Source organism: Streptomyces pyxinicus (genome assembly GCF_024753135.1).
Taxonomy (GTDB): domain Bacteria; phylum Actinomycetota; class Actinomycetes; order Streptomycetales; family Streptomycetaceae; genus Streptomyces; species Streptomyces pyxinicus.
Genome location: NZ_JANUGP010000017.1, coordinates 55,777 through 110,712, shown reverse-complemented (window position 1 = coordinate 110,712; position 54,936 = coordinate 55,777). Strand labels below are relative to the sequence as shown.

Below are 54,936 nucleotides of genomic sequence, written 5' to 3'. Positions count from 1 at the left end.
GGACCACCGGGACCGCCCCGCTGGTGATGTCCGTCGTCGGCTGCATCGCGGCCGGACTGCTGGTCCTCTTCGGGACCCTCGCCTTCGTCCACGTCGACCTCAGACTCGACCGGGAGTGCGTCGAGGTGCGCTGCGGCCACATGGGACTGCCGCGTCGCCGCATCCCGCTCTCCCAGGTGGCCGGCGCCGACTTCACCGCCCTCGTCACGCCACGGCACTGGGGTGGCTGGGGCTACCGCTGGCGCCCCGAGAAGGGCACCGCCGTCGTCGTCCGCCGGGGTGAGGGCATCGTGCTGCGGCTGTGGGACGGCCACACCTTCACGATCACCGTGGACAACGCGGAGTCGGCGGTCCGGGTCATCCGTCACCGGCTGCGCACCACTCCGGGACCGGTCCACTGACCCACCCGGACGAGCCCGCCCGCGCTGTCGAGGGCCAGGTGGGCCGCCGTACACTCACCCGGGTGACCGTCACCGCACCTTCCGTGGACCAGCCGGACCAGCTCCGGCCGTCCCCCGCGCCCGGCGCGCGCGGCGGGCGCCTGCTGCGCCTGGTCCCGGCCCTCGCCTCCGCGCTCTGCGGGGTGCTGCTCTACGTCAGTTTCCCGCCCCGCCCCCTGTGGTGGCTGGCCCTGCCCGCCTTCGCCGGGTTCGGCTGGGTGCTGCGCGGCCGTGGCTGGAAGGCGGCCCTCGGGCTCGGCTATCTGTTCGGGCTCGGCTTCCTGCTGCCGCTGCTGGTGTGGACGGGGGTGGAGGTCGGCCCCGGCCCCTGGCTCGCCCTGGTCGCCGTCGAGGCGGTCTTCATCGCCCTGGTCGGTGTGGGCGTCGCCGCCGTCTCCCGGCTGCCCGCCTGGCCCGTGTGGGCGGCGGCCGTGTGGATCGCGGGCGAGGCGGCACGCGCGCGCGTGCCGTTCCACGGCTTCCCCTGGGGCAAGATCGCGTTCGGCCAGGCGGACGGCGTGTTCCTGCCGCTCGCCGCCCTGGGCGGCACCCCCGTCCTCGGCTTCGCGGTCGTCCTGTGCGGCTTCGGCCTGTACGAGGCCGGGCGGCTGATCGCGGAGCGGCGGCGCACTCGCACGGTACGGCGCACGGCCGCCGCCGCGGCGCTGCTGAGCGTGGCCGTACCCGTGGTGGCCGCGGTCGCGGCCCGCGCCCTGGTCAGCGACCGGGCGGAGGGCGGCAGCGCGACGGTGGCGCTCGTGCAGGGCAACGTGCCTCGGGCCGGTCTTGAGTTCAGCGCCCAGCGGCGGGCCGTGCTCGACCACCACGTGCGCGAGACACTGAAGCTCGCCGCCGACATCAAGGCCGGCAAGGTCGCCAGGCCCGACTACGTGCTGTGGCCGGAGAACTCCTCCGACATCGACCCCTTCACCAATCCCGACGCCGCCGCCGTCATCGAGGAGGCCGCCAAGGCGGTCGGCGTGCCCATCTCGGTCGGTGCCGTGGTCGAGAAGGACGGCAGACTGCTCAACGAGCAGGTGCTGTGGGACCCGGCCAAGGGACCGACGCAGACCTACGACAAGCGGCAGATCCAGCCCTTCGGCGAGTACCTCCCGCTGCGCGGCCTGGTCGGCGCGATCAACAAGGACTGGACCGGCATGGTTCGCCAGGACTTCAGCCGCGGCTCCGGGCCCGGCGTGTTCGACATCGACGGCGCCAAGGTCGGCCTCGCCACCTGCTACGAGGCCGCCTTCGACTGGGCCGTGCGCGACACCGTCACCCACGGCGCCGAGATGATCTCCGTACCGAGCAACAACGCGACCTTCGACCGCAGCGAGATGACCTACCAGCAGCTCGCCATGTCCCGCGTCCGCGCGGTCGAGCACAGCCGCACCGTGACCGTGCCGGTGACCAGCGGTGTCACCGCGGTCATCATGCCGGACGGGAAGATCACCCAGAAGACCGGCATGTTCACGGCCGACTACCTGGTCCAGAAGGTCCCGCTGCGCACGTCCCGGACGCCCGCGACCGAGCTGGGCATCCTGCCGGAGATCGCCCTGGTGCTGGTCGCCGCGGGCGGTATCGGCTGGGCCGTCGGCTCGGGACCGCGCGGGCGGCGCGCCGGTAGCGCGTAGCCGTCCGACCGGCGTGCGCCGTCCGAACCGGGCCTGAAGGCGGGGGAGCGGCGCCGACCGGCCGGTTAGGGTCGGGCCCATGGCTACCCCCGACTTCATCCGCGCGCTGCGGGCCTCCATCGACCACCAGCCGCTCTGGCTCCCCGGAGTCACCGCCCTCGTCTTCGACGACGACGGCAGGGTGCTCCTCGGCCGGCGGTCGGACACCGGCAAGTGGTCGGTGATCGGCGGCATCCCGGAGCCGGGCGAGCAGCCCGCCGCCTGCGCCGTGCGGGAGGTCTTCGAGGAGACGGCCGTGACATGTGTCCCCGAGCGCGTCGTCCTCGTCCAGGCGCTCAAGCCGGTGACCTACCCCAACGGCGACGTCTGCCAGTACATGGACATCACCCTGCGCTGCCGGGCCGTCGGCGGCGAGGCCCGGGTCAACGACGACGAGTCGCTTGAGGTGGGCTGGTTCCCGGTGGACGCCCTGCCCGACCTGAACGAGTTCTGCCTGTTCCGGATCAAGCAGGCCACGTCCGACGGACCGACATGGTTCGACCCCGCGGTCATCGGCTGAGGGACGGGCGGACACTCCCCTGTGCCGAGGGGCGGAGCGCGTTCAGGGCCGGGCCGGCGAGCGGTACCGGGCGCCGGGATCCGGTCCGGGGGTCCTGGAACCACCAGGTGGTGCGGAAGTCCCGGCGCGGCCGTTCCTGTCCTGCTACCAGCGCAGCTCGCCGTTCTCGTCCTGGAAGGTGCCCGTCGGACCGTCAGGGCCGAGAGTCGCCAGACGTACGACGACCTCGGCGCTTTCCTCCGGCGTCCTTCCGATGCCGAACGCCGCGGTCATGTCGGTCGCGGTGGTGCCGGGCTCGACCGCGTTGAACTTGATGCCCGGCTGGGACTTGGCGTACTGGACCGTGAGCATGGTGGCCGCCGACTTGGAGGCGGAGTAGAGCGCCAACGGCAGGGCGTACTCCGGCCGGTCCGGATTGGTCACCGCCCAGAACGACCCGGCGCTGCTGGAAACCGTGACCACTGTGGGGTTGGACGACTCGCGCAGCAGGGGAAGCGCTGCCTCGGTGACGCGCACGATCCCCACCGCGTTGGTGTCGAAGGCCCGCAGAGCCGTGGGACCGTCCATGGCTCCGTCTGCGAGGATGCCCGCGTTGTGCACCAGGACGTCGAGCCGGCCCTCGGCCGAGCCGATCGCCGCCAGCGCGCCGTTCACCGACGCGTCGTCGGTCACGTCGAGCCGCACGAACCGCGCGCCGAGTGCCGCTGCGGCCTTCTCACCTCGCTCGGTGTCACGAGCGCCGATGTAGACGGTGTGGCCCAGCGCCAGGAGCTGCCTGGCCGTCTCGAAGCCGATGCCCTTGTTGGCCCCGGTGATCAGTGTGATGGTCATGGAGTGTCCTCTCGTACGGTGTCGCTGTTCAGCTGTCGGGAGAGTTCGGCCGCGTCGTGCAGCGCCGTCATGTGCACGAACCGCCCGTCACGGACCTGGTAGATGGCGTACTCGACGATGCCGAACGAGGCACCGGTGGGGAGCACCCCGAGCCACTCCTTGACCGGAGTGCCCGTGTTGATCAGACGGGCGGCCAGCCGGTCGCCGTCGAAGAGCAGTTCCTTGAGCTCCCAGTGGAGGTCCGGAACGGCGTCGACGTCGCGCTTCTGGACCGCGATGAGGTCGTCGCGGGTGGCCGGTTCGCCGTTCAGGGTGGTCCGGTCGTCGATGAACTCGTCCATCCCGTCGAACCTGTGCGCGTTGAGCGCCTCGATGTAGCGCGCGTAGAACGCGCGCAGATCACTGTCGGACATGGGGTGACCCTTCTGCGTGGGTGGTCGCTCAGATCTGGTTCAGGCCGCCGTCGACGTACAGGCTGGAACCGGTGACGAAACTGCTCTGCCCGGAGGCGAGAAACGCCACGGCCGCGGCGATCTCCTCGGGGCGGCCGAGCCGGCCCAGCGGCACCCGCGCCGTCAGCTGCCGCTTGAACCGCTCCGGGTCAGGGGTGAGTCCCGACAGCGCGGGGGTGTCGGTCGGGCCGGGTGTGACGGTGTTGACCCGGATGCCGCGTCCCTTCAGCTCGTTGGCCCAGGTCCGGGAGAGCGAGCGGGTGGCGGCCTTGGTCGCCGCGTACAGGCCGAGTCCCTCGTCGCCGACGTCCACGTTGGTGGAGCCGTTCAGGATGACCGAGGCGCCGTCGTTGAGCAGGGGCAGTGCCTTCTTGACGGTGAACAGCATGCCCCTGACGTTGATGCCGAAGAGGGTGTCGAAATCGTCCTCGGTGATCTGCTCCAGCGGCACGAGCGAGGCGACGGAGGCGTTCGCGAACAGCACGTCCAGGCCCCGTTCCCGGCGGGCGATGGTCTCGTAGAGCCGGTCCAGGTCGGCCAGGTTCGCGATGTCGCCGGTCACCGCCGTGGCCACCGGCCCGATCACGTCCACGGCCGCGTCGAGTTCGGCCTGGCGGCGGCCGGTGATGAACACGTGCGCCCCCTCGGCCGCCAGCCGGACGGCACTGGCCAGGCCTATGCCGGTGCTGCCCCCGGTGACGAGAGCGGTCTTGCCTTCGAGTAGTCCCATGAGAACGGCTCCCTCGACTTCCGCAGCGATCGTTGTGGAAGTCGACGGTACCACTTCAGGAGTGATCGCTGCGGAAAGCGGTAAGCTGAGGGGGTGGAGACGAAACAGAGCGGCCCCATCGGCCGACCGCGCGGATTCGACGCCGACGAAGCTCTTGAGCGCGCCATGCGTGTCTTCTGGGAGCACGGCTACGAGGGGGCCAGCACCGCCGGCCTGACGAAGGCGATGGGCATCTCCACCACCAGCATGTACGCCGCCTTCGGCAACAAGGAGAACCTGTTCCGCAGGGCCCTGGAGCGCTACACCGAAGGCCCGAGCGCCTACCTGGCCCGGGCCCTGGAAGAACCGACCGCCCTCGGCGTCGCCCGGGCGATCCTGGCCGGCACCGTGCGCACCACCACCCGCCCGGCCCATCCCCACGGATGCCTGGGCGTCCAGGGCGCACTGAGCACCAGCGACTCCGGGCAGGAAGTCCGTGACCTGCTCATCGCGTGGCGAAACAACGGCCACGCCCGCATCCGGGAGCGGTTCGAGCGCGCCGTCGACGCCGGCGACCTGCCCCCGCGCACTGATCCGGGACTCCTGGCCCGCTACGTCACCACCTTCGCCTACGGCATCGCCGTGCAGGCGGCGACCGGCGTCGGCCGCGAGGAACTCCAGGAACTGGCCGACGCCGCCCTGCGCAACTGGCCCCTCTGTTGAGACCCGCCCGGTGCGCGTCCGTGAAGCCGGGGTGTTCGTGCAGGTGAGCACGCGATCAGGCAAGGCCTCACCGCGCACCTCCCGCGCCGGGACCTCAGCGTCACCGACGCCTGCCCGGGCCGGCCCCGCACCGCCCCGCTGCCCGACACGCTCGCGCCGGCGGCCCGCCGCCGCGGGACGAGGACACGCGCACTGATCCGAGGACCGAGGCCCGGGGCGGCGGGGGGAGCGCGGCTACCGGGCGCTGACCTCGGCGGAGTACACCAGGGCCGTGCGGTGGTTGTACTGGATGGTGTACATGCTCTTCGCGCCGGTGACGACCCGGCCGGTGGCGGGGAAGAAGTCGTCGGTGGGGGCGGGCGCGGCGGTGGCGACGTACGCCTGCCCGGCGGGCACGCTGTACATGCCCAGCGGCTTCTGGGCGGAGGGGGAGAGCCCGGCGGGGTACTCGGCCGCGTCCGGGTAGCTCGACCCGTACACCGCGACGGGTGACGAACCGGCGGCGCCGACCACCGTCACGTCGGGGGCCGGGGTGGTGTTGCAGCCGTGCGGGTCGAGGAACCACACCTTCGCGCCGCTGTACCAGATGGCCGTCCAGTCGCCCTGGCGGTCGGCGACGACGAACTGCTGCCCGGCCGAGGCCGTGCCGCCCCAGTCGTTGACCCGGTCGGTGCCGACGCCGTCCGGGTGGACGGCCTGGTCGCCGAAGAGCGGCGCGTCGGCACTGGGCGCGGTGCGCAGGTAGACGAAGTTCGACGGCTGGGTCCGCTCCGTGCACGCGGGGGTGGCGCCGGTGGGGTCGTCGGACGGACAGACCTGCACGGTCTGCCGGTTGCGGGCGTAGCCGGGCGTGATGGTGACCGCCGAGCCGACGGGAGCCACGCCGTGCCGGCCGCCCACCGGGGCGTGCAGCAGCCGCATGAAGCGCTCCCAGTCCCAGGACGGACCCGGGTCCCAGTGCATGCCGGAGACCAGGGCCGAGCTGGGGCCGGGCACGTTGTCGTGGCCGAGGACGTGCTGCCGGTCCAGCGGGATGCCGAAGCGCTCGGCCAGGTACCGGACGAGGTCCGCGCTGGTCTCGTACTCGGCCTGCGTGTACCAGGTGCCGCCCGCGGCGGCGTAGCCCTCGTGCTCGATGCCTATCGAGTGCATGTTGGCCGAGTAGTTGCCCGCCTGGAAGGAGATGTCCTTGGTGGGGACCATCTGCGTCACGGCGCCGTCCGCGGAGCGGATGACGTAGTGCGCCGAGCCGCCGCCCGGCTTCTGGAAGGTGTTGACGGCGGCGTCGTACGACGACTCGGTGTCGTGGATGACGATGGAGTCGATCCTGACCCCGTTCGCCGGGCGGTCGGACACCTGCCCGTTGGCCGGCGCGGCCGGGACGAAGGCGCAGTCGAGGGTGGCGGGGCACTCGGTGCCGGCCGTCGTGGCCACCGCCTTCAGGTGGAGCGCGGACAGCTGTCCCGTGACCGGCCGGACGCCCGGGGAGGCGGGAAGACGGATGTGCTGCCCGTCCCGGGTGGTCTCCTCCGCACCGGCCTTGATGGTGGCGAACACCCGGTCCGCGAAGGCGCCGGCCGCGCGCCGCTCGGTGGAACCGCTGTAACGGGCCACGGCGGCATACCACTTGCCCGGGTCCCGCGGGGTCCCGCCGACCGTGCTCTTCGCGTAGGAGGCGAGGAGGGCGGCGCCCGCCCGGATGTTGGCGGCCTCGTCCGCGCGCAGGCGCTTCGCGGGCAGTCCCGTCAGCCTGGCGGCGGCCTGGAGGGTGTGCAGGGCCGGAGCCGACGCCTGCTCGGCGAGAGCGGCGCGGCCGGCCTCGCCCGCGCCGCCCGCGGCCAGCGTCCCGGCCGTCACGTCCGTGAGGTGCATCGGCCCGTAGCCGCCGCTGGTGCTGCGCTCCCCGGCGTGGGCGTCCCACGCGGACTCGTGGTACGCCACCGCGAGCAGCACCGGCAGCGGGACGTCGTACTCCGCCGCCGCCTGCCGGAAGGTGTGCTGACGGCTGTCGGCCGCCGCCCGACCCCCCGCCGCCTGGGCGGGCGGCGGGGCGGCCGCGACACCCGCGGCCGCCAGCACACCTGCCGCGAGGGTCAGTGACAGCCGCCTACGCGGCTTGCGTTCACGCACGTGAAGTACCTGACTTTCCTGCACCGGTCCGGAATTTCCTGAGGCCCACCGCCGGGGCACTCCGAGCCCGACTCGCGGTCCGGACGGCCCAGTTGAGCAGGCGGTGGCCCGCATCTGAGGTGACGACCATCAGGGCCCCCCGGTTCCCGCCAGGCGCGGCGAAGCCAAGGCGGCGGCGGGCGCCGAGCCGACCGGTGACGCTGCGCCATTCGCGTAGAAAAAGCACCCGATCAGCCGTGTGTCACCGGCTCCGGCCCCTTCTTCCCGTGGCCGGAGCCGTAAGAATCGCGGTCACTGCCAGCATGACGCCGGTGAATCGCGCACGTCGGGAGAACCACTACCTGTGTCCATCATCGATCGCCCCGATCCGGCGGCTGAGGACTCGTACCAGAACGAGCTGCCGGTAAGGAGCAGGCAACCCGGCAACGTCGTGGTGAAGTGGCTGACGACCACCGACCACAAGACCATCGGCACGCTCTACCTGTCGACGTCGTTCGCGTTCTTCCTGATCGGCGGCGTGATGGCGCTGCTCATCCGCGCCGAGCTGGCCCGGCCCGGCCTGCAGATCATGTCGAACGAGCAGTACAACCAGCTGTTCACGATGCACGGCACCGTGATGCTGCTGATGTTCGCCACCCCGCTCTTCGCCGGGTTCACCAACTGGATCATGCCGCTCCAGATCGGCGCGCCCGACGTGGCGTTCCCGCGGCTGAACATGCTGGCCTACTGGCTCTACCTGTTCGGTTCGCTCGTCGCGGTCGGCGGCTTCCTGACCCCGCAGGGCGCGGCGGACTTCGGCTGGTTCGCCTACTCCCCGCTGTCCGACATCGTGCGCAGCCCGGGCATCGGCTCCGACCTGTGGATCATGGGGCTGGCGTTCTCCGGCTTCGGCACGATCCTCGGCTCGGTCAACTTCATCACCACGATCATCTGCATGCGCGCGCCCGGCATGACCATGTTCCGCCTGCCGATCTTCGTGTGGAACGTGCTGCTGACCAGTGTCCTGGTGCTGCTGGCCTTCCCGGTGCTGGCCGCCGCGCTGCTCGCCCTGGAAGCGGACCGCAAGTTCGGCGCGCACGTCTTCGACGCGGCCAACGGCGGAGCATTGCTCTGGCAGCACCTCTTCTGGTTCTTCGGGCATCCCGAGGTGTACATCATCGCGATTCCGTTCTTCGGCATCATCACCGAGGTCATCCCGGTCTTCTCCCGCAAACCGATCTTCGGCTACATGGGCCTGGTCGCCGCGACCATCGCGATCGCCGGTCTATCCGTGACCGTGTGGGCGCACCACATGTACGTCACCGGCGGCGTGCTGCTGCCGTTCTTCGCCTTCATGACCTTCCTGATCGCGGTCCCGACCGGGGTGAAGTTCTTCAACTGGATCGGCACCATGTGGAAGGGCAGCCTGTCCTTCGAGACCCCGATGCTCTGGGCCACCGGCTTCCTGGTGACATTCCTCTTCGGCGGTCTGACCGGCGTCGTCCTGGCCTCGCCGCCCCTGGACTTCCACGTCTCGGACTCGTACTTCGTGGTGGCCCACTTCCACTACGTGGTCTTCGGCACCGTCGTCTTCGCGATGTTCGCCGGCTTCCACTTCTGGTGGCCCAAGTTCACCGGCAAGATGCTGGACGAGCGGCTCGGCAAGATGACCTTCTGGACGCTGTTCATCGGCTTCCACGCCACCTTCCTGGTCCAGCACTGGCTGGGCGCCGAGGGCATGCCCCGCCGCTACGCCGACTACCTGGCGACCGACGGCTTCACCGCCCTGAACACCGTCTCCACCATCGGGTCCTTCCTGCTCGGGCTGTCCATGCTGCCGTTCCTGTACAACGTGTGGAGGACGGCCAAGTACGGCAAGCCCGTCGGCGTGGACGACCCGTGGGGCTTCGGCCGTTCGCTGGAGTGGGCGACCTCCTGCCCACCGCCCCGGCACAACTTCCTCACCCTGCCGCGGATCCGCAGCGAATCCCCGGCCTTCGACCTGCACCACCCGGACATCGCGATCCGCGAACACGAGGCGTACGTCCCGGCCGCGACCGGACGCGACGAGGGATGAGCGGTCCGCCCCGGCAGGGGGCCGAAGCGAGCGGCGACCTCGGCAACGAGGTGGAGGGCTACCTGCTGTGGCAGGCCACGATCGCGGTCGCCGAGCAGCGTGCGCGCGAATTCGCCGAGCCCATGGAGTGGCTGACCACCGGACAGCGCGACGAGATCGAACAGCGCTACGTCACCGACAGCCTCCACCGCTCCCGGCAGGACATGGAGCGGATCGCCGCCCGCTGCCGCTCCCTGCGCGCCGAGTACGAGCAGCGCTACCGCGAACTGCGCCTGCGCTGCGTGGCCTGCGCGCTCGCCGTCAGCACCTGTGTGACCTCGGTGGCCACGGCGGCGGCACTCGCGCTGACCCGCTGACGACCGGCATCCGGCCTTCGTCCGTCGGTTCCGTTTCGGGTGGTTCGGCCCGCGAACCCGGGAGCCGGAAGATCACGAGCGGGACACGCGGTCTTGGCCGGATCACTGTCACACGATACGGTCGGTGCGATATCGATGACGGCGGACGGAAGCCGGTGGGAACCCGGCACGGTCGCGCCACTGTGTGCGAAGCCCCTCGCAAGACGGGTTTCGTGGAGTCAGACCCGTGGCCGTCGTCAAATGCACCACCGAGACGGGACGCGAACTCCCGGAGGAGGCCCTGCCATGGCGCAGACCGTCGCCCAGCCGACAGCCACACCTTCCGCCCTCCCCGCAAAGCTGCCGCTGAAGGCGATCGCCCCCTGGGCCGTCTTCTTCGGTGTGCTGATGCTGGTCCTGCTGTACTTCGTCGGCGCTGAGCAGGGCGCCACCTCCGTGTTCAGCGGCACGGACGTCCACGAGTGGGTGCACGACGCCCGCCACCTGCTCGGCTTCCCCTGCCACTGAGGCCGGAGACGCCACACCCTCATGAACTCCGCAACAGTGAGAAACCTGCTCGTCCGGGGCATGCTCGCCGGCCTCGCCGCCGGCGTGCTCGCCCTGGTCGTCGCCTACCTCCTCGGTGAGCCGTACGTCGACAAGGCGATCGCCTTCGAGGACGCCCACGCGCACGAGCACGAGATGGAAGTCGTCTCCCGCTCCCTGCAGTCCACCGCCGGGCTCGCCACCGGTGTCCTGGTCTACGGGGTCGCGTTCGGCGGCATCGCCGCGCTCGCGTACTGCTTCGCGCTGGGACGCGTGGGCCGCTTCAGCCCCAGGGCGACCGCGCTGCTGCTGTCCGGCACCGCGCTGCTCGCCGTCTACGTCGTCCCGTTCCTGAAGTACCCGGCCAATCCGCCGTCGGTCGGTGACCCCGACACCATCGGCAAGCGGACCGCCCTGTACTTCCTGATGATGCTGCTCAGCGTCTTGCTGGCCATCGCCGCCACCCTCCTGGGCAAGCGCCTGGCGCCCAGCCTGGGCACCTGGTGGGCCACGGTCGTCGCGGTGGCCGCGTTCGCCGTCGTGATCGGTCTGGCCTACCAGTTCCTGCCGACGATCAACGAGGTGCCGGCGCACTTCCCGGCCGCCCTGCTGTGGCGGTTCAGGCTCTCCGCCCTCGCCATCCAGTCGGTGCTGTGGGCCGGATTCGGCCTGCTCTTCGGTGAGTTGGCCGAGCGGCAGCTCAACCCGGCGCCCGCCAAGGCGCCTTCGGGCCGGACCGCTCCCGCCTCGAACTGAACCCGTGTCCGGCCCGGCCGGAGCGCGTCGCGTGCGGGCCCCTCGGCATCGTCCGAGGGGCCCGCACGCATGAGTTCTACAGCGGTCGGCCCAGCCTCACGTTCCAGCGCCCGGACCGCCCGCTGAGTTCCGTCGCCGCCAGCGGCGGCACGTCCAGCCGCCAGAAGGCCGCCAGGGGCAGCTCCAGTACGGCGACCATCGCGGCGCGCACGACCTCCGGCTCCACGACGGCGACCGTACGGCCGTCGGTGTCCCGGACGCCGTCCAGCCACCGCCCGACCCGCTCGCAGACGTCCCGCACCGATTCCCCGCCGTGCCCGGCCCAGTCGGGGTCGGTGAGCCAGCGGCCCACCGCCTCGGGCTCGGCGGCCCCCACCTCATCGAGGGTCTGCCCACGCCAGCGGCCCACGCCCAGACCGCCCAACTCCGTCGCCGCCACACCCCCGTCGAGGCCGAGCGCCGCCGCGGTCTGCCGGCACCGCGCACTCGGCGAGAGCACCACCCGGGCCGGTACCGGCAGCGATCCGGCCGCGGCCCGGGCGCGCGCCGCACCGGCCTCCTCGACGGAGTCGCCGTCGTAGAACCGGGCCTGCCGCAGTGACGGGCTCGGCGCGGGCGAGACGAAGGTGACGCGGCTGGTCACGCGGCTGCTCCTGCGGCGAGTGCGAAGGGCGCACGGTCGTAAGGCCATACGGTCGTACGGTCGGGCGCGGAAACAGTGACAGCCTAGGCTCCGGCGCGGCACGCCGTCACCGGGGGCCGCTCAGCTCCGCCACGAGGTGTCGTCCGGCGACGGCGGCAGCGCCAGGTGGGCGAGGTCGCCCGGCGGGGGAGTGGACACCGGCCACAGCGGGGCCGCGCTGCCGTCCGCGACGGCGGCCGGCGCGTCGGTGAGCTTCATGCGCTCGCGCAGCCTGCCGTAGAAGTCCATCGGACCGAGCCGCACCGCCTTGAGCCGGCGCGGCGCCGCGTACACGCCGATCCAGTCGCCGGGGCTGAGCACCCCGCGCAGCTGACCGTCGACGCTGACCGCGGCCCGGCCCGAACGTTCCAGCACACGCAGGGCGATCGGCTCGTCCGGGGCGGCCACCACCGAGCGGTTGAACACCATGTGCGGGGCCACCGGCGTGAAGACCAGGCACTCCGCGCGGGGCGAGACCACCGGGCCGCCGGCCGCGAAACTGTACGCCGTGGAGCCCGTCGGCGTCGCCACCAGCAGGGCGTCCGCGGAGTAGGAGGCGAGCAGCCGGCCGGCCAGATAGACCCCGACCGACACCTGCCGGTCCCGGGCCAGTTTCTCCAGGACCACGTCGTTGAGCGCGACGACGTTCAGGGCCACGCCCCAGTCGTCGCCCACCTCGCACTCCGCGCGCACCCGGGGCGGCGGCAGCAGCGGGCCGCGGCCGTAGCGGAGCATCCCCTCCTCCATGTGGGCCGGCACTTCCAGCCGGCACGACGCGCGCAGGGTCAGCAGCATCCGGTTCTCGACCGTGATCCGCTCCTCCCGGACCGCGTCCAGCGCCTCGCGCACCGCAGGCGCCGGGACCTCCGTCAGGAAGCCGACCCGGCCGAGGTCCACGCCGAGCACCAGGGCGTCGTTGGCGGCGGCGAGCCGGGCGCCGCGCAGGAAGGTGCCGTCACCGCCGAGGGTGACGACGAGGTCCGGCTCGCCCGCGCTGTCCATCTCCTCGCGGGCGCTGTGCCGTTCGCCCGCCTGCCACACGTCGATGTCGCCGCAGCCCACGGAGTGCTCGGCGCACCACTCGCGCACGGCCCGCGCGGCGGTCACCGCCTCGGCACGTCCGCCGTGCACGACCAGGCCGACACGGTTCACGGTCACAGCAGCCTCCCGGCGGTCGCTCCACACCGACCGCCAGTCTCACCGGGGACCCCGCCCGCGCGGCGCGCGCCACGCCGCTGCCGGGCAGGTGGCACGGGAGGTGCCGGCGGCCGGGGCGTGCCCGGCCGCCCCCGCTCACCTCGCGGTGCCGAAGTCCTGCGTCCAGTAACTGTTCGGCTGCGCGAGACCGACGCCGATCTCCTGGAAGCCGCAGTTGAGGATGTTGGCCCGGTGGCCGGGGCTGGACATCCAGCCCGCCATGACCTGCTCGGCCGTCGAGTAGCCGTAGGCGACGTTCTCGCCGTAGCCGCTCCAGGTGTAGCCGGCGGCCGTGATGCGGTCGCCCGGGTCGGAGCCGTCGGAACCGGTGTGCGACATGTTCTGGTGGGCCGCCATGTCCGCGCTGTGCGCCTGCGCGGCCTTGGTCAGCTTCGCGTCGAGGGTCAGGTCCTGGCAACCGGCCTTGGCGCGTTCGGCGTTCACCAACTGCACGATCCGCGCGGCGACTCCGGACGCGGGCGCGGACGCGGACGCGGTGGTGGCGGCCGTTGCCGTGGGCTGCGGGATGCTCGGCGCGGCGGTGGCGGTGGCGGTGGTGGTGCGGGGAGCGGAGGGGGTGGCGGTCCGCTTCGGCGGGTGGGTCGCCGTCGTCCTGTGGACGGTGACTTTCGCGCGCGGGGGCGCGGTCACCTCGGGACTCGCCGACGCGGGGGTGGCCGTCGGGGTGGCGGCGGGCTGGGCGTTGCGGTCGTGATGCCGCTGGGTGGCGGCCTGCCACTGCGCCACGGGCACCTCCGTCGCGGCGGCGGTGGCGGTGTCGGTCGGGCCCTCCCCGCCGTAGGGCCACTCCGTACACGCCAGGGCGGCCGATGGCACGCCCACGGCCGCGACGGCGACGGCGGCTATGACCATCCGCCGGTGGTGCTGCTTCCTGCGATGCTGGCCCATCGTCAACCTCACTCGGTGATCGCTGAGCGCTCATTCTCAGGACGGCCTCACAGAGAGCGCAAAGGGCTCTTCTCCTACCGCGCTTCGTAGCGGTTCGGGGTCCTTGCCAGGTGGCCGCGGAAGTGCCGACTTCGCGGCCGCGACGTTTGCTCCACCCTGTCGCCCCGTCAGAAACGAACCCACGCCGACCGATGGGAGTGCGGAGTCCGCGCACAGAAAGGCACCCCTCGGGCCACTGTGAAATCCGTCGGCAAATCGGACAAGTCCTTTATATCGCCGGGGCGGTATCTACTAAGCGACCCGGTGAGGTGCCGGAGTGCCTGTGGCGGATGTCACTCAGGGGCGTCCCGAAGGGGCGGGAGTCGTACATCGAGTTCCAACAAAGGGGTGCCGTCCTGCGGTGCGCGGCGACCCCCTCCGTGAGGGCGGGCCGCCGCGCGATCCGGTCGGTGCCGGGACGGTCACTCGTTCCGGAACACGGCCTTGCTGACCTCGGCCGGGCTCTGGAACTCCTTCTTCCCGAGATGGGAGATCCGCTCGGTGACCTCCTTGGGCGCGTGGTTGTGCTCGGCTACCTGCCGGAGCTGGTCCGAGTCGGCCGGGTACTCCGCGCCGGACAGTGCCTTCTGCAGATCGGTGGGGCTGACACCCGCCATGGCTCCTCCAGGCGGTCAGTTCCTGCGCTGTCATTGCTCCGGCGCCGCATGCTGCGCCGGACCCGTCAGGTACCCATCCGGCGGAAGCGGATTCACCCCTTCCGGCAGTGGATCCGGCCCGTGGCGCACCGCTGCGGATCCGGCCGTGATGGAGCGCGCCGCGGACGGGTACCCGGGCTTTGCACGGTCACGGTCACGGACGTGGACGGGAGGTCTCATGAGCGAGTACACCCCCTCCCAGGCGGAGGGCGAGCGGGACACGGATTCCCTGGAACAGGCGGACCAGCCGCCGCGCACCACCCCCTCCCAGGCGGAGGGCGAGGACCCGGACGAGCCGGACTCGGGCGGCGGCGACACCGCCCGGCGGACGCGGTCGGCACCGCCCGGCGGCGCCCTGCATCTGCGGGAGGAGCCGAAGACCCCGATCCAGGAGGAGTTCGACCGCTGAACCCCGGCTCCGGAGCCCCCGGCGCTCCGGTTGCCGGGCCCCATGCCCCCGCCTAGCGTGACGGACACGTCCGGACAGGCAGGGCAGGTGCTCCGCGATGACCCAACCGCAGGACCCGCTCGACGGCCGAGCCGCCGACCGTCCGTTGCAGGTCGAGGCGCACGGGCTGGAAGTGATCCGGGACGCGGACCGCAAGGGCACCCCCAGCACCCTGTTCTGGCCCTGGTTCGGCGCCAACGTCTCCCCCCTCGGGCTCGGCTACGGCGCCTTCGCGTTCGGCTTCGGCCTCTCCTTCTGGCAGGCCCTCGCGGCCGGGACGATCGGCATCGTCGTCTCCTTCCTGCTGTGCGGCTTCGTCTCCGTCGCCGGCAAGCGCGGCTCGGCGCCCACGATGGTGCTCAGCCGGGCCGCCTACGGAGTGCGCGGGAACCGGCTGCCGTCCGTGATCTCCTGGCTGCTGACCGTCGGCTGGGAGACCGCCCTCATCGCCCTCGCCACCCTGGCCACCGCGACCGTCTTCAGCAGCCTCGGCTGGGGCGGCGGCACGGAGACCAAGGTCGTCGCGATCATGGTGGTCGCCGCGCTCACCGTGATCTGCGGGGTCATGGGCTTCGACCTGATCATGCGGTTGCAGACCTGGATCACCCTGATCGGCGGGGTGCTCACGGTCGTCTACGTCGGGCTGGTCGCGAGCCACGTCCGCTGGGGCACCGTCAGCGCCATCCCGACCGGCTCCGCCCAGCAGATCATCGGCGCGACGGTGTTCGTGATGACCGGCTTCGGCCTCGGCTGGATCAACGCCGCCGCCGACTACTCCCGCTATCTGCCGCGCACCTCCTCCAGCCTGGGCGTCGTCGGCTGGACCACCTTCGGCGGCTCGCTCGCCCCCGTGCTGCTGCTGGTCTTCGGCCTGCTGCTGGCCGGTTCCTCCGCGTCGCTCAGCAAGGACATCTCGGCCGACCCGATCGGTGCGCTGGCGGCGATCCTGCCCACCTGGTTCCTGGTGCCGTTCGCCGTGGTCTCCGTCCTCGGCCTGGTCGGCGGCGCGGTCCTCGACATCTACTCCTCGGGCCTGGCCCTGCTGTCGGCGGGCGTGCGGGTGCCCCGCTATCTGGCCGCGTTCTTCGACGGCCTGCTGATGATCGCCGGTTCGGTCTACATCGTCTTCTTCGCCGGGGACTTCCTCCGGCAGTTCGTCGGCATCCTCACCACGCTCGGCGTGCCCATCGCCGCCTGGAGCGGTGTCATGCTCGCCGACCTCGCCCTGCGCCGGCGGGACTACGACGAGGGCGACCTGTACCGCCCGGACGGCCGCTACGGCGACGTGGCGCCGGTGCCGCTGGTGCTCACCCTGCTGGGCACGGCCGTCGGCTGGGGACTGGTCACCAACGACGCCGCCGACTGGCTGACCTGGCAGGGCTACTTCCTCGAACCCTTCGGCCTCGGCGGCAAGACCGGCCCCTGGGCGTACGCCGACCTGGGCGTGCTCGTCGCCCTCGCGATCGCCTTCCTCGGCACCCTGCTCCTGGGCCGGAGCCGGGTACGCGGCCAGGAGACACAGTCACCCAGCCCCACCCCGAACACGGGCGTGTACAGCACCTGACCGGCCTGACCGGCCTGACCGGCCTGCGGGCCGCCGTCGTCACGCGGGGGGCGGAGTCTCGCCGGCCCGGCGAGTCCCCAGGCCGCAGCGGCGGTGGGCGCGCGGAGTCTGCCGCCGACCTCCACCGCTCCGCCACCGCACCCGGCGGCGATCGTCACGCATGCCCGGCACCCCACCGGGTACGCGAGCCGGAAGCATGCCCGGGCGCCGACCCGTCCGGGCGGCCCGTACGAACGCCGCTATCAGGGGATCTGCCATGGAGACACCCACACACGACGACCTGCCGACGCCGGCCCAGCAGGCGCTGGACGCGCTGGTGGTGAACGCCGAGGACCAGACCGCTCTGGACACCCTCGCCCACACCGACGTACTCGTCCCGGTGCCGGACGACGCGGTCGACGGCGAGGGCGCCGACGCCACCACGGTGGCCCTGCCCATACTGGAACAGCCCGGGGGCGACCCGGTCGTCCCCGTCTTCACCACCGAGGGCGAGATGACCGGGCTGCTGCCGTTCGTCTCGCGCTACCGCCTGATCCCGCTGGGCGCGCTGGCCTCCCAGTGGCCCGAGGAGGATCTCTCCCTCGCCATCGACGGCAACTCCGCGCACGCGCTCACCCTGACCTCACAGGGCGTCCGTACCCTGCTGGCGCGCTGACCCGGTGAGGGGTGAGCGGCGCCGACCTCCGCTCACCCCCGGCCGGTGATCTTCCGGTCACCGAGAGGCACAGGCCAGGACGCGCCGTCCTTTCCGTGACAATGCCCGCATGGAAGCACTCGCCGGCGCCGCCGGGGCCCTGGTCCTGATCCTCGTGCTGAGCAGCGTCCTGCGGACCCTCGTGGTTCCCCGGGGCCTCTATTCGGCGCTGGTCTTCCGGCTCTGGTGGCTGCTGCGCCGCGTCCTGCGGCTGACCGCCCGGCGCGGCGGCTACGACGCGATCGACCGCGCGCAGACCTGGCTCGCGCCGCTGGTGCTGGTCGGCATGCTGACGAGCTGGCTCGCCGGAGCCCTGCTCGCCTACGGCCTGCTGCTGTACGCGGCGTCCCCGCTGTCCTGGGCCACCGCCTTCCGCGAGGCCGGCTCCAGCCTGTTCACCCTCGGGTTCGCCGGCGGCGCCCGGCTGAAGCTCTCGGCGCTCGACTTCATGGCCGCGGCCACCGGGCCCGTCCTGATCGCCCTGCAGATCGCCTACCTGCCCACGCTCTACGCCGCCTACAACCGCCGAGAAGTGGAGGTCACCCTGCTCCAGGCGCGGGCCGGTGAGCCCTCCTGGGGCCCGGAGATCCTGGCCCGGCAGTGGCTGGTGGACACCGAGACCGCGCTGCCCGACCTGTACCGGGCCTGGGAGCGGCTCGCCGCCGACATGGGCGAGAGCCACTCCACGTATCCCGTCCTGCTCACCTTCCGCTCGCCGCGCCCGCACCGCAGCTGGCTGGTCGCACTCGTCGCCGTGCTGGACGCGGCGGCCCTCCAGCTCGCCCTGGACCCGCGTGCCGCGCCGGCGGAGGCCCGGCTGGTGCTGCGCGCGGGCTTCACCGCGCTGCGGGACATCGCCCGTGCCCTGCGCATCCCCTTCGACCCCGACCCCGCGCCGGAGGGGCCCGTCCGGCTCGCCTTCGCCGAGTTCGAGGCCGCGGTGGAGATGCTGGAGCGGGCCGGCTTCCGGGCCGGGCGTCCGGCGAAGGAGGCCTGGCCGCACTTCACGGGCTGGCGGGTCAACTACGAGGCCGTCGCCTACGAACTGTGCCGCCGCTGCGACGCCGTACCGGCGCTGTGGACCGGCCCCCGGGACTTCCCCGCCGACCCGATTCCGCCCCGGCGCCCGGTGGACAGGCGGCCCGGCACGGACCGGCCGGAACCGGTTCCCGACACTCCCGGGAACGGATAGCGGCCGGCTACCGGCCACCGAGGCCGGACCCTACTCCGCCCCGCCGGCCAGCATGCGCCGCAGCACCTCACGCTGCACGGGCCGTACCTCGGCGTGCAGTTCACGGCCCCTGGGGGTGAGTGCGACCCACACCCCGCGCCGGTCCTCCGCGCACACCGAGCGCCGTACCAGCCCGTCCTTCTCCAGGCGGCCGATCAGCCGGGACAGCGCGCTCTGGCTGAGATGCACGCGTCCGACCAGGTTCTGCACCCGGCACTGGTCGCCTTCCCGGGGCGATTCCGCCGCCAGGATGTCCAGCACCTCGAAGTCGCTCGCACCCAGCCCGTGCGGGTGGAGGACCCGGTCGATCTCACACATCGTGCGCGCGTGCACCGCGAGGATGTCCCGCCACCGGTCCTCAAGCCGGTCGGGCGTCTTCACTGCCATACCGGAACCGTAGCACCGATCCGGCCAGTCGTTGAGTGTGCAACTAGTAGGCGCCCGGCGGGATCCGCGCCTCAGGCCGCCGGGTCCTGGAGCAGGCCGACGAGGTTGCCGTCGGCGTCCCGGACCGAGGCGATCAGCCGCCCGCCGCCGACGTCCTGAACGTCCTGGAGCGGTTCGGCACCGGCCTCCAGGAGGGCCGCCAGGCGGGCGCGCAGATCGGTCACGTGCCAGTAAGGCACCGGTCCGGTCATGCCCTTGGCGTGTCCGCTCGGGTCGAGGCCCACGTCCTGGCCGGCGGCCTTGTAGCCGACGTAGTACGGCTCGTCCGCGTACGGCGCCACCCCGAGCAGCGCGGCGAACAGAGGCTTGGCCTTCTCCAGGTCCTTGACGGGGTAGATGATCGTCTGCAGGCCGGCGGCGGTCATGGAACTCATTCCTCCTGGGGTGTGCGTGCCGACGGGTTCCCGCCGGTGCTCACACGTTAGGCACGGTGCGCCGGCCATGGCTTCTCCGATCCTGACCGGTCTCCTGGCGTGGCCGGGTCGCACCGCTGCCCCCGACCGGTCCGGCGTGCGGTACCGGACAACGCTCGCGGACCACCGGACGGGACGGCGCCGGGCGGGGCACAGTGGAACACGGCTGACGAGGAGGCCGGGGACGGAGGGCTGACGGGTGACGGGAACTCCCTCGGGCCGCATACGGAAGACCATCCTGGAGTGGCTCAAGGACCCCACGGACCACTTCCCCGTGGCCGGCCGTGACCCCGCCGACACCGGTGTCACCGCACGCGCCGTCGCCACCAAGCTCGGCGTGCCCCGGCGCACCGCCCTCGCGCACCTGCACCTCCTGAGCAGCCTCGGCATGCTGCGCACCCGGCGAGTCCGCTGCCGCACCTACTACCGGCGCGACGAGGTCAGGATCGCCGAGGTGGCCCGCCTGTTCGAGAAGGGCTGGTGACCACGGGGTACCGGCAAGGCGCCGAGCCGAGACAGTCGCTCCGACGGCGCAGTCACTCCGACGGCGAAGGGCACCGCACCATGGACCGATCCACCGCACTCGTCCCGCTGCATTACGTCTCCCTGGGCGCCCGGGGCCCCGAGGACGTGGTCGTCGACGCCCGGGGCCGGGTGCTGACCGGCGTGGCGGACGGCCGTATCCTGCGCGTCGACCACCTCGGCGACCCGCGCACCGCACGGGCGGAGGTGCTCGCCGACACCGGTGGGCGTCCGCTCGGCCTCGAACTCCTTCCCGACGGCGACCTGTTGGTGTGCGACGCGGAGCGCGGCCTGCTGCGGGTCGGCCCCGACGACGGCACCGTCCACGTTCTCGCCGACTCCGTGGCGGGGGAGCCGCTGCGGTTCTGCAGCAACGCGGTCGCCCTGCCCGACGGCACCGTCTGCTTCACCGTCTCCAGCCGCCGCCATCCGCTGGACCAGTGGATAGGCGACATCGTCGAGCACACCGGCACCGGGCGGCTGCTCAGGCTCGCCCCGGGCGCCCGGGAACCCGAAGTCCTGCTTGAGGGGCTCCAGTTCGCCAACGGGATCGCCCTGAGCGGGGACGGATCCTTCCTGGTGGTCGCCGAGACCGGGGCCCGCCGCCTGATCCGCTTCCATCTGACCGGTCCGCGCGCCGGGAGCAGCGACCTGTTCGCCGACCTGCCCGGCATGCCGGACAACCTGTGGCGCGCGGGCCCCGACGGCCCGGTCTGGGTCGCCCTGGCCAGTCCCCGCGTGCCCCCGCTCGACCTGCTGCACCGCACGTCCGCGGCCGTCCGCGCCGCCGCGGCCCGGGCCGCGGTCCACGCGCCGTACCGGCCGAGCGGCACGGTCGGCGTCCTGGCCCTGGACGACCACGGCCGCACCGTGCACCACCTGAACCGCCGCCGCTCCGGCTACCGCATGGTCACCAGCGTCTGCGCGGTCGGTGATCACCTGGTCCTCGGCAGCCTGTGGGAGCCTGGCGTCGCGGTCTGCGCGCGGCCCGCCTCCGCCGAAGCGGGACGGGCGAGGTAAGAACCGGTTGTGAACCGGGCTCCGGGCCGTGACCGTGCCGGGAAGCGGCGCCGCGCCGGTGCGCTGCCCCGCGAGCCGGAGGCGGCTCCCTGCGGGCCGCCGCCTCCGCCGTCGCGAGTAGGGTGGCGGCCTCGCCGCGAGTACTGTCTACAGCACTGTCGACCAACTATCCTCAGAACTGGATCCCATGAGCGCCATCTCCGTCGGTCAAGCCGTCGTCCTCGGGGTAGTCGAGGGGGTGACCGAGTTCCTCCCGGTGTCCTCCACCGGTCACCTGAAGATCGCCGAGGGGCTCATGGACATCCCCGTCGACGACGCGTCCGTCGTCGGGTTCTCGGCCGTCATCCAGGTCGGTGCCATCGCCGCCGTGCTCGTGTACTTCTTCAAGGACATCCGGCGGATCGTCACCGCCTGGTTCCGCGGCCTGGCCGACCGCGAGGAGCGCTACCACCACGACTACAAGTTCGCCTGGTGGGTGATCGCCGCGACCATCCCGATCGTCGTGGTCGGCCTCGCCGCCAAGCCGCTGATCGACGGCCCGCTCGCCTCCCTGTGGGTGGTCGCCGGCTCGCTCATCGTCGGCTCGGGCGTGATGTGGGCCGCCGACCAGATGGGCCGGCACAAGCGCGGGGAGGACGACACCTCCTTCAAGGACGCGATGTGGGTCGGCTGCTCCCAGATCCTCGCCCTGCTCTTCCCCGGCTTCTCCCGCTCCGGCGCCACCATGTCGACCGCGCTCATCCTCGACCTGGACCGGGTCGCCGCCACCCGGCTCTCCTTCTTCCTCGGCATCCCGGCCCTGACCGGCGCCGGGGTCTACGAGCTGAAGGACGCCCTCGGCACCGGGGTCGGCGCGGCCCCGCTCGCGGTCGGCACCGTGGTCTCCTTCGTCGTCGCCTACGCCTCCATCGCCTGGCTGCTCAAGTTCGTCGCCAAGCACTCCTTCAACGCCTTCGTGATCTACCGGATCGTCATCGGCGTCGCCCTGCTCGGCCTCCTCGCCACCGGCACGCTGAGCAGCTGAACCCTTCTCCCGCGGGGCGCGGCGTCCGCCGCGCCCCGTTCGCGTGTCCGGGACCCGTCTTGACACCCCAGGCCCGCGGACCGCACGATCGGTCCGTGAACCTGTCAGACAGCCAGACAGGTGGTCCGGGCCCGCGGCGCGTCAGCGCGATGGAGGCGGTCCTCACCCACCTGCGCGGCGCCATCGAGCGCGGGCAGTACGCCGTCGGCGACAAGCTGCCCTCCGAGGCCGAGCTGTGCCGCACCCTGGAGGTGTCCCGGCCCGTCCTGCGCGAGGCGCTGCGCGCCCTCCAGACGATGGGCCTGACGGTCTCCCGCACCGGAAAGGGCACCTTCGTCGTCGCCGGCGCCGTGGAGGACCCCACCTTCGGCGACTACGCGGCCAGCGACCTGATGGAGGTGCGCCGCCACATCGAGATCCCGGTCGCCGGCTACGCGGCCCTGCGCCGCACCCCCGAGGACCTGGACCACCTGGCCCACCTGCTCGACCGGATGGAACGGGAGACGGACACCACCGCCTGGGTGGCGATGGACACCCTCTTCCACCTCGCCGTCGCCGAAGCGGCCCGGAACCCGGTCTTCCGCCGGGTCATCGAGGAGATCCGCGACGCGCTGGCCCGCCAGTCCGCCTTCCTCAACGAACTGGGCGGACGGCGCGAGCAGTCCAACCGCGAGCACCGGGCGATCGTCGAGGCCCTGGCCGACGGCAGCGAACCCGACGCGGTGGCCGCCATGAGCCATCACCTGGACCGGGTCGAGACCAGCCTCACCGCCATCGTGCGCGCCCGGCCGGCGGACCCGCCCGCACCGGAGGGACAGCCATGACCCGCCTGCACCGGAGGGACAGCCATGATCCGCCTGCACCGGAGGGACAGCCATGATCCGCCTGCACCGGAGGGACAGCCATGACCCGCCCGGGCGGACAGGCATGATCCGCCCCGACGGCCGCACCACTGTGCCAGCCGACGCGGCATCGGCCACGGATCGGCAAAGCGACCCCGGGCCGACCCGTCCGCATGTCCCGCACGACCCCCACGGCCGGCGCGTGACCCGCGTACCGGCCCACCCCGACCCCCTGATGCAGGCAGTGATGAACACCGACTCCCTCGCCGAGGCGCCCGTCGTCCGCGAACCCCTCCACGCCCCCGTCGCCCACCTGATACGCGGCGGGGTCGTCGAAGGCATCCATTACGGCTCCGTCGTCGTCCTCGACGCCGACGGCCGGGTCACGTTCCAGCTCGGCGACATCGAGGCCGCCTTCTACCCGCGCTCGGCCGTCAAGCCCCTCCAGGCCGTGGCCATGCTGCGGGCCGGACTGCCCCTGGACGGCGAACTGCTCTCGCTCGCCGCCGCCAGCCACTCCGGCGAGGAACGCCACATCGCCGGCACCCGGCGCGTCCTCGACCTGGCCGGACTCACCGAGGACGACCTGCGCAACGTCCCCGACCTGCCGTTCGACCCCGCCGTCCGGGACACCTGGATCCGTGCGGGCCGCCCGGCCTCCCGACTCGCCCAGAACTGCTCGGGCAAGCACGCCGCCATGCTGTGGACGGCCAAGCTCAACGGCTGGTCCCTCACCGACTACCTCGACCCCGCGCACCCGCTCCAGCAGGCCGTCGCCGAGATCGTCGAGGACCTCACCGGCCAGCGCATCGCCCGGGTCACCGTGGACGGCTGCGGCGCCCCGCTGTTCGCCGTCTCCCTGCACGGTCTCGCCCGCGCCCTCGCCCGCATCACCTCGGCCGTGCCCGGCACCCCCGAGGCCCGCGTCGCCGACGCGATGCGCGAGCACGCCGAGATGGCCTCCGGAACCGGCCGTGACGTCGCCGCGCTGATGCGGGCCGTACCCGGACTGCTCGCCAAGGACGGTTTCGAGGGCGTCCAGGTCGCCGCGCTGCCCGACGGCCGCGCCATCGCCGTCAAGATCGCGGACGGCGCGAACCGGGCCCGGATACCCGTCGCCGCGGCGGCCCTCGCCCGCGCGGGCGTTGACCCGGCCCTGCTCGCCGCGTTCGCCGGGGAGCCGCTGCTCGGCGGCGGGCAGCCGGTGGGCAGCGTCCGCCCGGTGCGCGCCCTGGACACCGTCGACCTGCCGGCCTGCGCCTGACCGGCAGCAGGTGACGGGCTCCTGACCTGCGGTGATGTGGGTAGGAGTACGCCCGGGGACCGGCTCGGAGGCACAATGGTGATCATGACAACGACGTCGTCCGACACCTTCCTGCCGGTCCTGGAACGCATAGCCGAGGAGATCAGCCACACCCCCGGGCGCGGCCGTCCCGCCGACTACATCCCGGCCCTCGCCGCCTGCGACCCGCGCAGCTTCGGCATGGCCGTCGCCGAACTGGACGGCACGGTGTACGGCGTGGGGGAGTGGCGCCAGCCGTTCTCCACCCAGTCCGTCACCAAGGTGTTCACCCTCGCCCTCGACCTGGCCCGCGAGGGCGACGAACTCTGGGAGCACGTGGGCCGCGAGCCCTCCGGCAACCCGTTCAACTCCCTCGTGCAGCTGGAGTACGAGAACGGCATCCCGCGCAACCCCTTCATCAACGCGGGCGCCCTCGTCGTCACCGACCGGCTCCAGACCCGTACCGGGGACGCGGCCGGCGAACTGCTGGCCTTCCTGCGCGCCGAGAGCGGCAACCCGGCCCTGGACTTCGACCAGGAGGTCGCCGCCTCCGAGACCGCGCACGGCGCCCGCAACGCCGCCCTCGCCCACTTCATGACGTCGTACGGCAACATCGACAACGACGTGACCGTCCTGCTCGACCAGTACTTCCGGCAGTGCTCCGTCGCCGCGTCCTGCGCCGACCTCGCCCTCGCCACCGGCTTCCTCGCCCGGCACGGCATCCGCGCCGACGGCTCCCGGCTGCTCAGCCGCAGCCAGGCCAAGCAGGTCAACGCGGTCATGCTGACCTGCGGCACCTACGACGCGGCCGGCGACTTCGCCTACCGGGTCGGCCTGCCCGGCAAGAGCGGGGTCGGCGGCGGGATCATCGCTGTCGTGCCCGGCCGGTGCACGCTGTGCGTGTGGAGCCCGGGCCTGGACGAGCGCGGCAACTCGGTGGCCGGGGTGGCCGCCCTCGACCGGTTCACGACGCTCACCGGCCTCTCGGTGTTCTGACCGCACGCCCCTCGTCCGCCCCCCCGCACGCGCCGGTCACGTCCGGGCCGTCCGCCGGTGGAGGGGGCGTCGTCTTCCGGCCATCCCGTGTCGACACGCTGAACCCGTGTTGGCCATGGCATCCCCCGTCGATCTCCGCCGCTGCCGGTCACTGGGGCTGGCGGGCACCGCCGCTCTCGCCCTGGGCGGCGAGACGGCCGGCGCCCTGCCCGTCCGGGACCTGCCCGCCCCGGCGCAGGCCGGGCTCGGCCTGGTCGGGGTGTACTTCGGCGTCGTCCTGCTCACGGCCGCCTGGGTGCTCCTCGGCCGCCTGGTACGCGGCCCCCGGCCACCGGCACCGCGCGACCTGCTCCTGGTGCTCGCCGTGTGGGCGGCTCCGCTGCTGCTCGCGCCGCCGCTGTTCAGCCGGGACGTCTACAGCTATCTCGCACAGGGCGCGATGGCCGACGCCCACCTGGACGTCTACGGCCAGGGCCCCGCCCGGCTCGGCGGTCCGCTCGCCGACGAGGTCGCCCCGATGTGGCGGCACACCGGCGCCCCCTACGGCCCGGCGTTCCTGGCGCCCGCCTCCGTCCTGTCCGGCCTCACCCGCGGTGAACTGCCCGCCGGCCTGCTCGGGATGCGGCTGCTGGCCCTGTTCGGCGTCGCCCTCATGGCGGCGGCGCTGCCCCGGCTCGCCCGGCTCAGCGGCGCCGACCCGGCCGCCGCGCTCTGGCTGGGCGCCCTGAACCCGCTGGTCCTGCTGCATTTGGTCGCGGGCGCCCACAACGACGCCCTGATGCTCGGCCTGCTCGGCCTCGGCCTGCTCGCCGCACGCGGGCTCGGACCCGCCCCCGGCGCGGTCCTGGTCACCCTCGCCGGCCTGGTCAAGGCACCGGCGGCGCTCGGGCTGCTGGCGGTCGTCATCCTCGCGGTGCGCGCCGGGAGACGGCCGCTGCCCGCCGTCCTGGCCACGGCAGCGGCCTGCGCCGCGACGACGGTCGCCGCCACGGCCCTGGCCGGCACCGGCTACGGCTGGATCGCCGCCCTGAGCACTCCTGTCTCCCCGCGGAACTGGGCACTGACCAGCCTGCTCGGCCGGGCCACCGGCGCTCTGCTCACGCACCTCGGCAGCGGCCTCGCCCCGCTGGCCGTCCCGGTCTGGCACCTGGCCGGCCTCGCCGCCACCGCCGGTGCCGTCCTGCTGATCTGGCTCCGGGCGCGCCCCGGCCCGGTGTACGCGCTCGGTCTGAGCCTGCTGGCCGTCGCCGTCCTCGGCCCGGCGATCCGCCCCTGGTACGTGCTGTGGGGCCTGTTCCTCATCGCCGCCGGCGCGCCCGACACCCCGGTACGCCGACGGGCCGCCGTCCTGGTCGGCGTACTGGCCCTCGCCGTACTGCCCAGCGGCGGCCCGGCCCAGCCCGGGCAACTGGTCCTCGCGGTGTGCGGCGGGGTGCTCGGTGTGGTCGTCCTGTGGCAGGCCCACCAGGCGGCGCGGGTTCCGGTGCCGGGGCGTACGGCGTGAGGCGGCGGCCTCTGGGGACGCGGGCGCCGCGCACCGAGCGGGGCCGGGCGCTGCTGGTGTGCGTCCTCGCCGGTGCCGTCGCGCTCTTCACCGCCACCGTGCCGCTGCTGCGCGACTTCTTCGACCTGCGCGTCTACTACGGCACCGTGCACACCTGGACGCACGGCGGCCGGATCTACGACTACCACGTGCCCGGCACCGCCTACGGCTTCACCTACCCGCCCTTCGCCGCCGTCGCCATGCTGCCGCTGGCCCCGCTCGGCCGCACCCCCGCGATCGTCCTGTCCCTGCTGGTGAACCTGGCCGCGCTCGCCGTCGTCCTGCGGCTGCTGGCCGGTGCCGCGTGGCGCCGGCACGGCTGGTACCGGTGGTCGCTCGCGCTGTGCGCGCTCGCCCTGTTCGAGCCGCTGCGCGACACCTTCAGCTTCGGGCAGGTCAACCTCGTCCTGCTCGCCCTGGTGCTCACCGACTGCCGGCTGCTCGCCACCGGCCGGGGCCGCTGGGCGGGCATCGGGATCGGGTTGGCCGCGGCCGTGAAACTCACGCCCACCCTGTTCATCGGTCTGCTGCTGCTCGCCGGGCGCCGCCGCGCGGCCGGCGTCGCGACGGCCGTGGCCGTCGCGACGACCGGGCTGGCCGCCTGCGTGGACCCGGGCGCCTCCCGGTCCTACTGGACCCGGGCGCTGTGGGACACCGGCCGGGTGGGCCGCCTGGACTACGTCTCGAACCAGTCCCTGCAAGGAGTGCTGGCCCGCCTCGGCGAACCGGGGCGCCCGCTGTGGGCGACGGCGGTGCTGCTGACCCTGTGCGTCTGGGCCTGGCGCGCCCGCCGGGCGGTGGCGGCCGGGGACTGGCCGGCCGCGTCCGCGCTCACCGGCGCGGCGGCCTGCCTGGTCAGCCCCGTCACCTGGGTGCACCACCTGGTCTGGCTGCTGCCGTCCTTCGCCGTACTGCTGCGCGCCGGCCGGCCGCGCGCCGCCGGCGCCCTGTACGCCGTGCTGTGCACCAGCGTGGTCTGGCTGTGGTCGGACGGCGCGGCCGGCCCGGGCGCCTTCCTCGGGGCCAACGCCTATACCTGGATCACCCTCGGCCTGCTGCTGGGCCTGCCGGTCGGTCAGACCCGGGTGGACCGGCCGTGGCCCTTGGCCCGCAGCCGCAGCGCCACCGCTCCCGCGCCGAGCCCCGAAAGCCCGGCGACGACGGCCGTGCCGGACCAGCCCGAGTCGTCGTCCGGCGACCCCGAGGTGGCCGCCGAGACCGGGAGCGCCGACGCCGACGCGGCGGCGGACTTCGCGCGCAGCGCGTCCAGTGAGCCCACCGGATCGACGTGCCCGGCCGCCGCGAAGCCCCAGTCGAGCAGCGCGCGCGCCTCCTCGTACACCGCGAGGCCGTCGCCCTCCTGAGGGTTCATCACGGTCACGACGAGGGTGCGCCCGCCCCGCCGGGCGGCGGCCACCAGCGTGTTGCCCGCGTTGCTGGTGTAGCCGTTCTTGATGCCGAGCAGCCCCGGGTAGGGCGCCACACCGTCCTCGCCGGTCAGCAGCCGGTTGGTGTTCTCGATCGCGTACGACGAGCCGTCACCGGGAAAGCCGGCCTGGGCGGTGCCGCAATACCGGGCGAAGTCGGGGTTGTGCAGCCCCGCGCGGCCGAAGACCGCGAGGTCGAACGCGGAGGAGACCTGGCCGGGGGCGTCGTAGCCGTCGGGGGAGACGACATGGGTGTCCAGGGCGCCGAGCGCACGGGCCTTGACCTGCATCCGGGCGGTGGTGGCCTGCCAGCCGCCGCCGAGCGAGGCCAGCACGTGCACGGCGTCGTTCCCGGAGCTGAGGAACACCCCGTGCCACAGGTCGGCCACGCGGTAGGAGTGCCCCTCCTCGACACCGACCAGGCTGCTGCCCTCGCCGACGTCCTCCAGTTCCTCGTAGCGCACGGTGTGCTGCATCGAGCTGGGCAGCGAGGGCAGCACGGTGAGGGCGAACAGGGTCTTCATGGTGCTCGCGGGCGGCAGCGGGCGGTGCGCCCCGTTCGCCGCCAGCACGTCACCCGTACCGGCGTCGGCCACCAGCCAGGACAGCGCCGAGGGGGTGGGCAGCGCGGGTGCGCCCTGGCGCGGCCGGACCTGGATGCCGTCCCGGTAGAGAAGGGAGGGCCCGGGCATCGCGGCCGGCCGGGGCGGGGCGGGGTCCCCGGCGCGGTGCGCGGCGGCCGCCGTGGCCGGCGTCAGCGCCAGTACCCCTGCCACGCACAGGCAACAGGCCGACACGGCCGTCCGATGAGAAAGTCCGGTGATCATATGAAACAACGTACGAAGGACGGGCGGACATGCCGCGTCGGCCGGGCCGTTCGGCCCATCCGAGCAACCCGGATGCCGCACTCGGCCGCCCTCGGTGACCGGGTCAGCCGGCCGGCAGGGTGGGCCGGATCCGCCGCAGGAAGGTGGCGTTGTCCGGCGTGTTCCGCAGCCGCTCCAGCAGGGTCTCCGACCCGTGCGCGGCGCCGTCCCGGGACCGCAGGGCCCGGCGCAGTCCCTGTACGGCCGTCAACTCGGCCGATTCGAGCAGGAGTTCCTCGCGCCGGGTGCCGGTGGCGTCGATGTCCACGGCCGGGAAGACCCGGCGGGCGGCGAGTTCCCGGTCCAGCCGGAACTCCATGTTGCCCGTGCTCTTCAGCTCCTCGAAGAAGTAACCGTCGGCGCGCGAGCCGGTGTCCACCAGGGCGGTGGCGAGGATGGTGAGCGAGCCGGCTTCCTCGGTCTGCCGGGCGGCGCCGAAGAACCGCTTGGGGCCGAGCAGGGCGCCCGCGTCGACCCCGCCGCTCAGGGTACGGCCGCCGGCGGCGGAGGCGTTGTTGTGGGCCCGGCACAGCCGGGTCAGCGAGTCCAGCAGGATCACGACGTCCTCCCCGGCCTCGACCAGGCGCTTCGCCCGCTCGACGACGAGTTCGGCCAGCGCGATGTGCTCCTTGGCGGAGCGGTCGAAGGTGGAGGCGTACACCTCGCCGCGCACCGAGCGGCGCATCTCGGTGACCTCCTCGGGCCGCTCGTCCAGCAGCAGCACCAGCAGCCGGCACTCCGGGTGGTTGCCGGCGACCGCGGCGGCGTACTGCTGGAGCAGCACGGTCTTGCCGCTCTTGGGCGGGGCCACGAGCAGTCCCCGCTGGCCCTTGCCGACCGGCGCCAGCAGATCGGTGACGCGCCCGGCCAGGCCGGACCCGGGGTGTTCGAGGCGCAGCCGGCGGTGCGGATGCACCGGGGTCAGGTCCCGGAAGTGCCGGCGTCCGCCCAGGTCGGCGGGGGCGCGGCCGTCGACCCGGGCGACCTCGGTCAGGGTGCCCCGGTCGCCGAGCACGCCCTCGACCAGGTCGCCCTTGCGCAGTCCGTGCCGGCGGATCAGGGCCGGGGGGACCGCCGGGTCGCCGGGGGAGGGCAGCAGGCCCGCTGCCCTGAGGTGCCCCTTCCCGTGCGCGTCGACGTCGAGGACGCCGGTGACGAGCCGGGCGGGCGTGGCCGGGGCCTTCCGGCCCACGGCGGGGTGTTCGAGTGTGGTGGTCATGGAGGGATGTCCTTTCGCGGACGGAAGACTGAAGACTGTGGAGACGGCGGGGGAAGGCCGCGAGCGCGCGGCGGAACGGCACCTCGGGTACGGCACGGAAGGCCAGGTCGCGAGGTGGTGCTGGGAAGCTGACGTGCCGAGAGAGCGGCGGATCGGTCAGCTGGAGGAGAGAGAAACGGCACCGGCGCCCAGGGCGGGCGTTTCACGAGTGCTGACTGCACGGTACCACTCGATGCGTGGCCGTGCCCGTGACCGCTTCAACAAGCCGCCGCACCGGCCTGTTCCCGCCCGCCGCTCACGGACCCGCGCCGCGACCGGCCCGGGGCGCCTACCATCGAGCCGTCCTGTCCCCGGGGAAGTCAGGAGTCGTCCGGTGGAGAACATGCCCGCCGCCCGTACACCGCACCGCCTCGACCCGGCCGGCGGCTGCCCGCACGCCCGCGACGCGCGGCTGCTCGCCCAGGGTTCCGTGGCGCCGGTCGAGCTGCCCGGAGGGATCGAGGGCATGGTCGTCCTCGGGCACGAGGCGCTGAAGGAGTTCCTCCAGCATCCCGAAGTCGCCAAGGAAGCACGGCACTTCACGGCGCTGCGGGAGGGGCGCGTCGCCGAGGGCTGGCCGCTGCGCACCTTCGCGACCGTGCCGGGCATGACCACCGCCGACGGCGCCGACCACCGGCGGCTGCGGTCCCTGGTGAGCCGCGCCTTCACCCCCCGGCGCGTCGAGGAACTCCGCCCTCGCGTCGAGGAGTTGACCGATCAGTTCCTCGATGGGCTGGAGGGCGCCGCCCGGCAGGCGGACGGGGTCGCCGATCTCCGGCGGCACTTCGCGCTGCCGCTGCCTCTGGCCGTCATCGGTGAACTCCTCGGTGTGGCAGCGGAGTTCCGTGACCGGTTGCACCGGCTCGGGGCGAAGGTCGTGGCGACCGACACCGAGCCCGCCGAGGCCGTCGCCGCCAACCGGGAACTCGTCGCCGTCCTCGGCGAGATCGCCGCCGCCAAGGCCGCGCACCCGGCCGACGACCTCACCAGTGCCCTCATCGCCGCCCGCGAGGAGGGCGGGGACCGGCTCGGACACCAGGAGCTGATCGGCACACTCCTGCTGATGATCATCGCCGGGCACGAGACCACGCTCAACCTGGTCACCAACGCCGTACGCGCCCTGTGCGCCCACCCCGACCAGCTCGACCTGGTCCGCGCCGGCCGGGCGGGCTGGGCCGACGTGGTGGAGGAGACCCTGCGCTGGGACGCTCCGGTCAGCTGCTTCCCGTTCCGCTACCCGGTACGGGACCTCACCCTCGACGGCACGCTCCTGCCGGCCGGCACCCCGGTGCTCGCGGGCTACTCCGCCGCCGGCCGGGACCCCGCCGCGCACGGCCCCGACGCCGACCGCTTCGACGTCACCCGCCCCGCCCGCCCCGACGCCGTACGCCACCTCTCGCTGGGCCACGGCGCCCACTACTGCCTGGGCGCCCCGCTGGCCCGTATGGAGGCCGCGGTAGCGCTGGAGAGACTGTTCACGCGCTTCCCCGGACTGCGGCTCGCCGTCCCCGAGAGTGAACTGGCCCCGCACGCCGGGTTCGTCGGCAACAGCGTGCGGGACCTCCCTGTCCGGCCCCTGCCGCTCGCCCCCTGAGCCTTGTCCGGTCCGGCCGCTGTGTCACGGGACGGCACCCGATGTCCACGGACCATAACGATCGGCGCCCGAAGGGGACTTGACCAGCGGGTATCCATTATGTTCGGGCCATGTCCACGCCACCTCCGCCGCAGCCGGCGGACCAGCCGCCTCAGCAGCCCCAGCCGCCCGCGCAGCAGCCGGCCGTCCCGCCGCAGCCGACGGCCTACCCGTACCCCAACCCGGCGTCCCCGCCGCCGGGAAACCCCTACGCGCAGCCCACGCTGGTCGGACAGCCCGCGGTCCCGCCGCAGCCGGGCCAGGGGGTCCCGGGGTACCCGCCGCCGGTCAACCCGTACGCGCAGGCACCGCAGTTCGGACCCGTGCCACCCCCCGCGGCCGGCGGCGGTGGTGCCGGCAAGGCGGTGCTGTGGGCGGTCGTCGGCGCGGTCGTGGCCTCCGCGGCGTGGGCGGGCGGTGTTCTCCTGCTCGGCGGCACCGGCGACAGCGCGGACCTGCGCGGCTACGCGGCACCGGCCGACCTGTGCTCCGACGCCGACTACTCCTCCTTCAAGGACGAGTACACCGAGAACGACTCCTCGCCGGCCCACACCTCCCTCAAGGACCCGGTGCTGGACGAGGGTTACTGCAGCGTGAGCCTGAAGAAATCCGGCTCCTCCTACGCCGACGCGTACCTCTCCATGCAGCTCGACCTGCACCGGAAGACCGACCCCGGGCCCGAGTTCACCGCCACCTGGAAGAACTACGGCGACAGCCACAAGGGCTACGACGTCGACCCGGTCACCGGCATCGGCGACGAGGCCTACCTGGTCAGCCAGGACACCACCAGCGGCTCTTCCAGCGGCTCCCGGTACGCCACGCTCGCCGTCCGGGACGGCTGGGCCACCTACAGCATGAGCTACAGCGCCTACCTCAGCTCCTACGACAAGGACAAGGATCCGCCCGCCCTCGCCGACGTGTCGGACTGGCTGAAGACGGACACCAGGGCCACCCTGGCCAAGCTCAAGGGGTGACGTCCGCCAGTCGCGCGCCCATGGCCGTGGCCAGGGCCTGGGCGCCCGACAGCGGACGCACCATCACCATCAGCTCGTCGATCAGGCCGTCCTCGCCGACGTGCAGGAAGTCGCAGCCGGTCAGCTCGCGGTCGCCCACCCGCGCGGTGAAGACCAGCGCGTGGTCGGGCCCGTCCGGGGCGCCGATCTCCCGGACGTACCGGAAGTCCTCGAAGACCTGGCTGACCGTGCGCAGGATCAGCGCCGTGACCTCCCGGCCCCGGTAGGGCTTGTGGACGACCGGGCTGGTGAACACGACGTCCTCGGCCAGCAGAGCCTCGACGGCGTCCATGTCCCATGCCTCCACCGCCTCGCGGAACGCGCGCATCGGACCACCTCCTCACATACTCAATTATTTGAATAGGTGCGGATGACATTAATCAACCGCTGCTAGCCTGTCCATATGTCGCTCAGGTACGCCGTGCTCGCCGCCCTGCTGGAGGGCGAGGCCTCGGGCTACGAGCTGTCCAAGTCGTTCGACGTCTCGCTCGCGAACTTCTGGCCCGCCACGCCCCAGCAGCTCTACCGGGAACTGGAGCGGCTGGCCGGGGACGGACTCGTCGCGTCCCGCGTGGTGCGGCAGGAACGCCGGCCCGACAAGCGGATGTTCACGCTCACCGAGGCGGGCCGGGCCGAACTGGGCGCCTTCGCCGGGCGCCCGCCGAAGCGGCCCACCGCCGTCCGCGACGAACTCCTCATCAAGGTCCAGGCGATGGACGGCGGCGACCCGGACGTCACCCGGGTGCTGATCGAGGAGCGCATGGACCGGGTGCGCGGCAAACTCGACCGCTACCGGCGGCTGCGCGACCGCCTCCTCGACGGGCGCGCCGAGGACGAGTACCTGGCCACGGCCGAACGCGTCGGACCGTATCTCACCCTCATGGCCGGGATCGGCTTCGAGGAGCAGAACCTGCGCTGGTGCGAACGCGCCCTGCTGGTCCTGGCGCGGCGGGTGCCCCTAGGCTGACGCGATGTTCGGTCCCGAAGGCCCCTCGTTGCGTGAACTCGCCGTGCAGGCGCTGTCGTCCGTCGAGCACGGGTACGACCTGCTGGCCCCGAAGTTCGACCACACCCCCTTCCGCACCCCCGACGCCGTCCTGGAGTCCGTCGCGAAGGCGCTCGCCGGGACCGGGCCCTACCAGGACGGCCTCGACCTGTGCTGCGGCACCGGCGCCGGCACCGAGACCCTGGCCGGGCTGTGCCGGCGCAGTGTCACCGGCGTCGACTTCAGCGCGGGCATGCTGGAGGTGGCCCGGCGCCGGATCCGGCCGGCCGGCGGACCCGGGGTCGCCTGGGTGCGCGGCGACGCCCGGGCCCTGCCGTTCACGGCCGCCTTCGACCTCGTGGTCTCCTTCGGGGCGTTCGGGCACTTCCTGCCCGGCGAACTGCCGGTCCTCTTCCGCCAGGTCCACGCGGCCCTGCGGCCCGGCGGCCGCTTCGCCTTCCCGGTCCTCGCCCCGCCCCGGCCCACCCGCCCCGCCTACTGGGCGCTGCTGGGCTTCGACGCCGTGATGCGGGTGCGCAACGCGCTGTGGCGGCCGCCGTTCGTCATGTACTACCGGGCCTTCCGGCTCGGCGACGTGCTGGGCGGGCTGCGGCGGGCCGGGTTCGCCGTCGAGACGGCGCCCCAGCCGGAGTTCGGGCGGCGCGACGACGGCAGCCCGCGCGCCCGGCTGGTGACCGCCCGCCGGCTCAGCCCGCCGCCGGCAGCGTGAACTCGTAGACCAAAGTGTCCTGTTCGGAGTTCACCACCAGATCGGTGATCTCCAGCGGGCGGGCGAACTGGTCGTGCACCCGCCGGGTCACCCGCACCGAGGACGCGTCACTGACCTGGGTGATGGCGTCCCGGTGGTGCAGGGTCAGACCCGCCTTGCGCATCCAGTCGTACGCCCGCCGCAACTGCGCCGGGGTGGCACCGTCGGCCCGGCCCCGGTACCGGCCCAGCTCCACCACCTCGGCCAGCGCCACCGCCGAGAACGACGTCACCGCCGTCCGCAGCGACCGGCCCTCCGGGGTCACCGACCGGTACCGGTGCACCAGCGTCGGCCGGTGCGGGGCGAGACCCAGCGCCCGCGCGTGTTCCGGCGGGGGCGTCTCCCAGATCACCGTCGCCCGGTCGTAGGCACAGGGGTCCGCCGAGCGCGCGCCCACCGGGAAGGTCAGCGTCTCCGGTGCCTCCACCGGCCGGCCGGGCAGCGAGGCGTGGCTGCCCCGGCGGTCGGTGGCGACCAGACCGCCGCGGCGCAGCATCTCCAGCGCCTGCCGGACGGTCTCCCGGCTCACCTCGAAGTGCACGGCCAACTGCCGTTCCCCCGGGAGCCGTTCACCCGGCGGTATGGTGCCGTCGCGTAGTTCGTCGAGCAGCCGCGACGCGACCCGTGCGTACAGGGGCCGGTCGCCGGTCGATGCGGGCTGGTGCGGGGTGGTGGTGCGGGCCATGCCGCGCCCTCCTGTTGGTCACAAGACGTAGCCATGCGGGCTCATTGCGCGACCACAATTAGCATTGGTCTAAACCACAAGGGAAGGGTGGACCCCCGAATCGGCCGAAACCCACCCCGCGCGTCGCGACCGGCCGGCCCCTCATGTCCGGGGCTGGTTCCACCTCGGGCCCGTCCGCGCCCACTCCCGCTCCCACTCGGCCAGCCGGTGCCGCAGCGCGATCCGGCGCGCCACGGCCTGGCCGAGGAGCACCACGCCCGCGGCCCCGCCCGCCGCGCACAGCCCGATGATGACGGTGTGCTGCCACACCGCGCCCTCGCCCGGCGGCGGCTCCACCGCACGCTCCCGGGAGTCCAGCCACACCGCCACCGCATCGCCCGCCCGCGTCCCCGCGGGCACCCGGCCCCAGCCGGTACGGGCGCCCTTGCCGGGCTCCGACCAGCGGATCCGCGCGATGTAGGGCTGCCGGCGGCCGGCCTCGGAGACGGTCGTCCGCCGGGGCGGGTCGCCGATCATCGTGGCCCGAACCTGATGCCGCTCCGCCCGCTGGGCCGCCACGAGCGCCCGGGCCTCCCCGTGCGCGTGCAGGCCCGCGGCGACCCCCACCAGCGGCGCGACCAGGCCGACCAGTACGGCGACGACCAGCACCACCCAGGCCTCCACCACGTCGGACCGGCGCCGCAACGGGTTGCGCCGCCAGCGCCAACCACGCACCCGGGTACGCATGTCCACCTCCTCGCCACCGCCGCGGCCGGAGATCCGGCCGGGCCGGTGTCGCGGGCCCGCCGCCCCGCCGCTCGCCCCACACGAGCGGACACACCCGTCTCGTACCCCGTACGACGCACCTCGCGCCTGCCGTGAACCGCGAGTTCCAGCCCTCCTTGAGCCCGCCCGGCCACGCACCCGATCATTGCGGCCGTATGAAAGGTTCCGGGCCGTTCCGGACGGCGGGAATACCCGCCCGGTGTTCCGCCTTGGCGATCCTTGCCGGCTGGTGGTGTGCGCCGGTGACCGTGCGAGGGAAGCGAGGAAGAGGATGCTCCAGACCAACGTCTCCAGGACCGTGAGCGGGGTGTGCGCGTGAGCCTCGCCAGTTCCGGCGTACCCGGCCCGGCCGCCGCCGACGCCCCGCACCTCCTCGACAACCCCGCCCTCGCCTCGCTCACCGGGCCGCACGCCCACTTCGCCGAGCGGTACGGACGGATTTTGCGCTATCCGCTCGACGTCTCCCCGTGGCTTGCGCTGCCCGACGAGCCGGACGCGCGGGACTGGGCGGACCTCGCCGCGCTGGCCGGGCCCGGCGCCGAGGTCCCGCTGCTCGCCTTCCGCGGCAGCGTGCCGGCGGACTGGGAGATCACCTTCCACGCGGCGGGCGTGCAGCTGGTGGACGACGGCCTGGTCACCGCGCCCGACGAGGAGGCCGTCCGGCTCGGCCCCGCGGACGTGCCGGAGATGCTCGACCTGGTCGCCCGCACCGAGCCCGGACCGTTCCTGCCGCGCACCGTCGAACTGGGCACCTACCTCGGCATCCGCCGCGACGGCGCGCTGATCGCCATGGCGGGGGAGCGGCTGCACCCGCCGGGCCACACCGAGATCAGCGCGGTCTGCACCGACCCGGCCTTCCGCGGCCAGGGCCTGGCCACCCGGCTGATCCTCGCGGTCGCGCACGGCATCCGGGAGCGCGGCGAGACGCCGTTCCTGCACACCGGCGCCCGGAACACGAACGCGATCCGGCTGTACGAGGCCCTCGGCTTCCGGCTGCGGCTGCACGCGGCGTTCATGGGGGCCAGGGTCCCGGAGCGGCTGACGGACGAGCGGGCGGCCGTACCCGCGTGAGCGGCGGCCGGCCCGCACCGGCCGCTCGGCCGGAGTCCGCACCGGCCGCTCAGTCGGTGTCCGTGCCGTCCGGGCCCGCGTTGTACCGCTCCAGGTAGGACGCGAAGCGCACCAGGTCCGCCTCCGGCCAGTCCGCCAGCCGGTCCCGGAAGGCGGCCCGGCGGCTGCGGGTCACCTGGGCCAGGATCTCCCGGCCCGCCGCCGTCAGGTCCAGCACCTGGACCCGGTGGTCCGCCGGGTCCGGCCGGCGCTCGATCAGTCCGGCCCGCTCCAGGGCGGCCACCTGGCGGCTCACCGTGGACTTGTCCAGCGCGTAGTGGGCCGCCAGGTCCGTCGCCCGGCACCCGCCGCTCTCCTCCAGATGCCCGAGCAGGGTGTACGACACCAGCGACAGCTCGGGATGCATCCGCCCCGCCGAGGCGCGCGCCCGGCGTGCGAAGACCGTCATCTCGCGCTGGATCGTCTCGACGGCCGACTGCGCCGCGCTGCTCACGGGGATACCTCCTCAAGCGGTGTGGTTGCACAGTACAACTCAGGTCGGGAGTCACGGGAGCCGCCCGCCGCCACCGGCTCGCCCTCGGCGGCCACCCGGACGCCCCTGGCGTGTATCGTGGCCGTCCGGCCGCAGACCCCCGCGGCCTTCGCGACACGCAGTCGCCGAGAAGACGTCGAGAGAAGACGAGGAGGTGAGACCCATCACCGCTGTGTCAGCCGGGGTGCTCTCTCCTCATGACGGCGCGGTCCACCGGCAGCGGTGACCGCGGGGAGCGCCCCGAGGCCTCGCGCTCCCGAAAGGCTCCGGCATCCGATGCCCGTACCGCCCTCCGCTTTCCCCGCCTCCGCTCTCCCCGTCTCCCCGCCCGCCGTCGTCTCCGCGCTGCGCGCCGCCGGGTGCGTCTTCGCCGAGGACGAGGCGGAGCTGATCCTCGCCACCGCCCGGTCGGGCCCTGACGTGACCGCGATGGTGGCGCGCCGCGTCGCCGGCCACCCCCTCGAACAGGTCCTCGGCTGGGCCTCCTTCCACGGACTGCGCATCACGGTCGAACCCGGGGTGTTCGTCCCCCGCCGCCGTACCGAGTTCCTGGTCGACCGGGCGCTGGCCCTGGCGCCGGACGCGCGGGTGGTCGTGGACCTGTGCTGCGGGTCCGGCGCGCTCGGTGCCGCCCTCGCCGCCGCCCTGGACGGCGCCGAGGTGCACGCGGCCGACATCGACCCGGCCGCCGTACGCTGCGCCCGGCGCAATCTCGCCGCCCACGGTGGCCGGGCCCACCAGGGCGACCTGTACGAGGCGCTGCCCGGCGCGCTGCGCGGGCGCGTCGACGTGCTGACGGCCAACGTGCCCTACGTCCCCACCGGTGAGGTACCCCTGCTGCCCGCCGAGGCCCGCGACCACGAACCGCTCGCCGCGCTCGACGGCGGCGCGGACGGTCTCGACGTGCTGCGTCGGGTCGCCGCCGGAGCACCCGGCTGGCTGGCCCCCGGCGGCCGCCTGCTCACCGAGACCGGCGAGCACCAGACGGCGGCGGCCCTGGAGATCCTCACCGCGGCCGGCCTGAGCAGCCATCTCGCGGTCTCGGACGAGGGGTACGCGCACGTGGTGATCGGCGTCCGTACCTGAACCCCGCCGTCAGGACGCCGGCCGGGAGCGGGCGATCAGCAGGGCCACGTCGTCGTGGTTGTCCGGGTGGTGCAGGGTACGCAGCAGCAGGTCGCAGGTCTCCTCCAGCGGGCGACCGGGGTCGTCCAGCAGGGAGAGCAGGAAGTCGAGGCGCTCGTCCAGGGAGTGGCGGCGGGTCTCCACCAGGCCGTCGGTGTAGAACACCAGCTCGTCGCCGGGCTCGAAGTCGACGGTGACGGTCGAGAACCCGACCCCGCCCACGCCCAGCGGCACCCCGGTCGGCAGGTCCAGCAGTTCCGGCGGCCGGCCGGGCCGTACCCGGACCGGCGGCAGGTGGCCGGCGTTGGCGATCCGGCAGCGGCGCGACCGCGGATCGTGGACGGCGTAGACACAGGTCGCGATGGACTGGTCCAGCGTGGACGTCGTCCGGTCCAGGTGTTCGAGCAGCAGCGCGGGATCGAGGTCGAGCGCGGCCAGCGTGGCGGTCGCGGTGCGCAGCCGGCCCATCGCGGCGGCGGCGCTGATGCCGCTGCCCATCACGTCGCCCACCACGAGCGCGGTCTTCCCGCCCTCCAGCGGGATGACGTCGAACCAGTCCCCGCCGACCTCGCTGGTGGCGCCCGCCGGCTGGTAGCGGGACGCCACCTCCAGGCCGGCCGCCACCGGCGGATCGCTCGGCAGCAGGCTGCGCTGGAGCGTGAGGGCGGTGTCGCGGGCGTTCTGGTACCAGCGGGCGTTGTCGATCTGCACGGCCGCGCGGGCGGCCAGCTCCCGGGCCAGCAGCACGTCGTCCGCGTCGAACGGCGCCGGGTTGCGGGTGCGCTTGAGGTCCAGCGCGCCCAGCACCTCGCCGCGCGCGATCAACGGCACCGCGAGATACGAGTGCAGGCCCGACCGCCCCAGCAGGACGGCCGCCTCCGGGGAGCGGGCGATGTGCGGCAGGTCGTCGTCCTCGACGTGCGGCACCAGCACCGCCTCACCGGTGCGCACGCACTCGGTGACCAGCCGGTCGGGGGCGTACCGGGCGATCTGGCCGGGCGGGTCGGCGGCCCGTACGGCGTCCGAACCGTCCGCCGGACGCAGCGCCAGCGCCCGGATCACCGCCGCCTCCGACGGGCCCAGGGTGCTGGGCCGCCCCTCCACCACCGCGTCCAGCAGGTCCACGGCCGCCACGTCCGCCAGCTCCGGCACCGCCACCTCGGCCAGTTCGCAGGCGGTGCGCTCCAGCTCCAGCGTCGTACCGATCCGGGCCGAGGCGTCGGCGACCACCGCGAGCCGGCGCCGGGCGGCCTCCGCCGCCACCGAGGCCCGGTGCTGCTCGGTGATGTCGACCAGCGAGACCGCGACGCCGAGCACGTTGCCCATGGCGTCCTCCAGCCGGTACAGCGAGTGCGACCAGGTGTGCTCGGTGTCCGGGTCGGCGGGCGTCCGGCCCGCCAGCGTGCCGCCGATCAGCGGCTCGCCGGTCTCCAGCACCCGCCGGGCCGCCTCCTGAAGGGCCTCGGCGTCCATCAGCGGCAGCACCTCGGACAGGGCCCGGTCCACGTGCTCGGCGACCGGGACGCCGCTGATCTCCTCCAGGGCGGGGTTGACCGAGACGAACCGGAGCCGGGTGTCCAGGACGCCGTAGCCGATGGGTGACTGCCTCACCATCCGCTCGGACAGCGCCACGTCCTGCTCCAGGCGCCGTACGGTCGACTGGTCGGCGGCCAGGCCCAGGGCGTACACGTCGCCTCGGTCGTCCAGCAGCCGCATGTTGCGGAACTCCACCAGGCGGGTGCCACCGTCCTTGTGGCGGACCGGGAAACCGCCGGCCCAGCTCTGCCCGGTGCGCAGCACGTCGGCGAAGAGCCTGCCGACCAGTTTCATATGGCGCTCGTGCACCATCAGGCGGGCGGCGTACTGCCCGAGGGCCTCCTGGGCGGTGTAGCCGAACAGCTCCTCGGCCTGCGGGCTCCACAGTACGATCCGCCCGTCGGTGTCCAGCACCACCGACGCCACGCCCAGCACGTCGAGCAGGCCGCCCGGCCGCAGGGAGCCGCGCGCCGGCTCGTCGCCCTCGGCCACCGGAGCCTCGGCTGCACTCATGCCTCGCACCGCCTTCGCCCGTCCGCCCGGCACGCCGTCCCCGGTGCCGACTCCCCTTGTTCTACCGCGCTCACACCGAATCTCCGACGCCTTGGACGCCTCCGCCGTGTACCTCCACCATCCCTCAACACGGCGACGGACGTCCGCCGGAGCCGCCCGGGCGGCGGTGCGCGGGGTCCGTGAGAGTTCACGTCCGATAGGGCGACGTGGCCTGTACATGATCAACCCGCCACGCCAGACTGTCCGCCGACCGAGTGCCCCCACACCCGCTCCGAGGAGTCGGCCATGCCCGTGTTCGCCCGGCAACGTTGTCACACCGTCCTCGCCCCATTCGTCACCCTCGCCACCGCGGCTCTCGTCTCCCTCGCCGCGCCCGGCACCGCCGGCGCGGCCGACACCTGGACCGAGACCGGCTCCGACCGCGCCGATCCGCTGACCGAGAGCCAGGGCCTCGCCTCCGTCGAGGTCCCGGCGAACAGCCCCAACCGCTACACCGGCATCGGCACCATCCCCCTCGGCCTCTCCAGCCGTGGCTGGAACCACGTCGGCGACCCCGACGCCACCTACGACGGCCACTACATCGAGCCCTACCAGCGGGACTCGGGCACCGCGAAGATGTACCGCGTGCAGGCGCCCGGCGGCGCCTGGTCGGAGTACGTCCACACGCTCGCGCCCGGCGAGGCGCTGAACAACTCCTGGGACGCCGTCACGCCCGACGGGCAGTGGATGCTCTCGGGGGAGTGGGGCACCATGACCCGGCTGCTGGTCTTCCCGACGCCCGGCGTCAACGCGAGCACCTCGCCGTCGGCCGACCTGCCGCTGGCCGCCACGGTCGAACTGGACCACGCCGTACGGGACGTCCAGGGCTGCGACTTCTCCGGCCCCACGACTCTGCTGTGCTCCTCGGACGACCCCGAGGGCAGCCTCTTCGGCGTCACCAAGCCGCTGCTCCGGATCGACCTGTCGGCCGCGCCGAGCGGGTCCGCGCACGTCACCGGCCATGTCACGGCGCTACGGCAACTGCCGCTGCGCAGCTCCTGCTCCGGGACCTTCGAGGCGGAGGGCATCGACTACGACCGGCGCACCGGCACCCTGCGCGTGATCGTGGTCTCGCCGGGCTTCTGCATGCTCACCGACAGCAAGACCTACAAGTTCGCCCGCGGCTGAGGTGCCCGCACCGCCGCCTGATGCTTTGCTGAGGATGGAAGCGGCCGGGCGGGGTACCCCCTTCCATCGAGGCACGACCAGGAGAGGAGCGGTCAATGGCAGACACGGAGCGGTCGGAAACCGTCACGGTGGAGCTCAGCGGATCCAAGGAGGACGCCCGTCTCGTCTTCGACGCGCTCAGGACCTGCTTCGCCTCCGACCGGGGCGCCGACGAGGAACCGCAGCAGCTCGACGAGAACCGGCCCATGGTGTGGCTCGGCACCTACGACGTCTCGGACTCCCGGGAGCAGGGCTGCCCGCCGGTCCGCCTCGGCTCGTCCGTCCAGGCGGAGGTGCAGGGCGGCTACTGGGCCGTGGACAGGTTCCGCACCACCCTCGACTCGATGTTCAGCGTAGAGGAGACCTCCGCCTCCGGTGACCAGGAGCGGGACCTCCACCTGCGCCTGGAGAGCCGCTGACCCCACGGTTCACCCCGACGCCCCGGCCGGCTCCGCCCGGCCGGGGCGTCGCGCGTGCGGCCTGTGCCCGGTGTCACGCCCCCCTGGTTGTGCAACTAGTTGCACAACCGGTTCGGGTTCCTCTACAACAAGGGGTGACCACACCGCGTACGGAGGGCCCGATGAGCCGCTATCCGCATCTGATGACACCGCTCGACCTGGGCTTCACCACGCTGCCCAACCGCGTGCTCATGGGCTCCATGCACGTCGGCCTGGAGGAGGCCGAGCGCGGTTTCGAGCGGATGGCGGAGTTCTACGCCGCCCGGGCGCGCGGCGGCGTGGCGCTCATCGTCACCGGCGGCATCGCCCCCAACGACGAGGGCCGGCCCTACGCGGGCGGCGCCAAGCTCACCACCGACGCGGAGGCCGAGCGGCACCGGACCGTCACCGACGCCGTGCACCGCGCGGGCGGCCGGATCGCGATGCAGATCCTGCACTTCGGCCGCTACGCCTACCACGAGGACCTGGTCGCCCCGAGCCCGCTGCAGGCCCCGATCAGCCCCTTCGTGCCCCGCGAACTGAGCGACGCCGACGTCGAGCGGACCATCGAGGACTACGTCCGCGCCGCCCGCCTCGCCCGGAAGGCCGGCTACGACGGCGTCGAGATCATGGGCTCCGAGGGCTATCTGATCAACGAGTTCATCGCCGCCCGCACCAACCACCGCACCGACCGCTGGGGCGGCTCCTACGAGAACCGCGTGCGCTTCCCCGTCGAGATCGTCCGCAGGGTGCGCGAGGCCGTCGGCGCGGACTTCATCATCGTCTACCGGCTGTCCATGCTGGACCTCGTCCCCGGCGGCTCCTCGCTCGCGGAGGTCGTCACCCTCGCCAAGGCCGTCGAGGCCGCCGGCGCGACGATCATCAACACCGGCATCGGCTGGCACGAGGCCCGCATCCCCACCATCGCCACCTCCGTGCCGCGCGGCGCCTACACCTGGGTCACCAGGAAGCTCATGGGCGAGGTGTCCGTGCCGCTCGTGACCACCAACCGCATCAACACCCCCGAACTCGCCGAGGAACTGCTCGCCGGCGGCTGTGCCGACATGGTGTCCATGGCGCGGCCGATGCTCGCCGACCCCGACTTCGTCGCCAAGGCGGCGGCCGGGACGCCCGAGGCCATCAACACCTGCATCGGCTGCAACCAGGCCTGCCTGGACCACACCTTCAGCGGGCAGATCACCTCCTGCCTGGTCAACCCGCGCGCCTGCCACGAGACCGAGCTGGTGCTCACCCCGACCCGGCGCACGAAGCGCGTCGCCGTCGTCGGCGCGGGCCCCGCCGGACTCGCCTGCGCCGTCGCCGCCGCCGAACGCGGCCACGACGTCGTCCTCCTGGACGCCGCGAGCGAGATCGGCGGGCAGCTCAACGTCGCCCGCAAGGTCCCCGGCAAGCAGGAGTTCGACGAGACCCTGCGCTACTTCCGCCACCAGCTCGACGCGCACGGCGTGGACGTCCGCCTCGACACCACCGTGACCGCCGCCGACCTGGACGGCTACGACGAGGTCGTGGTCGCCACCGGCGTCACCCCGCGCGTCCCCGACATCCCCGGCGTCGACCACCCGCGCGTCCTCGGCTACCTCGACGTGCTGCGCGACGGCGCCCCCGTCGGCGACCGCGTCGCCGTCCTCGGCGCCGGCGGCATCGGCTTCGACGTCGCCGAGTACCTCACCGACGGCGGCGACAAGGCGAGCGAGGACCCCGGGACCTACTTCCGGCACTGGGGCGTCGACACGGACTACCGGGAGCCCGGCGGCCTCGCCGCCCCGCACCGCCCGGCCCCGCCGCGCACCGTCCACCTGCTCCAGCGCAAGACCACCAAGGTCGGCGCCGGCCTCGGCAAGACCACCGGCTGGATCCACCGCGCCGAACTCAAGCAGCGCGGCGTCACCATGGTCCCCGGGGTGCGCTACGACCGGATCGACGACGCCGGCCTGCATGTGACCGTCGGCGAGGAGAGCACGGTCCTGGAGGTCGACACCGTGGTGCTGTGCACCGGCCAGGAGCCGCGCCGCGACCTGTACGACACGCTGCTCGCCGCCGGCCGCAGCGTCCACCTGATCGGCGGCGCCGACGTCGCGGCCGAACTGGACGCCAAGCGGGCCATCAAGCAGGGCACCGAGCTGGCGGCGGCGCTGTAGGCCGCCGCGGCGGCGTCCCTAGGATGAGGCCATGTCACTCCCGCACGCGATCCTCACCGCCCTGCTGGAAAAGCCGTCGTCGGGACTGGAGCTGACCCGCCGGTTCGACAAGTCGATCGGCTACTTCTGGTCCGCGACGCACCAGCAGATCTATCGCGAGCTGGGCAGGCTGGAGGCCGACGGCCTCATCCGGGCGCTGCCGACAGCACAGCCGGCCCGCGGGCAGAAGAAGAGCTACGAGGTGCTGCCCGCCGGCCGCGCCGAACTGGCCGGCTGGACCGCCGCCGCGCGGGACCCCAAGCCCCAGCGGGACGTGCTGCTGCTGCGGCTGCGCGCGGCGGCCGTGGTCGGCACGGCGGGCCTGGAAGCCGACCTGCGCCGCCATCTGGAACTGCACCGGCGGCAGTTGGCCGAGTACCAGGAGATCGAGAAGCGCGACTTCCCGCCGGACCGGGACACTCCGCAGGACCGGCTGCGGCATCTGGTCCTGCGGGCCGGCATCGACCTGGAGACCTTCTGGACCGGGTGGCTCACCGGCGCCCTGGCCGAGTTCGCCGAACTCCCGGAGGAGGAACGCGCCGGGGACTGATCCGGGGTCCGCTCAGAGCCGGTACGGCTTGGAGCGGCGGCGCAGCGCCCAGCCGGTGGCGACGACGCCGGCGCCCACCAGGGCCGCGCCGACGCCCAGCGTCAGCGGGCCGTAGTCCCGGGCGGCACCGCCCAGGCCGCCCGCCACACCACGGGAGGGCGCGGCCGTCGCCGTCGCCCTGGCCGTGGAGCGCGCCGTCGGGGCGGCGGCTGCGGAGACGATCACCGTCTGGCTGCCCGCCGTACTGCCGCTGGAGCAGACCACGACCACGGTGTACGTGCCCGGGCTCACCGCCGACCAGGCCGCGGACTGGCTGACGGTGGTCCCCGACAGGGTCACCTGCCGGCCCTGGGCGAAGTTCGCCTGGCTGCTGGTGAGCAGGGCCGCGCTGCCCCAGCTGCCGTTGATCTGGCTGCACGCGCTGGTGACCACCGAGACCGTGGAGCCGGTCGTGCTGACGGAGATGCCCGAGGCCGCGGCGGACGGTCCGGCGAGCGCGGCCGGAAGGGCGGCCGCGGCCGCCAGGGTCAGGCCGGAACGGAGCAGGAGTCGCGAGTTCTGCATGGGGTGCCCTCCGGCTGCACGGTTGGCGGTACGTCCCATGCGCCGCCGAGGGGTCGGGAAGCGTCCGTGCTGCCTCAACGGCAGCAAACGCGGCCCCGGTTGTCCGCGCACCCGGGCCGCGTCCGGGCAGGTGACGTATTCGTCCGACCGGCGCAAGGCGGACCGTCCCCGCCTTGCGCCGCTCAGCCGCCCGTGGTGACGGCGCGCTCCGCCGACCAGCCGCCCCAGGTCCCGTCCGGCAACCGGGCCCGCAGCCGCACCCGGTGTCGCTCCCCGGCGTCCCGGCCCACGTAGAAGCTGTAGCGGGCCCGGCCGCGCGGCGGGGTGCCGCCCCACACCAGCGAGGTGTCGGTGCCGCCGTCCAGCCGGATCCGGTACTCCGTGATCACGCCGTCCGCGCGCGGGGGAGTCCAGGACAGGTCGACGTAGTACGCGCCGTCCGCCCGGTGCGTCGTCGCGGTGAAGCCGGTGGGCGCGGTGTCCCGGCCGTCGTCGGTGCCCGGGGTGGTCAGCCGTACCGGGCCGCTCGCCGGGGAGAGGTTGTCGGCCGCGTCCCGGGCCCGGACCGTGAACACGTAGGCGGTGCCGGGCCGCAGCCCGGTGACCACGGTCGCGGTCTGGTTCCCGCCCACGCTGTGGATCTTCGCCCCGCCCTGGTAGACGTCGTACGACAGCACGGCCCGGTCGTCCGTCGCGGCGCCCCAGGACAGCTGGGCCGCGCGGCTGCCGACGGCGCGGCCGGAGAGGTGTCCCGGCCGGGTCGGGGCCGCGCGGTCCGCCGCCACCGCGGCCGGGGTCCGGGCGCGCACGGACCGGCTCGGCGGGCCGAGCCGGCCGTCCCGGTCCCGGGCCCGCACGGTGAAGGTGTACCGGGTGGACGGCCTGAGCCTGGTGACGTCCACCATGTGCTGGGAACCCGGCACCTGGGCCGCCTTGGTGGCGCCGCGGTACACCTCGTAGGCGCGGATGCCCGGACCGTCCGTGACCGCGTTCCACATCACGTGCACGCTGTCGGCGCTGCCCGCCATGGTGGTGACACCGGTCGGGGCGCCGGGAGCGCGGCCCTCGTCGTCCTCGGCGGCCCCGCCCCAGCCGCAGGACACGAGCAGCAGCAGGGCCCCGGAGACCAGTACCAGCGGCAGGGGTACGCGTCGCACGGCTCTGCCTCCCGGGGACGGCGTCGGCGGCACCATAAAGGTCCGTACCAATATGACGGGGTAGTGCGGACACATCAAGAGGGCCGCGGTCGTGGGTATCGGGGCGGGTTACGTATGCTGGACCCTTCTACGGCTGAACTCCCCCGCACAGCAGGGAAGTTCACGCCCGTGGCGCGGTCACGCTGTTGTCGCCGATCCCGCGCCGACCCGGGCGGCCGGGACCCCGGACCGGACCGGTCGGGGGTCCCGGCCCCTGCCGTCCCCCGCTCCGTACCGAGTCCGGCCGCACATCCCCTCACGGGTGTCAGAAGCGTGCTCCATCCGGCCCCTTCCGTGCGGCCACGACGGCCGCGGGCCGGGGTGCGCCCCACAGTGGGCGCGATATTCCCCGTCCCCGACGAGAGGGTCCCCGATCGTGCGCGTGCGTGTCCCGTCGTTGACGCTGGCCGTGGCCGGCGCCGCCCTGATCGCCCCGGCGTCGCTGCCGGTACCGGCCGCCGCCGCCCCGCCCCGCCAGGCGCCCGCGCCCCGCGACGAGGACGCCGTCACCGCGGCCGACCTGCTGGCCCGGCTCGGCAGGTGCGACCAGGTCTCCCGGGGCCGCTTCCGCACCGACGCCGACAGCCGGGCCACGGTGCCTGTCTGTGGCACCCGGGACGCCGTCTACTGGAAGGCCGACCTCGACATCGACTGCGACGGACAGGCCACCGCCCGCTGCAACCGCCGTGCCGACCCGCTGTTCGCCGCCATGACCGCCTTCCAGCAGTCCGACGGCCGGTACCTGAAGGCCGAGAAGCTGCCGTACATCGTCGTCCCCGCCCCGAGCCGGCGCTGGCACCCGCACGCCTCCGGGGTCCGGGGCGGCTCGGTCGCCGCGGTCGTCTACCGGGACCGGGTCCGCTACGCCGTCGTCGGCGACACCGGCCCCCGCGACCTGATCGGCGAGGCCTCCTACGCCACCGCCCGGGCCCTCGGCATCCCGGCCGACCCCCGCACCGGCGGCACCCCCTCCGGCGTCACCTACATCGTCTTCCGCGACTCCCGGGTGAGCCCCGTCGAGGACCACGCCGAGGCGGCGTCGACGGGGGAGCGACTGGCGAGACGGTTCGTGTCGGGGAAGTGAGAGCGGCGGTCTCGGAGCGTGCTCCCTCACACCTTGCGGTAGTCGTACGCCTCCGCGGCCGCCGCCTGCACCGCGTCGAGGTCGCCGCCCGCCGACGCCGTGACCACCGCGGCGACCGCGCCCTCCACGAACGGGGCGTCCACCAGGCGGGTGCCGGGCGGGAGTTCGTCGCCCTCGGCGAGCAGCGCCTTCATGGTGAGGACGGCACTGCCCAGGTCCGTGAGGACCGCGACCCCGGCGCCCCGGTCGACCGAGGCCGCCGCCGCGGCGATCATCTCGGCGCTGGTGCCGAGCCCACCGCCCTCCGTGCCGCCCGCCGCGGCGACCGGCACCGCCGCGGCCCCGCCCGCCAGCCCCCTCGCCAGCTCGGCCACCGCCGCGGCGACATCGGCGCTGTGCGACACCAGCACGATCCCGACCTGCTTCCCGTCGTCGCCCATCGCTCAGCCCTCCGCCGTCCCGGCCGCCTCTTCGAGCGCGGCGATCAGCAGCGCCGAGGAGGTCGCCCCCGGATCCTGATGGCCGATGCTGCGCTCGCCCAGATAGCTCGCCCGGCCCTTGCGCGCCCGCAGCGGCGTCGTGGCCTCGGCGCCCGCCTCGGCGGCGGCCCGGGCGGCGGCGAAACCGTCGCCGAGCGCGTCCACCGCCGGCACCAGGGCGTCCAGCATCGTCTTGTCGCCGGGCGCCGCCCCGCCCAGCGCCATCACGCCCTCCACGCCCGCGCGCAGCGCCTCGGCCAACTGCCCGGTGTCGACCTCGGCCGCGTCCCCGAGCGCCTTGCCGGTGCGGCGCAGCAGCGTGCCGTACAGCGGCCCGGAGGCCCCGCCGACCGTCGAGATCAACTGCTTTCCGGACAGGGCCAGTACCGCGCCCGGCGTGTCCGGCGCCTCCTGCTCCAAGGTGGCCGCCACGGCCCGGAACCCGCGCTGGAGATTGCTGCCGTGGTCGGCGTCCCCGATGGCCGAGTCGAGAGCGGTGAGCCGTCCGGCCTCACGGTCGACGGAGGCGGCGGCCACCGTCATCCAACGGCGGAAGAAATCGGCGTCGAGCACGGGATCTCCTTGCGTCGTAGGGCGTCCTGGGGTCGTAGCGCTGTCGCCTGGCGCGGTCCGGCCGGTCACATGCCCCAGCGCAGCGCCGGGGTCCGTACCGGCGCGTCCCACAGCCGGAGCAGTTCCTCGTCGGCCTGGCACAGCGTCACCGAGGCGCCCGCCATGTCCAGGGAGGTGACGTAGTTGCCCACGAGGGTGCGGGCCACGGCCACGCCCCGCTCACGCAGCACCCGCTGCACCTCGGCGTTGAAGCCGAACAGTTCCAGCAGCGGGGTGGCGCCCATGCCGTTCACCAGGACCAGCACCGGGCTGCGCGGCGGCATGTCCTCCAGGATCGCGTGCACCGCGAAGTCGGCGATCTCCCCGGAGGTCATCATCGGGCGCCGCTCCCGGCCCGGCTCGCCGTGGATGCCGATGCCCAGCTCCAGCTCGCCGTCCGGCAGGTCGAAGGTGGGGCTGCCCTTGGCCGGGGTCGTGCACGCGCTGAGCGCGATGCCGAAGCTGCGCGCGTTCTCGTTGACCTGGCGGGCGACCGCGGCCACCCGCTCCAGGGGCTGGCCCTCGGCCGCGGCGGCGCCCGCGATCTTCTCCACGAACAGCGTCGCGCCCGTGCCGCGCCGTCCGGCCGTGAAGAGGCTGTCGGTGACGGCCACGTCGTCGTTGACGAGGACCTTGGCGACCTGGACGCCCTCGTCCTCGGCCAGCTCCGCCGCCATGTCGAAGTTCAGCACGTCGCCGGTGTAGTTCTTCACGACGAACAGCACCCCGGCGCCGCCGTCCACGGCAGCCGCGGCGCGGGCCATCTGGTCCGGGACCGGTGAGGTGAACACCTCGCCCGGACACGCGGCGGAGAGCATGCCGGGGCCGACGAACCCGCCGTGCAGCGGCTCGTGCCCCGATCCACCGCCCGACACCAGCCCCACCTGCCCCGCCACGGGTGCGTCCCGGCGGACGATCACCCGGTTCTCCACGTCCACGGTCAGCTCGGGATAGGCGGCCGCCATCCCGCGCAGCGCGTCCGCCACGACCGTCTCCGGCACGTTGATCAGCATCCTCATCGGTATCTCCTAGTGAGCCTTGCGGGGTGAGCCGCGCGGTCCGACGTCGGGCCGAGTTCGCCGATAGGGCTCGTCCAGTATCGGCCTTGGCCGGGGCGTGGTCACGTGCAAGCGTCCATCGTCACGGTGTGCGACGAACCGGGCGGCTCCGGGTGGCCCGGAGTCCCCTCCCGTGCTACGGAACGTGAGCGCCCGGGACGGTGCGGGCTCCGCATCGGCTCCGCCGGCGGGGGGAACCCGGGCGTCCGGGGAGAACAGGGGGCCGCCGACCGGCAGGAGGTGTGCGCAGCCGTGGACGACTGGGAGATGTGGGAGATGCGCGACGGGGTGCGGCTGTCCTCGCGCGAACGGCTCGCCCTGCTGCGGATCGAGGTGGACCTGCGGCGCGACCGCCGGTTCACGCGCCGCATGGGCCGCGCGCGCGGGCTCACCAGCCGCCTGGACACCGGGCGCGGAAGGATGTGGCTGCCCGCGGCGGTGCTGCTGCTCACGGCCGCGTCGGTGTTCGTCGCCGTCATGGGCATGCGCACCTCCGATCCCGCCCTGCTCGGCTGCTTCGCCGTGCTGTGGCCGCTGACCCTGCTGCAGGCCTTCCGCCTCCTGTGCCGGGCCACCCGCGCCCGCCCCGGGGCACGCGGCCGCCCCACGCCCTGGCTCTGAGGCCTCGCCCGCGGTGAGCCGTCCGGAGTCGCGCGAGGGGGCGATCTTCCGGACAATAAGAACCAACGTGTGAACCCAACTGGTGCGGGAACCCCGTCGCCAGTGCCGTCCAGCCAGTGGCGGCGTACCCAGGGCGGTCCTCCGGATCAGCGGGACCCGCGCCCTGTCCATTCCCTTCCGTACGGGCCGACGACGCCGCGACCGGCGTCCGGCACGCGCCGAACTCCCCTCGCGGGAGGGCTCCGACGGCGCGGACGACGTAGACGAAGGAACAGCCCCCATGACTGGTGACACACCGTTCTCCTGGCGGCGCGCCCTCGTGACCGGCGGCGCCGGCTTCCTCGGCTCGCACCTGTGCGAACGCCTGCTGGATTCGGGAGTCGAAGTCGACTGCGCCGACAACCTGGCCTGCGGACGGCGCGAGAACATCGCCCACCTCGAAGGCCGCCCCGGCTTCCGGTACGCGCACTGCGACGTCTGCGCCGCCGACTGCCCGGACCTGCTGCCGGGCCCCTACGACCTGGTGCTGCACTTCGCCTGCCCCGCCTCACCCGTCGACTACCTGCGCCTGCCGCTGGAGACCCTGGACGTGGGCAGCCTCGGCACCCGCAACGCGCTGGCCGTCACGGCACGCGACGGTGCCCGGTTCCTGCTCGCCTCCACCTCCGAGGTCTACGGCGACCCGCTGGTCCACCCGCAGCACGAGGGCTACTGGGGCAACGTGAACCCGGTCGGCCCGCGCAGCGTCTACGACGAGTCCAAGCGGTTCGCCGAGGCCCTCGTCACCGCGCACGCCGGGACCAACGGGACGAACGCCGGCATCGTCCGGCTGTTCAACACCTACGGCCCGCGGATGCGCGCCCATGACGGCCGGGCGGTGCCGACCTTCATCTGCCAGGCCCTGGCCGGGCAGCCGCTCACCGTCGCCGGCGACGGCAGCCAGACCCGCTCGCTGTGCTACGTGGACGACACCGTCGACGGCATCCTGCGGGTGGCCGCCAGCCAGTCCGTGCGGCCGGTGAACATCGGCGGCAGCGACGAGATCACCATGGCCGACCTGGCCCGCCGGGTGGTCGCCCTCACCGGCTCCCGCTCGCCGATCGCCTTCGTCGACCGGCCCGTGGACGACCCCGGCCGGCGCCGCCCCGACACCACCCTCGCCCGTGAACTGCTCGGCTGGTCGCCGCAGATCCCCTGGGAGGAGGGCCTCAAGCAGACCATCGCCCACTTCGCGGCCCAGCCCGAGGCCGTGCAGCAGCCCGCCCCCCAGACCTGACCGCCGGCCGTCCAGGAGACAGCGCATGCACGTTCTCGGTATCAACGCACTCTTCCACGACCCCGCCGCGGCCCTGATCAGCGACGGCCGGATCGTGGCGGCGGCGGAGGAGGAGCGGTTCTCCCGCCGCAAGCACGGCAAACGCCCCCTGCCCTTCTCCGCCTGGGAACTGCCCGAGCAGTCCGCCCGCTGGTGCCTGGAACAGGCCGGCCTCGCCCCGTCCGACCTGGACGCCGTCGCCTACTCCTACGACCCCGCGCTCGCCCGGCCCGCCGACCGCATGGGCCTGGACGACCCCTTCGACCACCTGCGCCAGGACTACGCCCGCCGGGCACCGGAGTTCCTCGCCGAGGCCCTGCCCGGCCTCGACCCGGCCAAGGTCCGCTTCGTCCCGCACCACGTGGCGCACGCCGCCTCCGCCGGGCCGGTCTCGCCGTACCCCGACTGCGCCGTCCTCGTCCTGGACGGCCGCGGCGAATGCGGCTCCCACCTGGCCGGCCGCTACACGGGCGGCGAACTGACCGTCCTCGCCACCCAGGAACTCCCCGACTCCCTCGGCCTGTTCTACGAGGACCTCACCCAGCACCTCGGCTTCCTGCGCAGCAGCGACGAGTTCAAGGTGATGGCCCTCGCCTCCTACGGCACCCCGCGCTTCGCCGACCGGCTCCGCGCCCACGTCGAGGCCGACGACCAGGGACGCTTCCGGGCCCGCCCGGTGCCCTGGGCCGAACTGGTCCCCGCGCGCCCGCCCGGCGGCGCCTGGCACCAGGACCACGCCGACCTCGCCGCCAGCGCCCAGCTCTGCCTGGAGGAGGCCATGCTCGCCCTCGCCGGGTGGCTGCGCGCCCGCACCGGCGAGGACGCCCTGACCATGGCCGGCGGTGTCGCCCTGAACTGCGTGGCCAACACCCGGCTGTGGCGCGAGAGCGGCTTCCGGCACGTGTGGGTGCAGCCCGCCGCCGGGGACGCCGGCACCGCCCTCGGCGCCGCCGCCCACGTGGCCGGCCAGAAGGACACCGTCGAGCCGATGCCCACCGCCGCGCTCGGCCGGGGCTGGCCCGACGCCGAGCTGCGCGCCTGGCTGGAGCGGGCGGCCGTACCGTACGAGGAGCCCGCCGACATCGCCGAGACCGCTGCCGAAACACTGGCCGCCGACGGCATCGTGGCCTGGTTCCAGGGTCGCAGCGAGTACGGGCCCCGGGCGCTCGGCCACCGCTCGCTGCTCGCCCACCCCGGCCGCGCGGAGAACCTGGAGCGGCTCAACGCGGTCAAGGGACGCGAGGAGTTCCGGCCCGTCGCCCCCATGGTGCTCGCCGAACGCGCCGCCGAGATCTTCGACGGGCCGCTGCCCAGCCCGCACATGCTCTTCGTGCACGACGTCGCCGACGGCTGGCGGGACCGCATCCCGGCCGTCGTCCACGTCGACGGCACCGCCCGCGTCCAGACCGTGGACCGCGACCGCGAACCCCTGGTGGCCCGGATGATCGAGGGCTTCGAACGGCGCACCGGACTGCCCGTCGTGGTCAACACCAGCCTCAACACCGCCGGCCGGCCCATGGTCGACGACCCCAGGGACGCCCTGGAGTGCTTCGGCTCGGCCCCCGTCGACCTGCTGGTGCTCGGCCCGTTCGCGGTCCGCCGAGGGAAGGCGTTCGCATGACCGACGCCCCCGCCTACACCGTCGTCGTCCCGACCATCGGCCGCCCCTGCCTCGCCGCGTGCCTGCGCGCCCTCGCCGAGGCCGAGGGCCACCAGCCGCACGAGGTGATCGTCGTGGACGACCGGCCCCAGCCCGACGGCGACCTGCCGCTGGCGGCCGCCGGCCAGCTCCTCGACAGGGTCCGGACCCTGCGCACCTGCGGCCGGGGACCGGCCGCCGCCCGCAACGCCGGCTGGCGCACCGTCCGCACCCCCTGGACGGTCTTCCTGGACGACGACGTCCAGGTGCTGCCGGGATGGTCTCGGCTGCTCGCCGCGGACCTGCGGGCGGCCGGCGAGGAAGTCGGCGGCATCCAGGGGCAGTTGACCGTCCCGCTGCCCCCGGACCGCCGGCCCACCGACTGGGAGCGCAACACCAAGGGCCTGGAGGACGCCGCCTGGGCCACCGCCGACATGGCCTACCGCACCCAGGCCCTCACCCGCGTCGGCGGCTTCGACGAACGCTTCCCGCGCGCCTTCCGCGAGGACGCCGACCTCGCCCTGCGCGTCGAACGCGCCGGCTGGACCTTGCGCCGCGGCACCCGGATCACCCGGCACCCGGTGCGCCCCGCCCACTGGTGGGCCTCGCTGCCCGCCCAGCGCGGCAACGCCGACGACGCCCTGATGAACCGGCTGCACGGCCCCGACTGGTGGCACCGCGCCCGGGCACCGCGGGGCCGGCTGCGCCGCCACGCCGCCGTCACCGGCGCCGCCCTCGCCGCAGCCGGCTGCGCGCTGGCCGGCCGCCGCCGCGCCGCCGGCGTCTGCGCCGCCGTATGGACGCTGGGCACCGCGGAGTTCGCGCTCGCCCGCATCCTGCCCGGCCCCCGCACCGCCCGCGAGATCGCCGGCATGGTCGGCACCAGCGTGCTCATCCCGCCGCTCGCCGTCCGGCACTGGCTGCGCGGAGCCGTCCGGCACCGCAACGCCCGACCGCTGGGAGGCACCGGATGAGCGGCGTCCGGGCCGTCCTGTTCGACCGCGACGGCACCCTGGTGGCCGACGTGCCCTACAACGGCGACCCCGACCGGGTCCGGCTGCTGCCCGGCGCCGCCCGCGCCGTACGCCTCGCCCGTGAGCACGGCCTGGCCACGGGAGT

57 protein-coding genes and 1 pseudogene (2 of these 58 cut by a window edge) are annotated in these 54,936 nt (G+C 73.7%); 36 read left to right on the top strand and 22 right to left on the bottom strand.

Annotated elements, in window-relative coordinates; all coding sequences use genetic code 11:
* From NX794_RS21970 to NX794_RS21960, 3 genes are all read left to right on the top strand, one after another.
* Positions 1–401, top strand: partial view of a hypothetical protein gene (locus tag NX794_RS21970; RefSeq protein ID WP_258780393.1) — the 3' portion only. It extends 142 nt beyond the left edge of the window; only the last 401 of its 543 coding nucleotides appear in the window; its start codon lies off the left edge, out of view; the stop codon is at positions 399–401.
* 62 nt (positions 402–463) lie between these two features.
* Positions 464–2,074, top strand: a complete 1,611-nt coding sequence (lnt, locus tag NX794_RS21965) for an apolipoprotein N-acyltransferase (protein WP_258780392.1) — start codon at positions 464–466, stop codon at positions 2,072–2,074.
* A 79-nt stretch (positions 2,075–2,153) separates the two neighbouring features.
* On the top strand, positions 2,154–2,633 hold the full coding sequence (locus NX794_RS21960; RefSeq protein ID WP_258780389.1) for an NUDIX hydrolase: 480 nt from the start codon (positions 2,154–2,156) through the stop codon (positions 2,631–2,633).
* A 144-nt stretch (positions 2,634–2,777) separates the two neighbouring features.
* Here NX794_RS21960 and NX794_RS21955 read toward each other — a convergent pair whose 3' ends face one another.
* Genes NX794_RS21955 through NX794_RS21945 form a run of 3 tightly spaced genes read right to left on the bottom strand, consistent with a single transcriptional unit; the run spans position 2,778 to position 4,646 of the window.
* Entirely contained in the window at positions 2,778–3,464 is a 687-nt protein-coding gene (locus tag NX794_RS21955; RefSeq protein ID WP_258780388.1) for an SDR family NAD(P)-dependent oxidoreductase, read from the bottom strand.
* Entirely contained in the window at positions 3,461–3,877 is a 417-nt protein-coding gene (locus tag NX794_RS21950; protein ID WP_258780386.1) for an ester cyclase, read from the bottom strand. The genes NX794_RS21955 and NX794_RS21950 overlap by 4 nt, the downstream gene beginning before the upstream one ends.
* Positions 3,878–3,905: 28 nt before the next feature.
* The gene (locus NX794_RS21945; RefSeq protein WP_258780385.1) at positions 3,906–4,646 is read right to left on the bottom strand and encodes an SDR family NAD(P)-dependent oxidoreductase; all 741 of its coding nucleotides are present in this window, start codon (positions 4,644–4,646) and stop codon (positions 3,906–3,908) included.
* 93 nt (positions 4,647–4,739) lie between these two features.
* Between NX794_RS21945 and NX794_RS21940 the strand changes: the two genes are divergently transcribed.
* Positions 4,740–5,348, top strand: a complete 609-nt coding sequence (locus tag NX794_RS21940; RefSeq protein WP_258780384.1) for a TetR/AcrR family transcriptional regulator — start codon at positions 4,740–4,742, stop codon at positions 5,346–5,348.
* Between the two features lie 234 nt (positions 5,349–5,582).
* On the opposite strand, the gene NX794_RS21935 is transcribed toward NX794_RS21940, so the two are convergent.
* A complete protein-coding gene (locus tag NX794_RS21935) occupies positions 5,583–7,478 on the bottom strand; it encodes an N-acetylmuramoyl-L-alanine amidase (RefSeq protein ID WP_258780382.1) in 1,896 nt (631 codons plus the stop codon).
* A 343-nt stretch (positions 7,479–7,821) separates the two neighbouring features.
* Here NX794_RS21935 and ctaD point away from each other — a divergent pair, with 343 nt between their 5' ends.
* The 4 genes from ctaD to NX794_RS21915 all read left to right on the top strand — a co-directional run bounded on the left by ctaD (position 7,822) and on the right by NX794_RS21915 (position 11,171).
* Positions 7,822–9,534 (top strand): aa3-type cytochrome oxidase subunit I, encoded by a 1,713-nt coding sequence (ctaD, locus tag NX794_RS21930; protein ID WP_258780380.1) that lies wholly within the window; start codon positions 7,822–7,824, stop codon positions 9,532–9,534.
* The gene (locus tag NX794_RS21925) at positions 9,531–9,890 is read left to right on the top strand and encodes a cytochrome C oxidase subunit I (RefSeq protein ID WP_258780379.1); all 360 of its coding nucleotides are present in this window, start codon (positions 9,531–9,533) and stop codon (positions 9,888–9,890) included. The genes ctaD and NX794_RS21925 overlap by 4 nt, the downstream gene beginning before the upstream one ends.
* A 285-nt stretch (positions 9,891–10,175) precedes the next feature.
* Positions 10,176–10,397 (top strand): CbtB-domain containing protein, encoded by a 222-nt coding sequence (locus tag NX794_RS21920; protein ID WP_258780377.1) that lies wholly within the window; start codon positions 10,176–10,178, stop codon positions 10,395–10,397.
* A gap of 21 nt (positions 10,398–10,418) precedes the next feature.
* Complete coding sequence (locus NX794_RS21915; protein ID WP_258780376.1) at positions 10,419–11,171, top strand: CbtA family protein; 753 nt, start codon at positions 10,419–10,421, stop codon at positions 11,169–11,171.
* Positions 11,172–11,247: 76 nt separating this feature from the next.
* Here the strand turns inward: NX794_RS21915 and NX794_RS21910 are convergent, their stop codons facing one another.
* From NX794_RS21910 to NX794_RS21895, 4 genes are all read right to left on the bottom strand, one after another.
* Positions 11,248–11,814, bottom strand: coding sequence for a histidine phosphatase family protein (locus tag NX794_RS21910; RefSeq protein ID WP_258780374.1), 567 nt, complete (start codon positions 11,812–11,814; stop codon positions 11,248–11,250).
* 120 nt (positions 11,815–11,934) lie between these two features.
* Positions 11,935–13,011, bottom strand: a complete 1,077-nt coding sequence (locus NX794_RS21905) for an NAD(+)/NADH kinase (RefSeq protein ID WP_258780372.1) — start codon at positions 13,009–13,011, stop codon at positions 11,935–11,937.
* A 135-nt stretch (positions 13,012–13,146) separates the two neighbouring features.
* Positions 13,147–13,959: a CAP domain-containing protein gene (locus NX794_RS21900; RefSeq protein ID WP_258780371.1), complete on the bottom strand. Its 813-nt coding sequence runs from the start codon at positions 13,957–13,959 to the stop codon at positions 13,147–13,149.
* A gap of 461 nt (positions 13,960–14,420) precedes the next feature.
* A complete protein-coding gene (locus tag NX794_RS21895; RefSeq protein WP_258780370.1) occupies positions 14,421–14,615 on the bottom strand; it encodes a DUF2795 domain-containing protein in 195 nt (64 codons plus the stop codon).
* Positions 14,616–14,832: 217 nt separating this feature from the next.
* Between NX794_RS21895 and NX794_RS21890 the strand changes: the two genes are divergently transcribed.
* The 4 genes from NX794_RS21890 (at position 14,833) to NX794_RS21875 (ending at position 18,552) form a co-directional block, all read left to right on the top strand.
* Positions 14,833–15,063, top strand: a complete 231-nt coding sequence (locus NX794_RS21890) for a hypothetical protein (protein WP_258780478.1) — start codon at positions 14,833–14,835, stop codon at positions 15,061–15,063.
* Between the two features lie 97 nt (positions 15,064–15,160).
* Entirely contained in the window at positions 15,161–16,666 is a 1,506-nt protein-coding gene (locus NX794_RS21885) for a purine-cytosine permease family protein (RefSeq protein ID WP_258780369.1), read from the top strand.
* A gap of 256 nt (positions 16,667–16,922) precedes the next feature.
* Positions 16,923–17,321 carry an SseB family protein gene (locus tag NX794_RS21880; protein WP_258780367.1) on the top strand — a complete coding sequence of 133 codons (399 nt, stop codon included), beginning with the start codon at positions 16,923–16,925 and terminating at the stop codon, positions 17,319–17,321.
* A gap of 109 nt (positions 17,322–17,430) precedes the next feature.
* Positions 17,431–18,552, top strand: a complete 1,122-nt coding sequence (locus NX794_RS21875; protein WP_258780366.1) for a hypothetical protein — start codon at positions 17,431–17,433, stop codon at positions 18,550–18,552.
* Positions 18,553–18,582: 30 nt separating this feature from the next.
* Here NX794_RS21875 and NX794_RS21870 read toward each other — a convergent pair whose 3' ends face one another.
* Complete coding sequence (locus tag NX794_RS21870; protein WP_258780365.1) at positions 18,583–18,978, bottom strand: MarR family winged helix-turn-helix transcriptional regulator; 396 nt, start codon at positions 18,976–18,978, stop codon at positions 18,583–18,585.
* Between the two features lie 71 nt (positions 18,979–19,049).
* Positions 19,050–19,403, bottom strand: coding sequence for a VOC family protein (locus NX794_RS21865; RefSeq protein ID WP_258780363.1), 354 nt, complete (start codon positions 19,401–19,403; stop codon positions 19,050–19,052).
* A 247-nt stretch (positions 19,404–19,650) separates the two neighbouring features.
* Here NX794_RS21865 and NX794_RS21860 point away from each other — a divergent pair, with 247 nt between their 5' ends.
* The 8 genes from NX794_RS21860 to NX794_RS21825 all read left to right on the top strand — a co-directional run bounded on the left by NX794_RS21860 (position 19,651) and on the right by NX794_RS21825 (position 28,044).
* Positions 19,651–19,935 (top strand): ArsR family transcriptional regulator, encoded by a 285-nt coding sequence (locus tag NX794_RS21860; RefSeq protein WP_258780362.1) that lies wholly within the window; start codon positions 19,651–19,653, stop codon positions 19,933–19,935.
* Between the two features lie 80 nt (positions 19,936–20,015).
* Entirely contained in the window at positions 20,016–20,993 is a 978-nt protein-coding gene (locus NX794_RS21855; protein ID WP_258780361.1) for an SMP-30/gluconolactonase/LRE family protein, read from the top strand.
* A 187-nt stretch (positions 20,994–21,180) separates the two neighbouring features.
* Entirely contained in the window at positions 21,181–22,017 is an 837-nt protein-coding gene (locus NX794_RS21850) for an undecaprenyl-diphosphate phosphatase (protein WP_258780360.1), read from the top strand.
* Positions 22,018–22,112: 95 nt separating this feature from the next.
* Positions 22,113–22,841, top strand: a complete 729-nt coding sequence (locus tag NX794_RS21845) for a FadR/GntR family transcriptional regulator (protein WP_258780359.1) — start codon at positions 22,113–22,115, stop codon at positions 22,839–22,841.
* 265 nt (positions 22,842–23,106) lie between these two features.
* Positions 23,107–24,123, top strand: a complete 1,017-nt coding sequence (locus NX794_RS21840) for an asparaginase (RefSeq protein ID WP_258780475.1) — start codon at positions 23,107–23,109, stop codon at positions 24,121–24,123.
* A gap of 75 nt (positions 24,124–24,198) precedes the next feature.
* The gene (locus tag NX794_RS21835) at positions 24,199–25,137 is read left to right on the top strand and encodes a glutaminase (RefSeq protein ID WP_258780358.1); all 939 of its coding nucleotides are present in this window, start codon (positions 24,199–24,201) and stop codon (positions 25,135–25,137) included.
* 115 nt (positions 25,138–25,252) lie between these two features.
* The gene (gene mptB / locus NX794_RS21830) at positions 25,253–26,641 is read left to right on the top strand and encodes a polyprenol phosphomannose-dependent alpha 1,6 mannosyltransferase MptB (protein ID WP_258780357.1); all 1,389 of its coding nucleotides are present in this window, start codon (positions 25,253–25,255) and stop codon (positions 26,639–26,641) included.
* Complete coding sequence (locus NX794_RS21825; protein ID WP_258780356.1) at positions 26,638–28,044, top strand: glycosyltransferase family 87 protein; 1,407 nt, start codon at positions 26,638–26,640, stop codon at positions 28,042–28,044. The genes mptB and NX794_RS21825 overlap by 4 nt, the downstream gene beginning before the upstream one ends.
* A 59-nt stretch (positions 28,045–28,103) precedes the next feature.
* On the opposite strand, the pseudogene NX794_RS21820 reads toward NX794_RS21825, so the two are convergent.
* A pseudogene (locus tag NX794_RS21820) lies at positions 28,104–28,799 on the bottom strand (D-alanyl-D-alanine carboxypeptidase family protein); the annotation flags it as partial.
* A 238-nt stretch (positions 28,800–29,037) separates the two neighbouring features.
* Complete coding sequence (rho, locus tag NX794_RS21815) at positions 29,038–30,192, bottom strand: transcription termination factor Rho (protein WP_258780355.1); 1,155 nt, start codon at positions 30,190–30,192, stop codon at positions 29,038–29,040.
* 382 nt (positions 30,193–30,574) lie between these two features.
* Between rho and NX794_RS21810 the strand changes: the two genes are divergently transcribed.
* Together NX794_RS21810 and NX794_RS21805 are read left to right on the top strand one after the other, a co-directional pair.
* Positions 30,575–31,825: a cytochrome P450 family protein gene (locus tag NX794_RS21810; RefSeq protein ID WP_258780474.1), complete on the top strand. Its 1,251-nt coding sequence runs from the start codon at positions 30,575–30,577 to the stop codon at positions 31,823–31,825.
* A 110-nt stretch (positions 31,826–31,935) separates the two neighbouring features.
* A complete protein-coding gene (locus NX794_RS21805) occupies positions 31,936–32,838 on the top strand; it encodes a hypothetical protein (protein WP_258780354.1) in 903 nt (300 codons plus the stop codon).
* Here the strand turns inward: NX794_RS21805 and NX794_RS21800 are convergent.
* Positions 32,828–33,205 (bottom strand): nuclear transport factor 2 family protein, encoded by a 378-nt coding sequence (locus tag NX794_RS21800; RefSeq protein WP_258780353.1) that lies wholly within the window; start codon positions 33,203–33,205, stop codon positions 32,828–32,830. The two genes, NX794_RS21805 and NX794_RS21800, sit on opposite strands and share 11 nt — an antisense overlap.
* A 75-nt stretch (positions 33,206–33,280) precedes the next feature.
* Here NX794_RS21800 and NX794_RS21795 point away from each other — a divergent pair, with 75 nt between their 5' ends.
* A complete protein-coding gene (locus NX794_RS21795) occupies positions 33,281–33,844 on the top strand; it encodes a PadR family transcriptional regulator (RefSeq protein WP_258780352.1) in 564 nt (187 codons plus the stop codon).
* 4 nt (positions 33,845–33,848) lie between these two features.
* Positions 33,849–34,592 carry a class I SAM-dependent methyltransferase gene (locus tag NX794_RS21790; RefSeq protein ID WP_258780350.1) on the top strand — a complete coding sequence of 248 codons (744 nt, stop codon included), beginning with the start codon at positions 33,849–33,851 and terminating at the stop codon, positions 34,590–34,592.
* Here NX794_RS21790 and NX794_RS21785 read toward each other — a convergent pair.
* Positions 34,570–35,316 (bottom strand): GntR family transcriptional regulator, encoded by a 747-nt coding sequence (locus NX794_RS21785; protein ID WP_258780348.1) that lies wholly within the window; start codon positions 35,314–35,316, stop codon positions 34,570–34,572. The genes NX794_RS21790 and NX794_RS21785 overlap by 23 nt on opposite strands.
* A gap of 141 nt (positions 35,317–35,457) precedes the next feature.
* On the bottom strand, positions 35,458–36,042 hold the full coding sequence (locus NX794_RS21780) for an Rv1733c family protein (protein WP_258780347.1): 585 nt from the start codon (positions 36,040–36,042) through the stop codon (positions 35,458–35,460).
* A 354-nt stretch (positions 36,043–36,396) separates the two neighbouring features.
* Between NX794_RS21780 and NX794_RS21775 the strand changes: the two genes are divergently transcribed.
* Positions 36,397–37,152, top strand: coding sequence for a GNAT family N-acetyltransferase (locus tag NX794_RS21775; protein ID WP_258780346.1), 756 nt, complete (start codon positions 36,397–36,399; stop codon positions 37,150–37,152).
* 49 nt (positions 37,153–37,201) lie between these two features.
* Here NX794_RS21775 and NX794_RS21770 read toward each other — a convergent pair whose 3' ends face one another.
* A complete protein-coding gene (locus tag NX794_RS21770; protein WP_258780472.1) occupies positions 37,202–37,600 on the bottom strand; it encodes a MarR family winged helix-turn-helix transcriptional regulator in 399 nt (132 codons plus the stop codon).
* A 360-nt stretch (positions 37,601–37,960) separates the two neighbouring features.
* Here NX794_RS21770 and NX794_RS21765 point away from each other — a divergent pair, with 360 nt between their 5' ends.
* Positions 37,961–38,770 (top strand): putative protein N(5)-glutamine methyltransferase, encoded by an 810-nt coding sequence (locus NX794_RS21765; protein WP_258780345.1) that lies wholly within the window; start codon positions 37,961–37,963, stop codon positions 38,768–38,770.
* 9 nt (positions 38,771–38,779) lie between these two features.
* Here NX794_RS21765 and NX794_RS21760 read toward each other — a convergent pair whose 3' ends face one another.
* Positions 38,780–40,858: a SpoIIE family protein phosphatase gene (locus NX794_RS21760; RefSeq protein ID WP_258780344.1), complete on the bottom strand. Its 2,079-nt coding sequence runs from the start codon at positions 40,856–40,858 to the stop codon at positions 38,780–38,782.
* Positions 40,859–41,143: 285 nt separating this feature from the next.
* Between NX794_RS21760 and NX794_RS21755 the strand changes: the two genes are divergently transcribed.
* The 4 genes from NX794_RS21755 (at position 41,144) to NX794_RS21740 (ending at position 45,249) form a co-directional block, all read left to right on the top strand.
* Positions 41,144–42,025: a hypothetical protein gene (locus NX794_RS21755; RefSeq protein ID WP_258780343.1), complete on the top strand. Its 882-nt coding sequence runs from the start codon at positions 41,144–41,146 to the stop codon at positions 42,023–42,025.
* Positions 42,026–42,120: 95 nt separating this feature from the next.
* Positions 42,121–42,483 (top strand): hypothetical protein, encoded by a 363-nt coding sequence (locus NX794_RS21750; RefSeq protein WP_258780342.1) that lies wholly within the window; start codon positions 42,121–42,123, stop codon positions 42,481–42,483.
* A gap of 161 nt (positions 42,484–42,644) precedes the next feature.
* Positions 42,645–44,660, top strand: a complete 2,016-nt coding sequence (locus NX794_RS21745; protein ID WP_258780340.1) for an NADPH-dependent 2,4-dienoyl-CoA reductase — start codon at positions 42,645–42,647, stop codon at positions 44,658–44,660.
* A gap of 31 nt (positions 44,661–44,691) precedes the next feature.
* Positions 44,692–45,249, top strand: a complete 558-nt coding sequence (locus NX794_RS21740; RefSeq protein WP_258780339.1) for a PadR family transcriptional regulator — start codon at positions 44,692–44,694, stop codon at positions 45,247–45,249.
* Positions 45,250–45,261: 12 nt separating this feature from the next.
* Here the strand turns inward: NX794_RS21740 and NX794_RS21735 are convergent, their stop codons facing one another.
* Positions 45,262–45,813 carry a hypothetical protein gene (locus NX794_RS21735; RefSeq protein WP_258780338.1) on the bottom strand — a complete coding sequence of 184 codons (552 nt, stop codon included), beginning with the start codon at positions 45,811–45,813 and terminating at the stop codon, positions 45,262–45,264.
* 182 nt (positions 45,814–45,995) lie between these two features.
* Complete coding sequence (locus tag NX794_RS21730; RefSeq protein ID WP_258780337.1) at positions 45,996–46,970, bottom strand: fibronectin type III domain-containing protein; 975 nt, start codon at positions 46,968–46,970, stop codon at positions 45,996–45,998.
* 421 nt (positions 46,971–47,391) lie between these two features.
* Here NX794_RS21730 and NX794_RS21725 point away from each other — a divergent pair, with 421 nt between their 5' ends.
* The gene (locus NX794_RS21725) at positions 47,392–48,093 is read left to right on the top strand and encodes a glycoside hydrolase family 75 protein (RefSeq protein ID WP_258780471.1); all 702 of its coding nucleotides are present in this window, start codon (positions 47,392–47,394) and stop codon (positions 48,091–48,093) included.
* Positions 48,094–48,119: 26 nt separating this feature from the next.
* Here the strand turns inward: NX794_RS21725 and NX794_RS21720 are convergent, their stop codons facing one another.
* The 3 genes from NX794_RS21720 to dhaK all read right to left on the bottom strand — a co-directional run bounded on the left by NX794_RS21720 (position 48,120) and on the right by dhaK (position 50,203).
* Complete coding sequence (locus NX794_RS21720; protein ID WP_258780336.1) at positions 48,120–48,533, bottom strand: PTS sugar transporter subunit IIA domain-containing protein; 414 nt, start codon at positions 48,531–48,533, stop codon at positions 48,120–48,122.
* A 3-nt stretch (positions 48,534–48,536) separates the two neighbouring features.
* Positions 48,537–49,145 (bottom strand): dihydroxyacetone kinase subunit DhaL, encoded by a 609-nt coding sequence (gene dhaL, locus NX794_RS21715; RefSeq protein WP_258780335.1) that lies wholly within the window; start codon positions 49,143–49,145, stop codon positions 48,537–48,539.
* A 65-nt stretch (positions 49,146–49,210) separates the two neighbouring features.
* Complete coding sequence (gene dhaK / locus NX794_RS21710; protein ID WP_258780334.1) at positions 49,211–50,203, bottom strand: dihydroxyacetone kinase subunit DhaK; 993 nt, start codon at positions 50,201–50,203, stop codon at positions 49,211–49,213.
* Between the two features lie 291 nt (positions 50,204–50,494).
* Between dhaK and NX794_RS21705 the strand changes: the two genes are divergently transcribed.
* From NX794_RS21705 to NX794_RS21685, 5 genes are all read left to right on the top strand, one after another.
* Positions 50,495–50,863, top strand: a complete 369-nt coding sequence (locus NX794_RS21705; protein ID WP_258780333.1) for a DUF3040 domain-containing protein — start codon at positions 50,495–50,497, stop codon at positions 50,861–50,863.
* A gap of 280 nt (positions 50,864–51,143) precedes the next feature.
* The gene (locus tag NX794_RS21700; protein ID WP_258780332.1) at positions 51,144–52,139 is read left to right on the top strand and encodes an NAD-dependent epimerase/dehydratase family protein; all 996 of its coding nucleotides are present in this window, start codon (positions 51,144–51,146) and stop codon (positions 52,137–52,139) included.
* A 25-nt stretch (positions 52,140–52,164) separates the two neighbouring features.
* A complete protein-coding gene (locus NX794_RS21695; RefSeq protein WP_258780331.1) occupies positions 52,165–53,799 on the top strand; it encodes a carbamoyltransferase family protein in 1,635 nt (544 codons plus the stop codon).
* Entirely contained in the window at positions 53,796–54,791 is a 996-nt protein-coding gene (locus NX794_RS21690) for a glycosyltransferase family 2 protein (RefSeq protein ID WP_258780330.1), read from the top strand. The genes NX794_RS21695 and NX794_RS21690 overlap by 4 nt, the downstream gene beginning before the upstream one ends.
* Positions 54,788–54,936: the start of a D-glycero-alpha-D-manno-heptose-1,7-bisphosphate 7-phosphatase gene (locus tag NX794_RS21685; protein WP_258780329.1), read on the top strand. The gene runs 403 nt beyond the window's last position; the window shows 149 of its 552 coding nt (coding positions 1–149); the start codon lies at positions 54,788–54,790; its stop codon lies off the right edge, out of view. Before NX794_RS21690 ends, NX794_RS21685 begins: the two co-directional genes overlap by 4 nt.

Coding starts and splice junctions, on each gene's coding strand:
- NX794_RS21850 (WP_258780360.1), top strand. CDS start 21,181: ATGAGCGCCATCTCCGTCGGTCAAGCCGTCGTCCTCGGGGTAGTCGAG.
- NX794_RS21755 (WP_258780343.1), top strand. CDS start 41,144: ATGCCCGTGTTCGCCCGGCAACGTTGTCACACCGTCCTCGCCCCATTC.
- NX794_RS21900 (WP_258780371.1), bottom strand. CDS start 13,959: ATGGGCCAGCATCGCAGGAAGCAGCACCACCGGCGGATGGTCATAGCC.
- rho (WP_258780355.1), bottom strand. CDS start 30,192: ATGACCACCACACTCGAACACCCCGCCGTGGGCCGGAAGGCCCCGGCC.
- NX794_RS21835 (WP_258780358.1), top strand. CDS start 24,199: ATGGTGATCATGACAACGACGTCGTCCGACACCTTCCTGCCGGTCCTG.
- NX794_RS21750 (WP_258780342.1), top strand. CDS start 42,121: ATGGCAGACACGGAGCGGTCGGAAACCGTCACGGTGGAGCTCAGCGGA.
- NX794_RS21945 (WP_258780385.1), bottom strand. CDS start 4,646: ATGGGACTACTCGAAGGCAAGACCGCTCTCGTCACCGGGGGCAGCACC.
- NX794_RS21890 (WP_258780478.1), top strand. CDS start 14,833: ATGAGCGAGTACACCCCCTCCCAGGCGGAGGGCGAGCGGGACACGGAT.
- NX794_RS21760 (WP_258780344.1), bottom strand. CDS start 40,858: ATGAGTGCAGCCGAGGCTCCGGTGGCCGAGGGCGACGAGCCGGCGCGC.
- NX794_RS21740 (WP_258780339.1), top strand. CDS start 44,692: ATGTCACTCCCGCACGCGATCCTCACCGCCCTGCTGGAAAAGCCGTCG.
- NX794_RS21865 (WP_258780363.1), bottom strand. CDS start 19,403: ATGACCGCCGCCGGCCTGCAGACGATCATCTACCCCGTCAAGGACCTG.
- NX794_RS21895 (WP_258780370.1), bottom strand. CDS start 14,615: ATGGCGGGTGTCAGCCCCACCGATCTGCAGAAGGCACTGTCCGGCGCG.
- NX794_RS21765 (WP_258780345.1), top strand. CDS start 37,961: ATGCCCGTACCGCCCTCCGCTTTCCCCGCCTCCGCTCTCCCCGTCTCC.
- NX794_RS21745 (WP_258780340.1), top strand. CDS start 42,645: ATGAGCCGCTATCCGCATCTGATGACACCGCTCGACCTGGGCTTCACC.
- mptB (WP_258780357.1), top strand. CDS start 25,253: ATGGCATCCCCCGTCGATCTCCGCCGCTGCCGGTCACTGGGGCTGGCG.
- dhaK (WP_258780334.1), bottom strand. CDS start 50,203: ATGAGGATGCTGATCAACGTGCCGGAGACGGTCGTGGCGGACGCGCTG.
- NX794_RS21925 (WP_258780379.1), top strand. CDS start 9,531: ATGAGCGGTCCGCCCCGGCAGGGGGCCGAAGCGAGCGGCGACCTCGGC.
- NX794_RS21795 (WP_258780352.1), top strand. CDS start 33,281: ATGTCGCTCAGGTACGCCGTGCTCGCCGCCCTGCTGGAGGGCGAGGCC.
- NX794_RS21735 (WP_258780338.1), bottom strand. CDS start 45,813: ATGCAGAACTCGCGACTCCTGCTCCGTTCCGGCCTGACCCTGGCGGCC.
- NX794_RS21955 (WP_258780388.1), bottom strand. CDS start 3,464: ATGACCATCACACTGATCACCGGGGCCAACAAGGGCATCGGCTTCGAG.
- NX794_RS21800 (WP_258780353.1), bottom strand. CDS start 33,205: ATGCGCGCGTTCCGCGAGGCGGTGGAGGCATGGGACATGGACGCCGTC.
- NX794_RS21920 (WP_258780377.1), top strand. CDS start 10,176: ATGGCGCAGACCGTCGCCCAGCCGACAGCCACACCTTCCGCCCTCCCC.
- NX794_RS21810 (WP_258780474.1), top strand. CDS start 30,575: ATGCCCGCCGCCCGTACACCGCACCGCCTCGACCCGGCCGGCGGCTGC.
- NX794_RS21695 (WP_258780331.1), top strand. CDS start 52,165: ATGCACGTTCTCGGTATCAACGCACTCTTCCACGACCCCGCCGCGGCC.
- NX794_RS21790 (WP_258780350.1), top strand. CDS start 33,849: ATGTTCGGTCCCGAAGGCCCCTCGTTGCGTGAACTCGCCGTGCAGGCG.
- NX794_RS21950 (WP_258780386.1), bottom strand. CDS start 3,877: ATGTCCGACAGTGATCTGCGCGCGTTCTACGCGCGCTACATCGAGGCG.
- NX794_RS21960 (WP_258780389.1), top strand. CDS start 2,154: ATGGCTACCCCCGACTTCATCCGCGCGCTGCGGGCCTCCATCGACCAC.
- NX794_RS21785 (WP_258780348.1), bottom strand. CDS start 35,316: ATGGCCCGCACCACCACCCCGCACCAGCCCGCATCGACCGGCGACCGG.
- NX794_RS21885 (WP_258780369.1), top strand. CDS start 15,161: ATGACCCAACCGCAGGACCCGCTCGACGGCCGAGCCGCCGACCGTCCG.
- NX794_RS21805 (WP_258780354.1), top strand. CDS start 31,936: ATGTCCACGCCACCTCCGCCGCAGCCGGCGGACCAGCCGCCTCAGCAG.
- NX794_RS21700 (WP_258780332.1), top strand. CDS start 51,144: ATGACTGGTGACACACCGTTCTCCTGGCGGCGCGCCCTCGTGACCGGC.
- NX794_RS21915 (WP_258780376.1), top strand. CDS start 10,419: ATGAACTCCGCAACAGTGAGAAACCTGCTCGTCCGGGGCATGCTCGCC.
- NX794_RS21840 (WP_258780475.1), top strand. CDS start 23,107: ATGAACACCGACTCCCTCGCCGAGGCGCCCGTCGTCCGCGAACCCCTC.
- NX794_RS21720 (WP_258780336.1), bottom strand. CDS start 48,533: ATGGGCGACGACGGGAAGCAGGTCGGGATCGTGCTGGTGTCGCACAGC.
- NX794_RS21855 (WP_258780361.1), top strand. CDS start 20,016: ATGGACCGATCCACCGCACTCGTCCCGCTGCATTACGTCTCCCTGGGC.
- NX794_RS21690 (WP_258780330.1), top strand. CDS start 53,796: ATGACCGACGCCCCCGCCTACACCGTCGTCGTCCCGACCATCGGCCGC.
- NX794_RS21880 (WP_258780367.1), top strand. CDS start 16,923: ATGGAGACACCCACACACGACGACCTGCCGACGCCGGCCCAGCAGGCG.
- NX794_RS21870 (WP_258780365.1), bottom strand. CDS start 18,978: ATGGCAGTGAAGACGCCCGACCGGCTTGAGGACCGGTGGCGGGACATC.
- NX794_RS21770 (WP_258780472.1), bottom strand. CDS start 37,600: ATGACGGTCTTCGCACGCCGGGCGCGCGCCTCGGCGGGGCGGATGCAT.
- NX794_RS21780 (WP_258780347.1), bottom strand. CDS start 36,042: ATGCGTACCCGGGTGCGTGGTTGGCGCTGGCGGCGCAACCCGTTGCGG.
- NX794_RS21875 (WP_258780366.1), top strand. CDS start 17,431: ATGGAAGCACTCGCCGGCGCCGCCGGGGCCCTGGTCCTGATCCTCGTG.